Origin of the sequence: Halalkalibacter krulwichiae (genome assembly GCF_002109385.1) — a bacterium.
GTDB lineage: Bacteria > Bacillota > Bacilli > Bacillales > Bacillaceae_D > Halalkalibacter > Halalkalibacter krulwichiae.
The window spans coordinates 3,805,307-3,858,140 of the sequence record NZ_CP020814.1; the positions used below are offsets into that span (position 1 = coordinate 3,805,307).

The following is a 52,834-nucleotide window of genomic DNA, read 5'->3' on the forward strand; positions in this document are numbered from 1 at the left end:
TCTGGAACATTCTTACTATCCATATACATTGAAAGTTGATTCTTTGTCTCTACGGGAACGTTTGTGAGTTTGAATAATTTAATATCATCAATTTTCACTTGGATTGGGTCGATATTAACTGTCTCATTTACTTCTTTGATTTTCATAAGCTCTAGTGTCCCGTATCCTGGCTCCTCCAAAATTTGACCAACTTCCGTTAACTTCGGATTTCCATATTCATCAGTTTCAATTTCTTCAATTTCTTCCTCTTCATTAGAAACTACTTTTTGTTCACTTGCAATTACTTCGTTTTCAGCTTCAGCAATATCTACAGAAGCATCCTCCTTAGGCCCACAGGCTGTAAGAAGTAAAACTAGTAATAACAATGAAGCTATCTTTTTCATATTTCTTCTCCCCTATTCATATGTAAATAAATTCTAGTTTATCATACGTTTGGTTCTTAGAAGGAGTTTCATTTATAATATCAACCAAAAAGGTGATTTAAATTGAACGACATTGATCGGAAGGTAAAACAAGTTATACAGAATGTAAACATAACTAAAGGGAGAAATCCAACACTTGAAGAGTTAATGCAATGGACCGGCAGAAGCAAGAAGGATTTACTGGAGATATTGAAGAGGATCGGATTCAGATGAGTTTTCCGGTTCTGTCTTGATAAGAAATTCAAGCACCTTGACTTCTATCTCTCTTAATGGTCGTTTTAATTTCATTTCAAATTCAATAATTAGATTTTCTAATTCTTTTTTCATAGGATGCGCCTCCTTTTCTTAATAATACTCAAAAAGAGACAATGTTCAACAATTAAGGATGAATATCTGACAAATAAAATAAATCTCTAATTAAGCACTTTTCAACACCCTTCGATCTAATAAAGGTCCCTCTTACAAATAAATACAAATTCCAACCGTAACATGATACTATTTAACTAATTGTAAATTGGAGGTATGTTTTATGATCGAACTAAATATAGATGTTACAGAAGTTATAGATGGTTATACTGAATTTAAAGAGTATATAAATGACGAATTCAACAAGGGTTTAATGTTAAGAGCTATTGATAATACAATTATAGGTAAATCATGGCCAAGAAGTTATTTCGAATTAAGGTCATCTATATTACCGGCAATTCTTGGAGATAAGGCTTCTAAATTTCTCTTTTGGTTTATTTTTGGCGGGGACGATTCAACTGAAATTGACTATGAAGAAGAAGATCTACCTCTATTGAATTTTCTCCGGAGTAATTATACTGATAAATTCCTAAAGGCTAAACAGTTTAATGTTAATCCTCATGGGTTTTATCAAATTAATTACACTCACGGGGCTGATAAAGATAGGTTCAATATCTATATTACCAGGAATGATGACGAACAACTATTGTTGAGGACAAGCGTTGTTGAATATTGTGGGATGCTATCTCAATTTATTGAATATTTCTCTAAAATGACTAATGCCGGAGCGATTGAAATATCAGCAGAAGAAGAAACTTTTTTGAAAATGATTTCGTCTGATTTAAAAGAAACATTTAACCGATTGGAAAATAGGTTTTATGAAGGTGATAATAATGAGTAAATTATTATCAGAAAACCCTGTAATGAAAAACGTTGACTCCGATGGTATTATAGGTGCCGCAAAACACAAGGGAAAGGTTATCAGAATTTATGAGGAAGAAGAAACTACGAACCCTGTAAGGGAGGATAAGTCTATGGATGATGGATATAAGAAATTAGTTGAACGATTAGATGCCGATTCTCGTGAACGAGAGGAAAGAATCCATAATCAAATGAGAGAAAGAGAGGAGAGATATGAAAGGCGCTCCAAGGAAGTTGAAGATAGAATAATTCAGTTATATGGTGAATCAGTTTCTCAAATCAATGGAAAATTAGATGCTCACGAAAAATTAATTGAGTCGAAATTTAATACAATGGACACAAAATTAGATTCAATGCAAAAGCAAGTTACAGATATTCATGGTCGCACACGTTTTTGGGTTAATCTTATCGTCCCCTCTATTGTTGCTATAGTTGTAGGTATATTAACCGCTTTGATATCTACAGGTTTTTTTAATACGCCCCACAGTAATGTGAGGGCTTTTTTTATTAAAACAATTTACTCCAAGTTTGAGGGCCGACAATACCATCTACAGAGATCCCTTGAGAACGTTGGAAGTCTTTAACTGCTCCTTCTGTTACTGGACCATACCAACCATCAATAGCTACTCCTAGAGCTGTTTGAACGGCTTCAACGTCTTTTCCTCTCATCATAGGAGAAGCCACACGTAATAAACGACTGTATTTAGGTTTAGAAAGCTTCTTACCAGCTTTGATAGCATTAAAGACTTGAGGTCCTGCTATTCCATCAATCATGAGGTTGTGCTGCTCTTGGAATGCTCTTACAAGACGTTCTGTTTCATCCCCATAGAAACCATCCACTTTAGCTCCTACAGCACGTTGAACAACTTTTACATCCTCTCCTGTCATAAATGGTCTAACGTTCCTTAAAACTCGTTGTGAGGACGTTTGAACCCCTTTTACAACTGGCTTGACTACTTCTTTAATGACTTCTTCTTTCACTTCTACTTTATTCCCTTTAAGTGATGCTCTTACTTTGTTCATATCAATGCCAGGGCACGCTGTGTTTTGACCACTAAATTCTTTATGACCTAGAACATCACTTTCTTTCAATCCAAAACGCTTCATAGCAAGTTTACAACGTTCTTCCCATGCCTTTTCTTGGGCGTCTGTAAATGAGCCGTTACCAACCATACAAATGTGATACGTGACAGTGTTGTGGTCTTTTACCCCATTTGTAATAACGGTAGAATCATAACAGAGTTGAACCGTCCCATCTGGAAAGATAATCTCATGGTAACCACCCGTTAACCAGCCTAGTCCTTTCCATCTACCGTTCCAGAAGGACCAAAAGTCCCCTGTTAGTGTGGCTGAGTGATGGCGAGCGATTTTTTTAATTCGAGACTCAGCACGTGTAGATCGTTTAGGGGTTTCGTTTCTGATATCAATAATTTTAGTCATTATTCTTCATCTCCTCTAATTCTTTTAACTTAGCCTTATTTTCAATAGTCTTTTTTCGAATGTCATTATCTTTCCAACCTGTCCACATAGACCATACAAACGCTACAAACAACGATACAGACTCTTCATCTATCCACGATAGGTCATAAACCGTATTAGCTAAAAGAGTGTTAACCCAAGCTAAAGCGAATACAATAATTCGAATAACGGTTTGCTTATCCATTTATCACACCTCCTCTCAATGGAATAGAAAAAGCGCAGCATTAGCTACGCTCTGTGTAATGTTTTTCAACCCGATCCATTCGATTTTCTAATGAGGTTAAGGAGAATTGGATTTGCTCCAATGTTTCCGATGTTTTCTCCTGGCTTGCGTTCGAACGTTTTAAGTGTTCCATCAAATTCTTTTCTCTTTGAGCAGATTCAGCTCGCTGTTCTTCATACATCTTTAGTAACCGAGCTTCACTCGCGGCCTTTTCTTTACGAGTTTCTCGGATGAAATAACCAGATACTAAAATGCATAGGATTGCCCATACAGCTTGGCTTGTCGCTATTTCGCTTGCCATCTGATACTCCAACTATGCCACCTCATTTAGACAAAATAAATAGCCCTATACGGACTTATAACCACACCTTATATTTTCAGGTTTTCAAAAGCTTCACACCATCTGTCGTATTCAAAAGCAGATTTTCCACTAAACTCCTTCTTTGTGTTTTCAAGAATGTTCCTCACCTCTAGCAACATCTCTCTTTTAGATTCAACCTCATCAATGACAAATTCTTCATTCATTAATTCGTTGTATTCGCGGTTGAGACTTTCTAGATCTTCAATTTGAAGTTGATTGTCTTTTTTGATTGGGTTATTTTGCTTATCCTTTTGTGCATGCTTTACCAGGAGCTCATCTATAAAGTCATTGATTTGATTCCACTCTTCTTCTAGTAGTCTTACAAATCTCGTTCTTAACCTCGAAGATTTACCTGATAACTCTTCATCTACTAAGAATGTTGCTAATCCTTTTAAATCATTGTTCTTCAATTTCATTCGCTTTATCCTCCTCAACAATTCGAACTATACCACCTGAATCAACACTTTTTGCCTTTAGCTTAAAGTCTTCTCTATGAAGCAAAATGATATCTCTAACGTACTTCCTATGGACTATTTCTTTAAATGGAATATTTAATGCTTCGATTTCATCATAATCAAATTCTTCATTCTCGATATTCATATTTAGCACTTCTATCGATCCGCATTCACATTGCGGCAATCTCAAGTTGCTGTATTCATTTTTTTCATTATCAAAAAGCACCGTTAAACCATAATTAAGTTTGATAGTGTTTTTAGTTCCGCAATGTGAGCAAATTTGATAAAGGGTGTCTTGGCTAAATCGCTCAATCATTCCGCCCCTCCTCACGCTGTGTAGTGACCTCTCCAAGCTTTTGTTCCAGTAGAAGAACCAGTTCCTTGGATGTATGCATAGAATCCTTGATTTGTAATATTAGAGATTAATGGATCCTCTACTCCTCCGACTCTTGACTCTGTCCAAATGGCAACACTAGAAGGAGTATACGTCTTTTCTGATCTGAAATTCACCCCTACACCTGCAATGGTGAGTGATGTATTATCTGTTTGTCTTGCCCCCATTCCAAAATAGCCTGTTTCCTGCCCTGATGTAACCATCTTCCTGTTATGCCTTATATACTCTTGATTGAACAATAAAGATGTGACAGTGAGGTTTGGAGAGCTATATCTAAGCCCATCCTCATTCATTGCAAGTTGCGCATTATTTCTCTCTAACGAGATATGAGTTGAAAACATTCTTGCTCTACTAAAATGAGGCACTCCCATATGCACATAATCAGATGTAACAGTTACAGCACCATTTCTAATCCTTGCTTCAATTGACCCAGTATAATCAGGAGACATTAAATCTTCATTTAAAAACTCGCCATTCTCAATTGTTGTCCTTTGCGTTCTACCATTTGTTGTCAATGATGTTACGAATTTTGAACCGGAAATATTTACCCCTTCAATTTCAACACCTTTGATTGTGCCGGCTTCAACAGTCCCTAGGTTTGCTGTGATAGCAGATAACTCAGTAACATTTAATTTGTTAACGTCAATTGTATTTGCTCTAATCTTTCCACCATCTATTTCGACTGTGTTTTGCCATGCCCAATCTGAAACAGTTGATTTAGCATCTCGTCCTTCATTTATAGCTTCTTGTACCTCTGGGTTAAACGACGTAAAGGTCACCGCACCTTCTAGGTTTAACTTTTCTGCACTAATGGAGATTGTTTCAGGAGATAGATTGATCGATGCTACAATATCATCTTTCGTAACACGGAGATCTATTTCGTCTGACAACGTTAAGATCGTCGACTCCGCTGTAGTAAGACGAACTGAAATAGGAGTGACAACATTGTCCGTATATTCCTCTCCGCGCTCTTGAACATCTAGCGGATTAGGGCTCCACGTTGTCGCTTTATCTCCCTCTTCAATTTTTACTCTTCTTACTTCAAACCACTTGCCTGCACTATGATCTCTACTTCCAATTAACAAATAACCTTGTGACGTTTTCCAAGGCAGTGTGTGATGGAACACCAGTTTAGTGAATTCCGTTTCAGAAAGGTTCAAACCTGTTTTCCCAGGAATCGATATGTTTGAACCGTCCAATCTCATAAAGTAGATATAATCTAAAGCGGTAATATTTCCTCTAATTTCAAATGATACCGTATATCTCACTCCGCTTTTCAATTCGCTGTTTCTATAACTCGGACTTGATGTCACCCCGAAAAAACTACCTTGTCCATTAGACAAAGCTTTTAAGATATTTTCATCATTTTCAACCGAATAAGTTACGTTCGCATTAGACCCCGTGGAGAATACTCCACTACCTAAAAATGATCCTCTAAAGACATTTGTTCCACCAATTGCTAAGTTATCAAATTCTTCTCTTGTCACTCTCAAAGCTATGCTATCCACAGTCTGAAGTAATTCAGATTCAGCTGTCTCTAGTCGAGACATTATTCCTTCTTGATCTGCATCATATTCAATCCTGGTTATTCTTTGAGCAATTTCTTCGGCATTTTGTATAATCTCACTCTCGGCTTCCGTCATTCTTGCCTTTAAACCATTTGTTGAATCATTGATATCTTGGTTATAGGTTAACAGAGTTACTCTTTGGGTTATATCGTAAGCGTTCTGCGAGATCTCACTCTCAGCTTCTTCTAGCCTAGACTTCAATCCATTAGAACCATTGATTTCTTGTTCGTAGATAGATAATGAGACTTTCTGTAAAATCTCATAGGCGTTCTGAGAAATATCACTTTCCGCTGCTTCTAACCTCGATTTCAAAGAGGAGTTTTCATCATTAATACTTTCTATCTCTTCTTCAAATATAGTTAATGAAACCTTCTGTGAGATTTCATAGGCATTTTGGGAGATATCAGTTTCAGCTTGTTCCATTCGTCTTGCCAAGGTTTCTGTAGCATCATTGACACTCTGCATGTCTTGTTCGTAGAGTGTCAAAGCAACCCTTTGACTTATATCGTACTCCGTTTGTCCGATTCGGCTTTCGGCATCTTCGAACCTTAAAACCACATTGTTCTGATCAATAGCATATGTTGTCGTGCTCACTCTAGAATTTACAGCCTGATCAACTTCTGTTTTTGTGTAAGTAGAAACTTTATCTGCTTTGTCAGTCAGCATAGAATCTGTTTCTACTTTCGTATAAGTGTCGTCTAAATTAGCCTTTAAATGAAGTTGACCGTTAACCCATTCAACGTTAGCTTTTTCAGATATGTTACTTTGAAGTTCTTGAACCATTGAATCATATTCGGATTTTGCCACCGCATCAATTTCAGCTGCATTTGTCGGGGCTAGATTTTTCCACTTGCTACCATTCCAGCGGTACAAGATCTCTAAAGATGAACTGGTATCAATCCATAAATCATTTAACTCAGGAAAAGAAGGTGGAGTGTCTTGTTTATAAACTCTTTTTTCTGCATATTCCTTGGCATTTTGCTCGGCCTGATCTGCCGCTGTTTCGGCATGTTCCTTAGCATTTTGTTCTGCTTGGTTAGCTACCGTCTCAGCGTGCCCCTTTGCATTATTTTCAGCTGTTTGAGCGACTCCATCAGCATAATAAGTTCCATCGTTAAAAACACCTGTATCTTTCTCATCAATGGTTTGTTTAGTATAGGTAACTTCTAAAACGTCCATCATGCTGATCTTTTGTCTGATTTCGGATTGCAAAGACTTCCATACAGCTGTAACCTCATCTTCTGTATATTCAATGAAGTCTCCCAGCTCTACGATCTTTCTACCTATATTCACAATATCTCTTTCCTGAGTATGCACTCTCGCTTCTAAATACAAAGGTGGATTGAATTTGGTATCTTTTATTTTAATCGTATCGCCAAAACGGATTTTTTTGTTTTCCATTCCCGGAACATTCTCTAGATCGGCAATGTCAGCTGTATACTCGACTACTTCATTCACTCGCTTCTCCAACTCATTTTCTGTTAGAGTAGTTAGCCTTTCTAGTGACATGTCTTCATCAGAAGTTTGAGGTTCGTAGGTCTCGATAAAATGTTGGCCATTTTTCCCCCATCTTGCTAACGCCTCTAAATCCTCTACCAGAACCTCTAATCTAGTTCCGTCTTCACGCACAGGACCAAGTCCAACTAGAGCTGTAAAGATGTTACCTGTCTTTTCAATACGTTCAATGCCAACCAAATCACGACCAAATTCAACCTCTCTACCTCTCCATTGACCTACACGCGGAAGTAAATCAACATACCTCCCCCTAATACGATTACCGTCCACCTCTACTCTAAAATGTAATTCCAGATTAAACTCTTGAGCTATTCTACGTAAAAAGGCAAAAGGGTTTGTATGCTCCTCAATATGAAATGTTCGAATACCTGCAGCTGTAATTGTTCCAGCTTGCCATTCTGTTCCTCCTAACGTGTGACTAACCACTGTAGAAGTTGTTTGTTCAGAGAAGGTTTGAGGTTCAATAATTTTAGCTTTTTTAAGTAATAGGTAACTTGCTGATGAAAATACCTCTGTTCGCATTCCACTCTCATTTCGATATTTACCTGAATCAAGAATGACAAATTCACTAAACCCGTTGTCTTCATTAGGAATAATCACACGATTATGCTTACCTAAGTATTGAGAAAAGGGCTGATCCGCCAAAGTTGTAAAGTCAAACGTTTCAAGGTTATCTTTCAACGACTTCCGATGAACATTATCAATGATTTGCTTTTCTGTAATGTCCCCTAATATTCGATCTGTTTGCCCATCTGTAATATGAATGATCGCAGAAGTTCTACTTGTGCTATTACTCGTCAAAACGTTACCTATATACATAGAAGCTACCTGTGTTTGTTTACTCAAAGATTATCACCTCTTTCTCTTAGCAAAATAAAAAGAGCCCTGACTGGACTCTAAAAATACTTTCTATATACCTCTCTTCTGTGTTCTCCGCTTAGGTGTGCATAGATCATTGTCGTTTCGGTCTTACTGTGTCCTAGGAATTGTTGGATAACTTCTATAGGTGCACCGCGGTTAACTAAGTGCGTGGCGTAAGTGTGTCTTAATTTGTGTGGGTACACGTTCTCGTCCACTCCGGCACGTTTAGCAATTCTTTTTACAACGTAGCGTATTTGAGCAATGCTCATTCTTCTTTTTGGATTACTCTCAGTGATAATAAAAGCCGGATCCTCATCTTGTCTTGTTTTCAAATACCGCTTAATCCATATTTCAGCACGCTTTGAAAAATAAACTTCCCTTTCCTTATCTCCCTTACCTCTCACAATAACGGAGCGATCAGAGAAGTTAAAATCATCCCGATTCAGTCTATAAACCTCGCCGATCCTCACTCCCGCTGAATACATAAACTCAATAAGGGTTGATTCAAGAGGAGATTGGGAGCCTATTCTTAACAACTCAATTGTTTCTTCTTTTAAGAACTTAGGAACCCTCTGCCCTTGTTTCGGGAACTTCAACCTTGCTGCAGGATTGTTATCGATAATTCCTTCTTCGTGAGCGTATCTAAAGAAAGAGCGAAGAGATTTAATTCGATGTTCCAAACTACTTGGCTTTAATTTTTCAGAATGTGCCGCGATATATTGTTTTAAGTGGAAAACTGTAATTTCTTCAATGTTCATATCTTCTAATGCTTCGACTAATAATCTAAACTGAATAGCATAGGCTTGTAACGTGTGCTTCGAGTACCCTTGTGTACGCTTGTCCATTTCATAAACCGACCAGAGATTTGATAGTTTCATAATAAGCCCTCCCTTTTTGACTCGTTTAACGTGACTTAATAGTAACATGTCACTTTTTACGAGTCAATAAATTATTGACACTTTTTACGAGACATTTATAATTAAGGGAGGAGGTGTTATTATGATTAAATCAAATTTAAAGGCCTTGCTTGATGAAAGAGAGTTGTCATTGCGCCAAGTTTCCAGAGATATCAATCACAGACTAGAATCGATTAGGCAACTATATAACGATGAATTAGAAAGGTATCCTAGGGAGTTACTAGACAAGCTCTGTACTTATCTTGATGTTAGCCCTGGTGACTTACTCAAACATGAAAAAGAGCCTACAGAATAATTCTGTGGCTCTTTAGTCGTTAAACTAGTTCAAGTTTACGTTCAATTCTTTTTGACTTCCTATCAAATTCACGGCGATTATTATCTGCAAGTAAATTTTTCTTTAAATGCGCTGCATACTCTTCGGGGGTCAATTTTCCATTTAAATAGGCTTTTCTGGCTTCATCCAGTGTTCTGTATTTCGCCATCGATATCTCCCCTCTCTTTTTGGTTAGTTACATTATACTTCATTACGCTCAATGTAATACCTACCAGATTTGAAAACATTTTGACATATGCAATGTCGTCTTTTGTAAAACAATCTTTAACAGACCCATCAATACTTAGTACAGCAACAACCTTCTCATTAACAACAACAGGATAGCAGAGTAAGGAAAAGTACTCCTTTGTCGCTTTGGGATGCGGCTTAAAATCCTTACTTTTTGTTAGGTCTTTTTCATATTGATATTCTCCGCTGGTGAATGCTTTTCCTGCAATACTTTCCTTGCTATCTAACCTTAATTTTTCTTTACCCTTAATACTGTATCCGCAACCTTCAAATATTTTAAGCTTTGAAGGATCTTCTTCATCTAAAACAAAAACTGCACAACGATGATTTATACTTTTGGTGCTTTTTAACGAAAGAGGAACCTGGGTTGTTGTAAAATTAAGCACCTTTTTACCATGTTCATGAACTAAATCAGTCTTTTGATCATCTAAAGAAACTAGGTCTTTAATCTCGTCATTAACTTGATCAATCAAAGTAAGAATTATCGATTTCTGTTTAGAATCATCGCTAGTTCTTTGCAGATTTTCTTTGTATTTCTTAATTAGATCTTTACCTGGTGTTTTTGCGATTTTATATATTTTAACGCCCCAATACACAATAAATATAAAAATCGCTATCCACAAAAAGGCGTTGAGCAAAATAAGAACTGTATCAGGATTAAGATTACTTACTTGATTTGAAAATGATTCATCTAACTTCTTGTAGGTTTTGGAATCTGAAAGCCATTCAAATAAGCTCAAAATAAAAACCACCTTCGCCCAATTTATACTAAACTAGCATAGCAAAATATCAAAATTCTGGAAAGGTGATTAGAACTAGTATTTTATTCTTTTGAACAGCTTATAGCTACTGTTTGATTTTCTTTATTAAAGACTACAGAAATGAAACAACCGGCAATTGTATCCTCATAAGTAACAACAGTATCCCCATTCTCCAAAGTAAACCTACTCACTTCGTTTACGGCACTTCTTAGCATTTTAGATCATCACCTCTTACTAAACATAAAGAAGCACCTTTTTAAGATGCTTCTTCTTCAACTAACGCTTCTTCGTCAGTTGGGTTTTTCCATCAACTCATTAATCATTTGTTCCTGCTCTACATTCTGATTAACCAGCTCAATAATTGTTTTGCTCTGTTGCATAATAAGTTCATCTTGTTGCTGGATAACCTCAATTAAATTCTGCCATTTCGTCAAATCCTTCACCTTCGTCAACGTTTTCTAGTTCTTTAATTTCTACATCTACAAAGATCCGTACCTCTTCCTCTACAGGAGACACTTGTGCCGCATAGTGTGTAGATTGGTCAAAATCAGGGATTTTTGCATATTCTACAGGTTTATATCCTTCAAGTTGTCTTGAGCTTAGCAATAAATTCTCGTCCACCAACATTCCGTATTTTTGCATTCGTACTCACCACCTTTCTTGCCAAATTCATAGAAACGATAGGTTTCACATTCTTATGATAAAAATGATAACTATTACTTCGTTTAATCCATCCCCAATAACTGATGATAGCGGATGCGTCTTTCTCGTTTAAAAATCCTTTGCGTTTAACCTTTCTGACTCTTCTCCTTATTCGTAAAGCGTTTCTTTTGCGTAACGTGACTTTGTTTCGAGATAACCTTACACCCAGAAAGTCTATATCTCGTTTGCTTGTTCGAAAAACTTGCCAGTTGTCCTTCAATGTTAAATCAATATCATTAAGATAAGATTCGATTTCTTTTCTTGCTCTGTGCAATTTTCGCTTATTGGAGCCTAACAACACCAAGTCATCCACATATCGAACGTAATACTTTACGCCAAGTTTCTCTTTTATCATGTGATCTAATCCCTCTAAAAAGAAGTTCGCAAACCACTGACTAGTGTAGAACCCTATTGGTTGCCCCTTATTACCGTCAATAATAATGTCTATTAACCATAAGCAATCATTGTCTTTGATTTTTCTGCGAAACATTCGTTTTAAGATTTCACCGTTTATAGACGGGTAAAATTTCTTTACATCCATTTTCAAACAATATTTTGTGTTCTTAAAATCAGAATCTAACCATCTTTTCACAATCCTTTGTCCTTGGCTAGTACCTCGCTTCGGAACACTACCACAACTATATTCATACATCCCTTTCGAAAGAATGGGTTCTATTTGTAGCATCAATGCCCAATGAATGATTTGGTCAGGGTAAAAGTTAGGCTTATAGATAGTTCTTATCTTGTTACTGGATGTATCTTTTATTGTTTTTATTTGTGGTTTAGATGGTGTGTATGTTTTATTAACAAGCATCTTTTGTATTTGATAAGCGTAATAATCCATATTATTTAAAATGGTACTGACACGCTTTTGATTACGTTTGCCAAGAGAAGCTTTCATAATAGCGTGTTTTATGTTGTTAATATCGTATATCTTTTCATAAATGTATCCCTGTCTTTTCAACGATGTATTTCCTTTCTTATTAGCCTCAAGGTCTTTCGACTTGCTACTAAACCCTGCTCTTTACGGCGAATTTTTACCAAGGGGTAAGGATTATAGAGTGCAATAATTCCACAATTTTTTTATTCTAATAAGAGTCTGCCCGACGTGATTCCAATTCGAATCCCCAGAAGAATTGTTCAAGTTCCAATACGAAAGACCTGCATTCGAACCATTATTCAGGTTCCTGCCGACGAGGGCAAGCGCGCACCCTATAACCCTAATCTATCTTAAATGATTTTTAAAAAGCATTTACTTTCCTGGGAGAGGTTTCTCCCAGGCCCTCTCTAAGAGCGCTTTTTAAGAAGCCGCCCGACGAGAGACCAAGCCGAAGCCCCAGAAGAAAAGTACAAGTCCCAATACGAAAGACCAGCAATCGAACCATTATACAGGTACCCGCCGACGAGGGCAATTCTTTGCCCTGTCGCTTGCCAATAATGGTCGGAGTAATAAGTTGTAGAACTTCCTCCTAATATTGTCGGGAAATTCGCAAATGGGTGTTTATTGTCAAGACCCATTCCTATAACCCAACCGTTTGAAGTGGCGTTTACGTAATTTAGCTTTTCATACGGGTGGGCAAATACATTACTAGCATAGTTGTTTGCATCTTTAGACACCCAAGCTTGATGGTCATTGATATTAACCCCATCTACAAATTGCCATAAATCCCCCCACGGCGACTCGATACCACGATACATACACGGATACCTTCCGCTTGTATTATCACCGATACTACCACTTGATGCTGCAATATCCGCACTAAACCCATTTCTCCATCCACTAGACCAAATAACATTCCCTTCCGTTACATCTATTGGATCACCATCAAAAACAATTTCTTGATTGCTTTCATCGACAACGTTTATATCTGTTACTGTGCGTCCGTGGACGACGCTAGTGTTTCCTCTTGAACTTCCAATGCTTATGGATTGTCCTACAACAAACTGACCGGCAGTAGCATTTGACACAACTGCCCGATTAACCCCTTGCTCTGTTAAGGTAATAGTATGACTGTCACTATATGCACCTGACACTAACCCTTGCATAACAGACTGAGAATTCAACGTCGCAAATTCAATGTGGATCAGAGTTTCTAATACGTCTTGTGCGTGAATATCCAATTGTTGATAACCTGTTAATCCAGCGTTTGCATCATTGTTGTTTCTAGCGTCATTTCTGAACTGCACTATATTTCTAAACACCGTAGGAATTGTACCGAATTTAGATTCTAGTTTCCCGTCGGCACTCAAGCTTCCCTTGTATTTCCCGTGGTCGTAATATTCTAGTTCTTCATTTTTCTCAAAATCCCAAAATAACCAAGGTAAATAAAAGCCTGGATATCTTGTTTTTGAAACTCTCTTGATTAAATGATTCTTCCCGCCTGTTTTTTGGATGTAAAATTTCGGAATGCGTGTAAATCTGTTTCCGTATTCATCTTCCGCTTCGTGCATTTCTCCGAATATCGGCATACGATCAAAGTCATTACGCACTAATTCTCCATCTACACCAACATTTGCAACAAGACCTTCTGCTGCATCAGTCCGTGTCATTTGCGGACTAGATTCTTTATTCCAATAAATGCCGAAAATTAATTTATCAGAGTTCATGACATTTATAATCTCTTTTTGGTTGGATAAGATTTCTTCAATTTTGTTCACTTCTACATTTTGTGTTTCGGGATAAAACTCAAGATTACTCCCCAATAGTTGAACAGCAACTTTTGGCATAGGCTTATTAGTTTCTGGGTCAATCACCTTTGCATCGATTGAATATGTTAATCTTTCATCTGCCATTATTTATTCCTCCTTAACTATTTTTCGTTCAATCCATTTCCATTATTTTAATTATTTGATGTGTAGCCGCGATACCAAATACCCTTAAATTACTGCTTATTTCAAAAACAACGGTTTCCCCAGCAAGTATAGGGAAACCGTTGTTGACTGTTACTGTATTTTGTGGACCTATATAAACAATTCCATCAACTACTCTCACTAACATTTTTCTCTTATCACTCAAAGAGCCTGTAATCTCAATTGGAGATGTATTTACTGACAGTGTTCTTACATTGAAAGTGTTAGCTCCAATTGACTGTGATTTTTGAGCTCCTTCATTCGTTCCTCTTGCCGGAACATAGATACCTGAATTAGTTAGTAAATAATTTGAAATAGGCAATGGGTTTCTTTCCCCGGTCACAACAAAGCTTCCACTAGCATCTTCATGCTGCGGTAAGAACCCTGGAATCTCTCCGGGGATAGGATTCGACTCGCGTAATAATCTCGTCATCTAAACCTCTCCCTATATTTAACCGATGTTTTAAAACTATCTTCTGGATGGATCACAAGTTGATTAAACCCTGCTCTAAGCTTGAAATAATTACCGCCAAAATCCTTTAGGTCTTTCCTATCTTCTCCGTTAATTAGGAGCTCCGCTTCTTTATGATCAAACGTTATAATATCTCCGGTGTAGGCTATATAAGGAGTTTGATCTGTAGTCACTTGACTCAACTCAAAAACTCGAATGTTATTTATCCTAGCTAGATAAGGAGAAGGATGACTCCCATGTCTACTAATGTACAGCTGCACATATTTCAAACGACCTAGATATTCCTCATTAAAGTCATGATATGAATTTAATAACGTATCCTGGTGCTTACCATTGACTACTTGAGCAATATAGAATTCATATACTTTCCCGACTCGCTTAACTCTCATATTAAACAAAGAAGATTTACCAAAGTCATCGTGCCGATAATTCCCACTATAGATGGGATAACGAACCCCGAAACCGTCATACTCACCAACACGTCCCAAGCCGATTCGCCTATGTTGATTAGAATTGCTGTCAAGAATACCAATCTTACTAAGTAATTTCATAGATTCATCAAACATATAAATCTCAATTCTTAGTGTTTCTGCTCTAAGATCTGTTCGGGTATCAATATTAGCTACTAGTTCAAAATCTTGTGCCGGACTGACTTCTTTTATAACCGCAGGTCCAGTGTAAGTAATTCCTGATCCATAATTAGAAGCAATGATCCCACTTCCATCAAAGGTCATTTGTCCGGCCACTATTCCAAACTGGTCAACTTGCACCGGAGAAGTATTCCAAGATCCTAAGGTGTCCCCTGATTCCTCGAGTATACTTTTTTTGGTATCAACCACTTCTTCATCCACTTCCGATGGGCGACCAATCATTTGGTATTCATTTGCTTGATTTTGAACCATCGCAAAAGTGACAGGCTTCAACACCTCTAATTCAAAAATTGGATCTGCATCAGCTGTACCAAAATTACTCAATGTTGCTGCATCTTCAGGAAACTCTGCTTGATATTCTGGACCATAACTAAAGGGATCCAAACATAGGAATTGAATGGTACCTTGGCGTTGTTTAACAAATTTATCAAAATCCTCAATCGTATTTTGGACCAATGCATAATAAGTTCTTCCAGGCTCATCATCAAATTCAAGAGGAACTGGCTCATTTGTAAACAACCAACTAGCTATTTCATCTTTATACTGCAATGCATATTCATCATTAGGCTCTACAAACCCTACTGGTTGATTGATAACCATTACATCTGTTTGAGAAGACTGCAAATGAGCTCCTGGCATTCCTGGTACTGTAACTATATTACGCCTAACAGGAGCGAAAGGAGGTTTACTCCGCCCTTGCAGTAGATATAACCATGGTTTCTTAATGTTGTTAAACGTTAAAGACTTAAGCAAACCTCTCCCTCACTCTCTTTTTCCTATCCTGTATATTAGTAACATGCTCTTCTACTACTTGACCTACAACTCGACCATCCATCGTGTTAGTAATGTTTAATTGAAGAACAATGGGTTCCATATCATTAGAATTCGCCTGTTGATCATTGAGGCTCTTTATGACACGATCTGCTTCACCCGGACTTCTCGCCCCAGTTGCATAGGCTGGCATATGGTTTAAAGCACTAATAATCTTCTTACTTTCATCATGAGTGAAAACTTCATATCCACGAGGGCGATCATACATACCTAAATTAAGCAATTCCCAACGGTTACCCATTCGACCTAATTCAAATCCCTCTTCACCAGCTATAAATGGTCCTCCGGGGTGTCCTCCGATCGGAGTCCCTACAGCGTAGGCACGCGGTTGTAAGTTATACTTCTGTATAATACTTTCAGTAACACTAACCCTCTTATATACAGGCCGACTGATACGTTCCTCTAATTTCGCAAGTGTCCCATCATCAGTAACATTTACCTTCTTAAGATAATCATTCAGACTTAAAGACTCATCTAATTTCTTAGCTTCCATATAAGATTTGAAAATCTCTGCCGTCGTCAATTTTTGAGATCCGGTAACATTATCGATTGCGCCTTTTGCATTTTTCAACTCTGCTAAAACTTTTTCGCGTTCGTTTATTTCATTTTGAACTTCTTGATTAAGTCCAGCTTGTTCATTTTGAGACTCTCGAAGCTTACCAATGGCTTTCTCTTCTTTCTTGATAGCCTCGTCAAGTTTCTTAATTCCTTCATCTTTTTCGCCGTTTATTCCAACTTGCGCAAGCTCAACCTCGACCAACTTCCCTTTGATTTCTTCTATTTTATCAAGTTCGGCTTCAGTTGCATCTAATTGGTCTCTCTTGGCAATTAACCTGTTCCATTCTTCGACTAGTTGATCTTTTAATAGCTGTAAATCCCTTTCTTGTAGAGCTAAATTATTCTCATAAAACAGACGATTATGTTCGTTGTTTTCTTTTTCGGCTTTCGCAATTTCCGCTTTTGTGTTTTTTATTTCACGCGTTTTCAACTCGATATTGCCTTCGAGCTCCTCGACTTTTTCACGGTGACCATTTATTTCTGCCGCTAACCTTTCCTGTTCGCGTAAATTCTCTAGATGGTTTGCTTCAGCTAATGCTAATTGAGATCTTAACTCCAGTCGGATCCGCTCGCGTTGCTCGTTGTTATAATCCTTTAAAGCTCCTGTACTGTCTAAGAGTACGTTTCCTTGCTCCGTGATTTTTACGGTTGAATCAGGCAACTCTTCTACTAACCTATTATTTAATCCTAACAGCTCTTCCAATTCCTCGTTAGTTGCACCGCTCTTTTTCGCAAGTTCTGCCTGCCGATCTCTTAGAATCGCGATCTTTGTTGGATCCGTTTCTCTTTTTATTCGACTTTGCAGGTCAACGAACTCTTCTAGCTCCGAATTGGATAGTTTTAGCTTTCCTTTAAGCTCTTCGTACCGATCAATATTAGATCTTAGTGCGGCTTCTTCTTCCATTAGTGAATTTGCTAAATTAAGATTAACCTCTTCAGCTTTTTGCGAGTGTTTATAGAGTTGATAAATACCGTAGCCGAGACCGCCAACAGCCGCAATCCCTAAGGTTACTGGATTGATCAGTCCCATTGTTGCCGCTGTTAAGCCTCCAGCACCAGCAATTGCGCCTGATAACATACCTACAACTCTTACTGCTCCACCGACTGTAGTAGTGATATTTCCTAAAACAAGTGCGGCGGGTCCAACAGCCGCAACTAACAATCCCCATTTAATAATTTGTTTTTGAGTCTCATCATCTAATTCGCCAAATTTACGAATTAGTTCAGTTCCTTTTTGAATAAATTCAGTTACTGCCGGAATCATATGCTCTGAAAATGCAATGCCAGCTCCCTCTAAGGCAGACCTAAATTCTGTTATTGCTCCCTTAGCGTTAGCTGACATAGTATCAGCCATTTTCTTAGCGGCGCCTTCTGACTCGATTAACATCTCAGTATTGCCACCAATGGTTTTCGATCCTGCCTCAAGCATAACCGCCCAATTCTTATAAGCTTCAGCTCCAAAAATTGTAGTAAGCGCAGCCGCTTTTTGCTCATTGTTTAAATGACTTGTCTTCTTTTCTAACTCTTCAATGATGTTTGGCAAAGGTTTGATCTCGCCATTTGCTTCAAAAAAGCTTAATTTTAGATCCTTCATTACGGCACTAGCTTCTTTTGAAGGTTTGGCCAATCTCTGTAAAGAAGTAGCAAAGGCGGCACCTGCTTTTTCGCCTTGAAGACCAGCGTCACTCATGGACATAACTGCCGCTGCCGATTCTTCGAGTGTCCATCCTAACGTGTTTGCGACAGGGGCAATATATGTCATTGCGTGTCCCATCTGTTCAACGCTGGTATTTGCATTAGAAGCCGCTGCTGCTAGAACATCTGAAACATGTCCCGCATTTTGCGCTTGAATACCAAAGGAACTCATAATATTTGAAGTAATATCAGCAGCACGGCCAAGGTCCATTGCTCCTGCAGCGGCCAAACTTAAAAGCCCTGGCATGCCAGCCATAATTTCACTTGTTTCCCAACCAGCCATACCTAAAAAACCCATTGCATCCGCTGCTTGAGAAGCACTGAAACGAGTCGTTGATCCTAATTCTTTTGCTTGGTCAGAAAGACTCTTCATTTCAGACTCAGATGCTTGAGTAAGAGCCTGAACCTTGCTCATCCCTTCTTCAAAGTCCATTCCCACTTTTAATGCAGCGGCAGCTGCTCCTAAAATAGGAGTTGTCACACGCATCGTGTATGACCGGCCAAAACTAGAAATACTCTGACCGATCGTTTGCATGTTTCGTCCAGCTTCTTCTGCACTTTTACTCAAGCGCCTCCAAGGGTCTTCTTGCGCTTTAATGGCTGCAGTAACACCCTTAAGTTGATTCTCTGTTCTATTCATAGCAGCAACAGCATGATTATATTGATTAGCAAGATTTCGTGTTTGCTGGGCGTTTTCACCTTTAACCCGTCTTGATTCTTCATACCGTCTACGCAACTCTTGTACTTGTCTACGTTGAACATCTAATCGCCTTGTTAATATATCAGATTGCTCACGCATCCCACGTAATGATTGTGTATATTCCCGTCCACCAGAACGAGCGGCATTCATTTCCGATCTCAATCCTTTAAGGTCATCTTTAAACCCTTTTAAACCTCTCGCCGAACCTTCATCTTCCCACGAAAGACGTGTACGTAAAGTACCGACATCTTTTGAGCTCATCACCTCACCTCCTTACCAAACATCACTGAGATAAACCTCTTTTTCTTGCGGAATTTGCTCTTCTGCAAATAGAGAATCAAAAAAGTGGACGTCCATCTCATCGATCTGAGACATCGTCCACCCTACCTGTCCGTTTTCCGGGAACATCATTTTTTTATATAAAGAAATAAGGGAAGCGAAGGCTTCTTTCGCCGTCACTCCCCTTGGTTGTTTCCCTCGCTATCCTCTGGTTTTCTTTCGTCTGTAGGCTTTATGCCCCAAATAGCTTCTATCAATTTACTATCCATGTACTCCTTACTTGCACCTTCATAAACTTGTTCCAATGTGAATTGGTTTTTGAAGACTATATCCACAAGAATTGATGTGAATTCATCATCTTCATCTAGCTGTTCCTGTGCCGTTAGCTTTTTATCTCCTCGTTCTTCGGCTTTTACCTCAAGCTCTAGAAACCTTCTTTTAGCTGCAATAGGTACAAAAGGAACTGTAAATAATTTTTTCTCACCTTCAATATAGAGTTCGATTTTCATAGATTACACCTCTGGAACCCAGTTTTTATCAACCACTTCATTAAACCAATTTTTAAAAACATCTGAGTCAATCGATTCGTCTTGATCCCAAGCTTTTAGCTTTTCTTCGCCATCGTGAATACGCGGGATTGCTTCTCCTGAATGACTAGGTGTTTGATACGTTGGTGTATCCTGTTTTGTTTCTTTGTTTTCTTCTGCAGGAGCAAACTTGACTCGGTAAAGCCAAAAGAATTCTGATCCTCCCCGAGCAGATTCCGCTTGTCCACCAATTGCAATATACGGGGCTGCATCATTTGCATTATCAGACATTAATCCATTTTCATGAATGGTTTTTCCTAAAATATCAGCTTCCACTTCTTTTTCTAAATATGCAGTATTTAATGTGACTGCCATTGGACCTTTCTGAACATCAGAGAAAAGCACCTGGTCTTCTGCACGTAAATTCCCACGGTTTATAGACGGTTGAATATTAAAAGCAATCGCAGGACCCAGCTGTTTAACTGGACCGTACTCCGTCTTATCCTTGTCTTCACTTAAAATTTTTGCATAATGTAAATTCTTAAGCCCTTTTAAAGCCATTTTTATTCCTCCTCAATTTTAGTTATATAACTAAATCTCAATATTTTTCTGAATTTCTTCATGTCCTCGTCATATGTTTCAGACTCAAACATTCGGCCAAAACCTGCCTCTTTCATCAGACGTTTAACTTCTTTTACAAGTTCTAAGTAATTAGAGGAAGAAAATACATCGACCTGATAAAAATGTTTTGATGACATCTCCTTATCATCTGCAGTAAGCCAAGCAGCTTGGTTGTATTCCACAAATACGATGTAAGCATCAGCTGTATTGTTGTAATTAGCAAAGGAAACAGGGACACCAGTAGGTTGAAGTGTACTGATGATTAGAGCGTTCATACTCATAATCCAAGCCCCTTTCGTAGTTCATCTGCTTGAGCTTCTAAAATATCGTTAATGCTGTTTTGATAAACAATTGAAACGAGTGGACGTGGACCAATGAAACGACCAGCACGCACGTTGAAGTAACCAAATTCATGCATGTATAAGTAAAATCCAGGAGCTTGAACACCGCCTTGTGTACCAACAAACAATTCGTCATTCTTAGGGTTGGTTCTTACAATCGATTCCTGTGCTGTACCAGATCTTCTAGAAAGTCCGTGTGAATAAACTTCGGCTTCTATCCTTTCTTTCAAAAGGTCTCCGCCTCTTATAAGCGCACGGTTCTTAATTCGTTGTGATGCACGCTCTAGGTTCTCAACTTCAGCAATTAACTCTTCTAAACCCTGAAAATCAATTTCCATGATCATCACTTCTTCTTTTACAAACGACTTCTATAAATTCTCCCTTTTCGTAAGTCCGCTCTACATCATGACTTAATTCGTTATAAATCAACTGTTCTTCACCGTTATAATCTATCGAACGAACCTCGAACATTAGAGATAATTCAACACCTGCTTGTTTTGCCATATAATATTCCTGTGATCGAACACTTTTTTTATTAGCAAACACTTGCTTCGGTTCACTTTCCACAATTGACGGAAAACCTTCATTATCTTGCCCTTCAACCAAACTGATTAAATAAACAACGTCACTCCAAGGAGTTGCCATTATAATCACCCGCAAGACTTAAATGTTGTTTTAACATTTCATAAGATTGCATAAAACGTTCAGCATCTGGATTGTTCATACCAAAGTTGGCTTTACAATAAGTTGTGATAGCTCTGTTAATAAGAGGATCATCAGAATTTGCTTTAACAGATGAAACGCCCGCTTGGATTAAATCCGTACGGGCGCCCGCAATCAAATCTACTACCTCTGAATCATATGCCTTATTCGTTATTCGTAATGCTAGCTTCACAGATTCAAGCACTACTACTCACCGCTTTCAGTTTCAGCAATCTTAAGTTCGAAAAATTCAATAACACTTTTACGTTTTTTTCCCGTTTTTTCTGCCTCTAATAATTCCCGAAATCCATCAATATCTAATTCCGTTGTAGCTTGTTTTACCTCATCAACTGTTCCATTTAAAAGTGATAGATGGTCATCTTCATTCTCGAAAACAGAAGGATCAATTTCTGAACTTAAAAAGCCCCTCTGTTGCAGCATGACAATTCGATCTGGATCGTCACACTGATAAAAGGAGCCAACTGCATAATGTTCTTTTGTTAATTTATCACGAAATGCCTTAGTTACAGGGTATTTGATTAATTTATTCATCTACGGTCCTCCTTAAACTTCCTCTGCTTTTTTCACGCGAAGAAAGCCATTCTTGGATATAACGTTACCACCAGCAAAAACAACACCTTTATGTGCTATCATACCCTGTCTAAATTTGAAGTCTGTCGAACGTTTCACTTCCATATCAGAGAAGATTGTTAGCTGATAGTTTGATAATGGTCCATATGCCATGCTGTAATCTCCGCCGACAGTTTTAGAGTCCGAAACAGCTTTACAAGCGCTGTTGATAATAAATGGTACACCATCAATTGTTCCAGTATTACCATTTGATTTCACATTGTAAATTCGTTTGCCATCCGCACTTCTTAATTTAGCGAAGGTCTTAAGATCTTTCTTATTTAGAATTAAAACAGCTGTATCCTCTACATCCTCATCTCCACCAAAGCTATAAATGATGTCATCAAGAGTCCCTTCATTGATAGAGGAAATTTCCAAATCGGTTTCTGAATCAATTGCAGTAGCAGCAGAAGAGAAGATACCAGTTAAACGGTTGGTAGATCCATTCCCAATTAAGATCTCACGAGTCATCTTTTTTCTAGATGCGATTGTGATTCCCTTCATAACTTCTCCATCATAATCGGCCGCAGGTAGCTTTTGTAGTTCTTCTGTATCTTCAGCATAAGATGTGATTTTTGCCTTAGTGATATCTGCATACCCAAATTGAGTTTCTGCTTCAGCGTAATTGCCTCCTTCTTCGGTATAATCTCCTTCTCCGTACCCCTTTACGTAAGGTTGAGAGTAACTCTCTCCACCCTTTAAAGTCTTATGGGATACTCGATCTAACAAAGAAGAAACTTCGTTAAAATTAGGTCGGATATCCGAAGCCTGATGATTTGGCAGTAACACATCACCAGATCCAACTGTTACAGCACGATTCTCCTTTAACTCTTGCCCACGCTTTTCTGACTCTACTAATTCATTGCTTTCTCTTACTTCTGGTTCGCTGTTAAAAGTCTCGACAGTACGAGTTTCAGTTTCGTTCCCCTCATTGATCGAACGAGCCTCTTCTAAGAGACGGTTACGTTTTTCAATTTTCTCTTGTTCATCTGCTAATTCACGTAATTCTGTTTCAAGTTCACCTAGATCAACCTCTTGATCTCCTTCTAATAAACTACGAATTTCAGCTTTGCGATCGATAATTTCTTGCAACCTGCTTTTCTTACCAAAGTATTGAAGTTTCATCTTTAATGGGAATTTCTTTTGAATAACTGTTTTCATATGTGACCACTCCTATAAATAAGTTTTTAATAATAACTTCTTTCTTAAGTTAAGTTTCTCTACCTCTTTGGCATATTCTTTCATTGGATCATAACCACGGGCACTTACCTCTGAATCTGGGTAAGCGGGAAAGGCAACAGCACTAACCTCAAACAGTCTAGCTTTCGTCACCGTTCTTAACATGAGATCATCATCAGGCTCTTGGATATCTTGATTCTCCATTTTAAACCCGAAGCTCACACCATCCACATCGCCTCGCTTAATGGATTTATAAGTGTCATCGCCTAACGTTGTGTCCGGCAAATCCAACTCGAATCTTAATCCAATTTCATCCTCACTAAGGCGCAATGTGTTGTTTTTTGTTCTTCCCAAAACTTTAGATGTGTCATGAGACCATAAAAAACGCTGATCATCTTTTGACAGAGAATCAGCGAATGCCCCTTTTTTAAATTGTTCTCGAAACTTACGAAAGAAACCTAACACATGTGACTTCTTTTCCCACTTTACAGCATAACCAGTTAATGTTCGGTTGCCTTCCTCATCTTCACGAAGTTCAATTTCGTTTGTTGTCAGTTCACGCTGTTCCATCTTGTTCATCGTCATCATTCTCACCTCCTTTAACTGGTGCCATATCTAATCTCATAACTAGCTCATCTCCACCTTCAACCGGAGGTAAATTAAATGCTCTTGTCCGTACTTCATTTCTAGACATAATTCCTCTATCGACTAACCCTGAAAGTCCTAATTTTGTTTTCATAGATGCATAAATAAGGTTGCTAGCCTCAAAGATGATTTTGTTTCCAAATCCTCTTTCTCTTCTTGAAAAGATTTTCCTAGTGAACTCACCTGAAAGTTGCATAGCTAAAGGTTCAATTTCACTTTCGTAATAAGCATTCCACTCATCTTCAGTAAATTTACTTTGAATGATCTTTTCATTAGTATTAAAAAAGCCATATATTCTTTGTGTAGTCTTATCCATTTGATCTGCGTTAGGAACATAGCTTTCTGGTTTTACCTGTTCTAGATCATAACGAGGATCGGAAGCAGCTGCACCACCACTGACATTATCAATACTCAAATAATTATTAATAAAATTCTTAACTTGCGTATCCATATCGTCTTGTTTTAATACTGACTTAAACTTCAAAATCCATTTAATAATTGAGCTGTTTTTAATCGCTTTAACTAAGCCTTGATCAATTGTGCCAACTACTTCCATGAGGTCAGATAAGACAGGAGCTGGATGATCACCAAAAAAATCATTATCATTAAAATCTTTCCTTAGGTGTATTACGTCTGAATAAGGTACAGTCATATGTTTACCACTTCTAAAGAAGAATTTCAAAAACACATCCCCATTCTTTCCTTGTACGACATTAACTTTTGTACAGGGTATAGGGTAAATTTCATAAGCATTACCTAACTCATCTTTTTTTATATAGGCAAAAGCATTATGGTTGAGCGCTAATTGAACTGTCATTTTTTCTTGAAACATTTGACCAGTCATTAAAGGATTCGGTTCTTCCAGTAAGAAGCGTATATTTGCATCTGGATTCACTTTAAAGTCCCCTGGATTATCCCTGATATGCTTAGCAACTAACTTCCCAATCGCTTGAGCTTTTGGTCTAATACAGGCTCTAACAATATCACTTCTATACAAATTTCCGTCCCAAGAATAAAACCCATCACCAACATCACTAATCATCTCGAATTTTGTTGTATAGGTATTTGAAGGTTGGTTTTTCCCGAATATTTTTTGAAATAGCCCCATTTGTAACACCTCCTCTCGACTTTAAATCATGTTCATGTAATCTGTATTTTTTTCCTGAAGCACAACATAAGAATTGAGCATACAAGCTGTTCCATCAATCCTTTTTCTCTGTATCTTACCTTTTGCCGGTTGGATATTTCCGTTCTTGTCAATATCAACCGCAGTATTAGATAGACACCATTTAGTTATTGGATTGTTTTCATAAATAATTCGATTAGCCTCTAAATCAGCTCCCATTGATTTCATAGGACCAGATAAGGTTTTCTTTCCTTGAATAACTGGAACCATCGCTTCGTTACCAAAATACCCTTTCATTTCTTCCACCCAATATGTTGCCGACCAACTATCATAACCAATCCACGGTAAATACAGATCATATTCATCACGCATTTCTAGAAACCATTCAGTTACAAACTTATAATGAACTTTATTACCTGGTGTGGTCCTCAAAAAACCTTGCTCTTTCCAAATGTCGTAAGGAATTTTATCTTCCGCCACTCGCTTCTCTAATAGATCCTCAGGAAGCCAATACATGTGCTTCACATAAATATTTGGATTATCCGGCAACATAAATAATACATTTGCTGCTGTTAAATCCGTTGTGCTAGATAAATCAGCCCCGCCAATACCGTAATTTGGTTTTAAAAGAGCAATATTAAATATCTCTTTATTATCAAGCTGTTCAAACGTTAACCACGATTCACTTGAAGTCTCGCGAACATTAAAGTCCTTTGTAAGTAAGTTCTTTACCAGCAAAGAATTCTTTTTCGCTTTATTCACTTTGGTTTCAAGATTATCTATTTTCTTAATAGTTCCTAATCCCGGATTGGCCTTAGCCCACATTTTAGGATTTGTCCACTCTGTACGTTTGTCAATTTCATAAATGATAGGTAAAAAACGATCATCCTTATATCCGTTAGGATCATCAAAACCATTAAGGATCATCTCAGCCTCATCATACTTCAAATCATAAAGAGCTTCTCTCACTGTTCCTGCCGTAGTAATCATATTGATTAATGGCTGCTCTCGGGCTGATGTTCCATCCACAATAACATCATATAGTCCAATATCCTTCCAAGCGTGAATCTCGTCTAGAGAGCCTCCATGGACGTTTAAACCATCTAATGTATCGCTATCACTACCTAACGGAGTAAAAATACTGTCATTAAAATCTGCTGTAAGCTCTTTTACCAACGGCTTAATTCTTTTTAGTAGAACAGGTGATTTTTTGACCATTCGCTTCGCTTCAAGCCACACAATTTTAGCTTGTTTTTCTTTTGTTGCAACAGCGTATATTTCAGCCCCACCTTCTCCGTCTGCGACCATTAGGTATAAACAAATTCCAGATGATAGCGTGGACTTACCATTCTTACGACCAACCACTAAAAGGACCTCACGATATTTTCTTGTTTGGTCAATTTTATGAACAAAGCCAAAGACTGCCGCTACATAAGCCTTTTGCCACAGTTCTAGAACAATTGGTTTTCCGGCCCATTTTCCTTTTGAATGTTTGCAATAATTCTCTATAAATTCCATTGCATGATTAGCACGTTTTGCGCTGTATTCATACTCAGAGGATTCATCAAAAATATCAGCAACTAGTTTTTTGTAAACCCGTCGAACCTTCCATCCAACAACCACTTCTCTGTTTTCAATCTGATTGTAATATTTGATTATCGGGTTGAAGTCTAAAGGATAGACCACTCTCTTTTTACTCATCGATCATTCACGAAAGATTCAAATCCATCATCATCCTCATTATTAATATTTCTTGGATCGTCTTTCGGCAATAAATTAAACAACTTATCATAAGCAGTCGCATATCGTTGAATCATCGAATTGTAAGACTTTTGCGCAGGATGTTCTACTACCATCTGTTGCTTACCGTTTTTAAAATTATACACAGGTCCTTGGGTTTTAATTTGATCTTCTAGTAACTGGAGTGTAATTGTCATAAATGCCACCCTCTCAATCAATCTCAACGCAACTTTCTTTTTATCTTCAGATAAATCCTTAAATATTTCATTCAATCTCTCAATTTCTATAGTAATCAATTCATCCTGTTTTGCTTTTCCTAATTGACGACTCATCGATCAACCCCCCTTATGTGAAAATGACCTGTGTATCTTTTGCTTGTATGCGCTCGCTTACTAGAAACAGCCCCACCTCAATCTTTATAGGGGGCTACGAGCTCTTTCTTATTTGTTTTTTCATTTCTTTATCAACTGACCAAACTCATCAAACATCACATCATCACGAGTAGCAAAATGTTTCTTAAAAGTTTTTGTGTTATGACACGACAAACATAACAACTGAAGATTCTCTTCGTTGAATGTAACAAATGGATCATTTACATTCTCTTCTGTTATCTCCTCAATATGGTCAACGATGTCTCCTGGCTTCCCACACTGTTCACATAGTCCATGTTTCTTACCGTAGTAAGACCGTCTTAACTTCCTCCATGTTGAAGTGTGGTAAATTTTATCGCCAATTCTTTTATTTGAGTAATACCCGATTCTTTTTTTAGCCACCATCTTTTAACAACTCATTCTTTAGTATTTGCATTCTCTCTCCAATCTTTAGCTGTAGCCGAAGCTTCTGGATATGATCTTTAGTCTTCCTTAGCTCCTGCTGCCACTTTCGTACCCTGCTATCCGTAACATGTGTAGTATATTTATGACTACAGTGCTCACATTTAAAGTATGACTCCCTTTTACCTTGACCGTACTTTCTTTCTTCAAGGTCTATCTTGGTGCCACGTCTACATTTATCACACCTTACTGTTTGCCCTTGCATATATGATTCATCCTTTCTTTAACCTAAATACAATTTGTTAATTATCATGGAGTGAAAACGACATATATCTATTATTTCTTTTCTTTTAATTTCTTTTGTGTAGTTATTGTAAGTAAAAACTACAGTTCAAGAGTAGTTAATGTAAACAGAAACCAAGTTAATGAAAGCAAAAACTCCATTAATGTAAACAGAAACTAATTAGAAACATTGTGAAATTCTACTTTAAACATTGGATAGTAAGTTAAAGCATTCAAGAGTATTTGAGAGATTTACCTATTAAAATCATTTGTGAAAATTACAGAATCGATGTTTGGTAGTATTAAAGAGGATATACGAGAAAACAGGATTATTCATTGAATTACTAGCTAAAAACAAGGAACTGAAATAGCTTATTTTTTAAAGGTCAGCATTGGTCAATAGGTTTTTGATGTATTTATCCTGTATTTTACTCCTTTGTTACTTTTGTTTTATTGCCCCTCCTTTACCTCTTTTATAGGTCGTTTTGTACTGTCCCATTAATTCTTTATAATCAAGTTCAGGCTTCTTTTTTTTGCGTTTCTTAGGTTTAGAAGTATGATTCGATTTCCGTTTCTTTTCATCCTCAAGATGATCGGATAGCTTCATAGTTTCACCGCCTTATGATTAATAAAAGCCCCTAGTAGGAATCGAACCCACATTAAAGGTATAGAAGACCCTTGTCTTATCCGTTAGACGATAGAGGCATAATAAAAGACGTTCCCCGGAAAAAGGAACGTCTTCAGACAATAAGTGCATGGATCTTAGCTCGAATTCAAGACCATGTTTTTATTTCAGAAACGACTAAGGTCTCTCACCTCATAATCAATTTCCGATAATATAAATTTAACACGTTATAAACCTAATGGTTCACCTTCCGTTGTTAAATTTTGTTGAAAATAATACACATGTTTTTTCATAAAATTTACTGTTTGAACGTACTATTCAGCAAGCTACTTACTGTACCATTCCTCTTTCTTTCTATCTTCCTCTAATAATTTAATCGCCAAATCTAATGCCTCTCTAAGCATTGTGTAGTTTTCAGGCGGATAGTTTGATTTAATAACTTCAATCGCTTCTTTACTTGTCATAATTTCACTCCTTCACAGTTTCCTTCGATTTATCAGTCCAAAATCAGACCATTATCAGTCCAAAGAATCGTACTGTTCATTACTCCTCTTCCATTATTTTTTCTGCAAATGCCTTAACAAAGAAAGATTTTTCCTCAGATAACTCCAAAACCTTGTCACATAACTGACCATATCCAACTGTATTCTCTAACGGAAACAAATGTTTAACTTTGTTAGATTGTTCTTTTACTAACTCATCTGAAAGCTTATAAATTCTAACTGTTTCTTCTAATTCTTCAACCTTTTCAGCTTGCTTAATGAACCATTGACGTTCTTCTATTTCTTTTTCATACTCGGGTAAATCCTCACTTGGAACTATTCCATCATGCATGGAAATCCATTCTATTAATTCGTCTTTAGCTTTTTGAATACGTTCTTTATTTGTCATTCCACCATCCCTTTCTTAGTGAACATTTTCCCTCTTATTCAACTTCCTTTACACTAACGACGTAAGTCTTATCCCCTGCTACAATTGTTTCTTCATAGCCATTCCACCGAGAAATTACAGCTCCAATAAAATCATTAGTTACATCTGTTTTATCTCCAGACCATACTGACATTCCGTTTACGCTTTTCAATTTACCTACATAAACACTATCCGAGATAGCCGATTTAGCTAATCTTAATTTACTCATAGTCTAACTCTCCTTTACTGAACAGTTTCCTTCGACTATACACCGCGCCTTTTCAACTCTTTATTGACTAACCTAATGTCATCTAATAACATGTCAGCATATTCAAACTCGAAATTTCTTTTAGAGATATTTAGCTGCGCTTGAAGATCAACTAATTTTATTAATAAATCCTCGATACTCATTTGAAATAAATCATTCTTCATTTCAAGCATTATCAACCACCCCTTTCATCTATCCTCTAAAACGGCAAATCATTATCACTAATGTCAATTGGCTTTCCATCGTTAGCGAAAGGATCGTTATAAGCTCCCTGTTGCCCTGTATTAGCGTTTTGATATCCCGCTGGTGTATTTGTATATCTGTTAACGTTTTGACCGCTAGAAGTCCCTCTAGGCTCTAAAAACTGCACTGATTCTGCCACAACCTCCGTGATAAACACTCGTTTACCCTCACTGTTGTCATAGCTCCTTGTTTGAATACGTCCATCTACACCAGCTAAACTACCTTTCTTTAAATAGTTTGCTACATTCTCAGCCTGTTTACGCCATATAACACAATTAATAAAGTCTGCATCACGTTCACCACTTTCATTTGAAAACATTCGATTAACAGCTAATGTAAAATTGGCAACGGCCACTCCATTTGGCGTGTACCTAAGTTCTGGATCTTTTGTAAGTCTTCCAACTAAAACAACTCGATTTAACATGTTTAATGTCCCCTTTAGCTATCTTTTGTAACTGCAATATTCAAATTTAGAGCAAGCTTGTAGAAAGCTTTCCATCGAATTCTTGTATAAGTATTTGCACTGATGGGAGGCTGAAACTTGAATGCGTAGATGTTATGATCCGTGATGTAATCAGAGTTATCGCTCATATATCTCTCTTCAATCAAGAACCGTTCTAATGGCGGAAGTCGCTTAACAGCTCGTTCTACTTTGTCACAAAAGGCCTTTCTCTTTTCTTGTTCCTCGACGTTATGCAATGCAATTTGAGCTGTTTGATCGCTCGTTTCATTCGTGGGACCGTGAAACCGTTCATTGTAACCAGCTGTGATACTCGCTTCACGTTCCTCAAATGTTAAATACTTATAAATACGGTATTTCTCCAACATATCCAATACTTTCTCTTTTGTTTTCTTTTGGTCCAGCTCCGGTAGTTCAAAAATCAATTACATTCACCTCGCTCCAGTTTGATAGAGGAAACCCCGACATAAGCCGGGGAAACATTCTTAAAATGGAAGCTCATCATCCTCTAAGTCGTCAGAATCAACTTTTTCCGATTCTTCTTCATCCCACTCTTCTTCTGGAGCATCCTCTACTGTTGCCGCTACCTCTTCAACTGCCTTTTTCACTTCGACATTTCCGCCTAGATCCACAGCGTATTCAATACCTTCATGCGGATCTTCTGTTTTCTCCGGTTGAGCTTCCATTATTTCTTTTGGCGTATTGTAACTGTAAGCCAGATCAATCAAGAAATATTGGCCATACTTGTTATATTTTTCGCTAATTTTCCAAGATACTAAGTGCATGTCTTTCTTTGCTTCTTCAACGAATTTTTCCGCTTGTACCTGAGTTCCTGCATACGATTGCTTCTTCATATTAAGTTCTTTAACTGTCATTTTTAATTATCCCCTTTAATTTTAGTTTCAAAGAATTCTAGCTCCACATGTTCCATTAAAAATTGATTGTTATCATCAGGACCGATGAAGAACGTTTCTAAGTATTGATTGCCTAGCATCCTAACGTTGTAATAATCGAACAGGTCTTTTATGTCACTTACAATATCGTGCATATCATATTTAGGTTGTTCAAAGATGTCTGTGAAAGGTTCTGGAAGAGTAGAAGGACTTAACTTGCAATAGAGAGCAAATTGAGTCTCTTTGTTTCCCCAATAACCAATAAATGCACCGCGTATGCCTTCTAAACAAGACAATTGATGTTTCTTCATGATGCCAGCAAGACCTTTTTTAAATCCTGTAACATCCGGTTCCATGATAGACCTCCTTAATTACTTGGTTGACCGTTACCGCCCACACCTTGAACGGTAACAATATGCAAGGCTTCCTCTTTAGAAAAACCAGCTTTAACTAGTTCGTTATAATAAGCTTTGTGTAGCTTGGCAATTTCAGAGTACAATTCTAATTGCAATGGAATAGCTTGCCTCAGAGCATCTAATTGACTACCAATCTCTTGTTTTGTTCCGTTAATTACTCTCATAAAGTTTCATCTCCCTCTCCGTCTCTTACCACGAATCTTCTTTTTACGCTCTTTCGTCTGCTTTGTGATAGCAGCTTCATAGTTTTTACGTTCGGCTGTCCACGTTTTACGCTCTTCTTCTAATGCAGAAAGATGAGCATCGTGAATTTCATTGTGGATATGCATCTGTAATTCTCTTTGCTTGTTTAGTTTGTTTCCTGCAGCAACCACCACACCGGCTTGAGTCATGACATCATGCATTTGTTCAGTCGCTTCTTTCGTTTTTTCTAACACTTCACCTGTCTTTTTCATTTTCTGATCAAAGCGCATGATTAAAACTGATAAAGCTACCCATAAGATCGCAAATAAGATAAAGTTAAACATTGATCTCTTCCTCCTTTACTTGCTCAGCAATAGCAACAGCAACAGCAGCCACTTGAATTAATTCGTTGTAAAGATCATGAGCATCTGTTTCCTTTTCGCTTACCATGCCTTTTTGAATGGCCTCTGCAACCTCACCAACTTCTTCAACTAAGATCGACAGCCACACACCATGCTGGTGACGTTGAAGCCCCCATTTTTCATTTTGTCTTATACGTTCTTCGTTCACATCATGTAGAACATGAGCGGTTAACGCGGCTTTGCCTAAGTTCATTTCTTTTCCTCCTCCAATGGCAGATTCATAGCTTCTGCCACCTTTTTAATAGTTGCCGGTCCTATGCCCTTCGTTTTTTGAAGGTCTTCAAAGCGCCTAGCAAAGTCTGCGCAAGCTGTTTTCATTACGTGTTGAATACCATCATTCAAACCCTTCATATAATCAGGACTGAGATTGTTTATTTTCACGAGACGGCCTCCAAGTCTTAATTAATCCCCACTTTCGTTTCTTGTGTTTGATAGAATGAATCGTGATTTTATATTTATCCGCAACTTCTTGATCGGTAAGCTTAGACTTTTTATATTGCAAATATAGTTCCTTCGTTAATTCGGGATCTTTGGGTTTTGTGTTCCTTTTCTCCCTTAACTCCTGAGTCTTTTGAGTTAACAGCTTTCCTAGACTTTGAAGTTTCTGACCAACAGGACAATTTTTGCAATAAGGACCAATATGATCTGATTTTCCGCTATGCTCACACGGTTTACATTGCTTGTCTTCAATTTCAGCAATCTTCCAAGTTATTTCAGTTCTAAACATCCTTTCTTTATGAAGAGCGTTCATTTCGCCACCTTCTTTCTTGGTTTCTTTTTCTCAGGAGGATTAAGTATCGTATCAATAACTTCTTGTTGATAGTCAGTTAATGTGAAGGTTAATGATTCCCTGTTTTCAATCGAATACATAATTTTCGCAAGAACAAATGCATCTAACACATTGTCACTACGATGACTGAAGCCCCAGTTATCTAAAATAGGTTGAATCATGTGTTCTTTAGCGCAATTTCCTTTTCCAGTTGCGAATTTCTTTAATTGCCCAGGTGTGATTTCTCTGTACGAATGGCCTCGGCTATAAAGAGCGATTCGAAAGGCATAACCTACACCGAATTGAAACCCGACACCTCTACCTTGAGAGTTATAGCTAAATCCTTCGATAGCGATCTTATCGCCTTTTTTAACATGAGAGGCTACCTCTTTAACAAGGGTAGTGATACGCTTAGGATCTTTGTTACCTATACCAGTAAGCTCTTTTGCCGTGGCTACTTCACCATTCTCATCAAGTGCGCAAAATCCTGTTTTGGTTGAGGGATCTATACCAACATAACGAGTCATGACAAAATTCCTTCTTTTGAAAAAGGCATATATTTCTTCCTAGCATTCTTAACAGCGATTTCTGCCTCTTTCATATCATCAAAATATCCAAGGTTAATCCTTTTTTTATTCACCGCCAACCTCGCTTGAAATTTCATCCTATCTTTTTTAAATTCGACTCCACGAATACCTGTAACAGAGTCCTTCCTTGCCCTTTTTTATTTTGTTGATTTTGTGCATTGGTAAGGATTCTTAGATTGACAGACCTTCTATTATCAAGTGTATTGTTATTAAAGTGATCAACAGTCAAGTTGCTTGTTAAATCCCAAAGCCAACGATGTAAATAAAAACGTCTCTTTGTTCCTTCGACAACTTTATCCCTCTGATATAGAATGAATTTGTCTTTTGATTAAAATGCGCATACCATGTATTAGAAAAAGAACGAGCTTTATCAAGGTCCTTTGTATCAATAAACGTTTCAAGTATCCGTTTTTTGCATTTCACAAAAATCACGGTTACATCATCACGAATTTCATAATCATTTTTCATCCCTTTCACCCTTCCTCTTTTGAAGTTCTCGTGCAGCTTCATAGCGAATTGATAACTTCACTGTTTCATCTTTCGTAATTTCATATAGTTGTAGATTGGTAGCTTTTGAGTAATCCATATTTCACCTCAATCCAACCAACCGCTAAGATCTTGATTAGGTTTCTCTGGTTGCTTCTCAGCAATCGGCTCTGGTTTCTTTTCTTCAGGAGGAATCTCAGAAGGAAATTCACTACCTTTATAAAGTTTTTCATTAAAAGCTTGCACCTGTGCAGATGTAAGTTCATAAATCCTTTTGGTCTTTTCATCTTTATTGACTGGATCAAGAGGGTGCTCTGCCATTTTGACCATCCATTCAAGGGCTTTGTTTCTTTGTTCAAGGGTTTCTATCTTTTTACTCATTTTCTCTCAGCTCCTTAAACTTCTGAATGTAACCACGGAAGAACAGTCTAAATTCATTGATACCAATGTTGCGACCTTTAGCAATAAATTGTTGGACTACCTTACCACCCCTCATAGTGTCGTCAGGCTTTTCCCAAAGAAACTCAACTACATCTGCATCCTGCTCTATGCTTCCTGATTCTTTTAAATCAGCTAATGTAGGTTTCTTCTTCATTTCAGATTCACGAGTCATTTGGCTAAGAAGCATGAATGGACAATCCATTTCCTTCGCTATCTTTTTAGCCATTCCAGTGACCTTACCAATTGCTTCTGATCGAGTTTCTCCCTTTTCTTTCGGGATGTTCATAATTTGCAAATAATCAACTGCAATAAGATCAATCTTTCCATATTTCCTTTTAAACTGTCTTGCCACTGATCGAACCTCTTGAATGGTGACACCAGCAGCATCACGAATGAATAACGGTTTTTGTTCCAGCTTTTCATACATAACCTTGACTATTTCGAATTCAAAATCATCTAGTTTCTTTTGGTTGATCTTAGGGTATTTAATCTCGGTTGCGCTTGAAATCAACCTGTCTAAGATCTGATACTTTGACATTTCTTGTGACCATAACAACACAACGCCTGAACTCTGATTGTCCAAAATCCCTCTAATTCGTTGCAGTAGCATCGCTGTCTTACCCATCGACGGTCTACCAGCTGAAATAAATAAATCTGTTCGCCCAAGACCATTGGACCATTCATCAAACTGCCCAAATCCAGTTTCTACACGACTGACAGGGGTTGTTAAGTGCTTGAAATATCCTTCTTTCATTTCTTTTAAGCTTTCCATTTCACCAGTGTTTTGAGGTCGAATCTGTTCAACTGACTCTTCAACAGCGGAGAAATACTCTTCATCCGTTGCGAAATCTTCTTGGGAAAGATGTTCAATCTTTCTTCCTAACTCCATTCCCCTACGTCTAACTGCTTTTGAACGTACAATCTTTGCGTAATGAGAAGCATTAGAAGTAGTTGGGCAAGAATCTGTTAACTTAGCTAAATACTGTACGCCACCCATTTCATCAACTTGTCCGAACTGATTAAACTCATTGACAACGGTCATTAGATCAATCGGTTTGTTTTGCTCGTCTAAGTATTTAATAACTCGAAAAAGTTGCTGGTGCTGTTTACTCGAAAAATCACGTTCTTCTAAAAAAATAATTTCATCTAGTACATTTGAATCTAAGAGCACAGCACCAAGAACAGACTGTTCAGCGCTAATATCATTTGCCGTAATCAAATTCATCAGGATCACCACCGTTTGCTATCCATTTATTTAAAGCAATTTCGTAATCACGCGGGTCAGATTGCTTTTGTGATATAGGCTTTAATTTTTCATTTACATAATTCTCAAAGTTCTTTTGCGCAAATAATGTAGCAGGTCTTAAGTATTCGCTCATTTTCGGATTATCTATCCACTGTTCACATTTGATATCTATTACACGAATGAAATCCTCAAATGTTCTTCCTTCTGAAACACGTCCATTAATTAATTTCTGATTTGCTGCTGATTTATGGCTATAGTTCTTCCCTGTCTTTTGATTAAGATAGGATATAACCTCGACATAAATATTATTTCTTTTACTTTCTTTTCTTTTCTTTTGTGGGGTTTTTGCAGACACTTCGTCGACATTTACTAAGTTATTGTCAGCATTATCTTCGTTATTGTTATCAGATACTTCTTCCATCAAATTGTATTCTGGTTTGACATGAACGCTCTTTCGTCTATTGGCAGCAAGCAAATACCTCTTCTGGAACCCTTTTGAAGTGAGGACCCCACACTGCTCATATTTTGATTGATGAAAGAACCCCACTTCAAACACTCATCCACTACTTCATTTACAAATTCAACAGACTCTTTCACCTTCATCGAGAAGATATATTGCTCTTTTTCTGACCAGGAATAAAAATAACCATTCTTATAAATCTCCATCATCAAACGAATGATCACGCCAAAGCCTTGCATTCCGAACTTAGCAACAACAACAATTATCTTTTCATCTTGGTCAATGTCTGTATCAAGCGGGAAGTATTCGAGTCCTTCTTTAGTAGGTCTTGCCATTTGTCCTCACCCGTCCATTATCGTTTTGAGAGCTCTTCTTTAATAAAATCAACTAGACCTTTTGAAAAACCTTTTCTATCTGCTACCGGACTGCCAACGTACTTTTCATCTATCCAGAGGGCTAGCTTGGCATCTACTTCTGTTGTGATTTTGTGCCACTTATCATCTGAAAGAGACTCTTTTTCTTCAATTTCGATGCAATATTCATAAGGAACAATCTCTCCCATAAAGCAACCTTCTAGTATTTGAAATGATGGTCTAGGATCCAACACAGACTTTCTTAATGGGCGAGCTTCAAAAATTTCACCCTTTGCTTTCCCTTTTAACATTTTGATTTTCATTCGATTACCTCCAAGTGATAATGTGTACCTTGCTTAAATCCTTTTTTATCTAAAGCCCTGATTACAGTCATTTCAGCAAGTGCTGGCAAGTTGTTCTTACTACTTAGATGTGTTAGATATATCTTTTCTCCTCGCCCTCTTACGAGCTGTTTAAGGGCTTCTGCTGTCTGTTCATTACTTAAATGCCCGATATGACTTAGAATCCTCGCTTTCGTGCTTACTGGATAGTCTGACACTTCAACCATGTTCGGTTCATGATTAGCTTCAATGATGTAGTAATCTGAATCGCCCATGAAGTGCAGCATGTTATCATCCACTTTTCCAGTATCTAAACAGATCGAACATTGCTTTTTAGAAATAGAATCATAGATTGCATATCCATATGGTTCATATGAATCGTGATGCACCGGGAACGCATCAATTTCAAATTGATCAATTACATGAACTGTCTGATCGGATGAAACATAATGAATTAATTCCTCGTCGACACCCTTAATTGAACTCCATTCACCTTCACCGGCATAAATAGGAATCTTATATTTATTAGCTAATGGAACACCTTTAATGTGATCTCCATGAGCATGAGTGATAAAGATTGCAACTACTTGATCAGGACGAATACCAACTTCTAATAGTCGCTTTTCAATTTTTGTTTTTGCTACTCCAACATCAATTAAAATGGTCTTTGTTCCAGAACTAAGGGCTATACAGTTTCCTCGCGACCCTGAAGCTAAAATATCAACCTTCATATGAAAACCCCGCTATACGGAAGCAACTCTGGTCGCTTAATCTTTGCAGCTATTATTGCTTCCTTCTTAGTATTAAATCGTTTAAAGTAAATCTTTTTATAATTCAAAGTTATTGCAACTGCCCATTTCTGTCTGGATTTATCAAAGTAAACATTAAGACAATTAGCTTTGTTGTTTTTTAAGGGACCTTTTCTGTTTTGGTTATTTTGACTGTTATTAACAATTCTTAAGCTTACTGATTGTCGATTATCTAACGGGTTATGGTTAATATGATCAACTTGTAAACTAGGGCCTACACCAGTTATCCACCGATGAAGGCGGAAACTGGTGCGATGACCGTTAATTTTCTTTTGACCACAAACATATACCCCTTTAGTTTTTGGGCACTTCCATCCATACCAAGTACCTGTAAACTCTTGTGCTTTCGTCAAGTCTGTTGTATCAATAAGAGTTTCTAATATTTGCCCTTTAAACTTAATGAATATCGCCGTAACATCTCCACGAACTTCATATTCGTTTTTCATTGACTTACTCCAATTCATCCGCATCAAAAGATTGACGACGTTCTAAATCCATTTCCATGATGGCTATCAAACCAGTAAGCTCTTGTAATGTTGGTGGATTACTAGCATTAGGAAGGTTCTTGGAAATATACTCACCTTTGGCTTCCTTACCTTCAATTCCTAACTGCGCAAACAACGATTGCATTTTTGCTTTCGCTTCATCAATTGGTGATTTAACCACTTCTTGATCCGATTGAGCAGGTGGCTCATTAGGTGTAATATCCTTACGTTCTTTTGGTTGATACTCAGGAATATCACTTGATTTATTTGCTTCCTCTTCCGTATACATAGCTCCAAGAGAGTTAGGGAAAGCTTCACGTAAAGCATTCACAATCGCTACCTTGCGGATCATATTTAAGGGCATATCTTTCCAAGTTGCCTGCCCTTTACTGAACTCATCAATACTTACTTGCACTTCAATCGGTTGCTTACGGTCCGAACGAAATACTTTGCACCATCCACCAATTAATTCAGCTTTCTTAGGTTTAACGGCTCCAATAACTTGTTTGATTTCATCATTAAATTCATAGATAATCCCTGCTTCAAAACCCTCAAATTTTTCATTTGATTCTGCTCTCTTCATAAAAGCTTCTTTTGAAACAATAATCTGTGCAGGTTGCGAACCAAATTTAATTAGGTAAGCTTCATTGATTAATGGATTTAACTTTTGGTACTGACATAGATTCATAAACATGACAATCTCTTGATCTGTTACACTGCCATTACCTCTAACTAGATAGTTTTTTACTGTTTCCGGTTGAAGATCAATAACCTCTCCACTAACCTCATATGAAATTGCTTTGACTAATGCGTTTGTCATTATAATTTCCCCCTATGAATAAATAAGTTTTGTTGTTCCAGTTTCTCTATGAACTAAAAGTAAATGATCCTGATCCGCTTTACTTACTAACCATTTATCAGGACTTAACCCTGAATGTTTGATTGCTTCTTTCTGCTTGCGAGTTGGACGTTTACCGTTTTTCATTCGCTCACCTCAATCTTCAATTCTTGACCAGCAACCACTTTACAAATGATCAATTGTCCTGTTGGTTCTTTAAATGACGTTATACTTTCTGCATTATCGACAAATACTGGAGCAACGATCTCACTTTGTTTACTAAGAACTTCTCTTAACTCAAGTCCTGCTCTGATACTTTCAGAGAGTGATAGTTTGCTATAAGGACGACCATCATATTCGATTTCAAACGTAGGTTTGATTTCTCCATTCTTCTGTTTATCGAATAATCGAACAGAGAGAGTATTAAATAACTCTTGAACCTTTTCACCTTGTAATTCTGCTTCCTTCGCCTTAAAAGCTTTGATTGAGTCCAGGATAAAGATCGAATCATTCAAGCTCTCTAACTTGGCTTGCTCATCTTTCTTCGCTTCCTCTACCTGTGTAAGTAATTGCTCATGTTGCTTATGTGTTCTAATTTTGTCAGCTACCTTGTCACGTTTAGCTTCTAACTCTCGAACCTTTTGTTGTTCTTCTGTTACATCAATTACTTCGATGCTATCCAGTTGAGTTTGTAGCTCTTTTTTCCGTTCAATAAGCTTGCTATGATTAGCTTTATATTCCTGAATCCGGTTGTTTTTATCTTCTTCTACCGCCTTCACAGCCTCTTCATCTAATGGTCTTTTGCATGTGCGGCAAGTATCTTCAATTTGTTCATTCTTCAAAGAAGGGAACCTTTCTTTCGACATATCGATTTGATGCTGTACCATGCCTAACTCAGATTTCACTTTGTTGTATTCGCTATTTTTAGCAAATGCTTGAGCTGGCACTTTATCGGCTTCAAGTATTGCAAGTCTCAACTCTTCCGCATTCGCTTCAAGTTCCTCATTACTTAGAGTTACTTCGCCAATGTTTTCGAGAAGAATATTAATTTGTTCATTTAATGTCTTTGTCCGACTTTGTGCCGCTATATGAGCCTTCTCCATCTTTGTTTTGTTCTCACGATGAATCTTAGCTAGATCATCCAATGAATGCTTTTTAACTAATGTTGCAAGCACTTCTGATTGAGTCTCAGGTAATTCTTTAAATACTTGCTTGTTAGTTGGTGCTGAAACATATTGGAGAAGCATTGAACGTTGTTTCTCCCAATGAAGCGTGAAGAAGTAATTAGGGTTATAAAGAGAGAAAAACAGTTCTTTATCAAATAGTTGCTCTACAATTTCATTGAATTCTTTCGCTTTACTTGGTACCTCATTGACGTAGTAAGAAGCTTTCCCTTTTTTAGATCCGCGACCTAAAAGCAATTTCTTTCCGTCAACTTCTAAAAGAACTTGTACTAAAGTTTCGGTTGTTGCATATCCTATTGGTGTAGGATCAAGTTTTGCTCCAAATAGATTTAAGCCGTATAATGTCCAAGAAAGGGTTTCTAATAAAGAAGACTTTCCTTGAGCGTTGTCACCAGTGATCTTCGTTTCCTCGCCAAAGTTAACAGTAAGATCCTGGTGGCTTTTAAAGCCCTTCGCTTCAACCTTTATAACTTTTACTAACATCCTTATTCCTCGCTTTCGATTTGGTATCTAACTACTACTGGACAATTACGGATCTCCATTAAGAGGTTGTCCTCTTTGTCGAAAAAGAAAAATGTACTATCCTCTTCAACAATGTATGCTATTACAGGACCTCCATAATAAATCCCTTCACCTACATCATAGTTAGGACGTTGATCTATATTGGAACCTATAACTCCAACCGATTTAATTACTTTCTCCATTCGTTTCACTCCTTTTTATATTTCTGCTCTTAAATTTTCTAGTCGCTTAATTTCAGCTTTAGTAACATCAACAAATGCATTGATCATTTCGGCTTCTACTCTTGCTTCATAAACATCTTTCAATCCCTCAAAACCCCAAGGTGTTACATCGATATTTGAAGATTCAATTGCCAATCTGACACATTTTAAACTCTTACCATCAATTACTTGTTCAAGACGTTTTTCTAACTTTAAAATTTCGTTAGTAACAGCTCGATATTTTTCCACTCGATCAGCCATATAAGCAAATGTTCTGCGATCCACTTTTCTCACCTCCTTTCATTAATTGCGTCTTCTAACCTCAGCCGATCTGCAATAGCAGCAATAAACTCACTTACTGTTGGTCTTGAAGTTGTAAACCTATAAATTGCAGAACTTCGATTTTCCTGTGATTCATATGAACATTCGATAGCATGTCGCATTGCTCTTTCCACCCTCGAAGGTGTTGTCTCAAACTTTTTAGATATCGATGGATAAAGGTGCTTCGTCATCATTCCCAAATGGTTCATATCAAAGTAGACCATCATAATCGCTTCTCTAAGGTAGTGATAACCCTTTAAACTTGCGGGAATCCTTAAATCTTGAAGTATATTTGTAATTCTCACTTCTATAAAATCTTGCTCTAGACTTGATTTTTTCTCTGCTTTTGGATTAGCGTTAGGTTTTTTTAAGGCTTCTAATTCTCCTCTTAGCTCCAACACCTCATTTTTTAATGTTTGTATACTTCCTAATTCCTGCATAACAAACCGAACGAGTTCATTTTCATTTTTAAACGGCAAATCATTTAATGTGTTCATTTGCAGTTCTCCCTTCAATAAATAATTAATTCTCGAATAAGTACGATTCCAATAAATAGTGCTGTTGCTAACGCTCCTATCACAACTTTCTTTTCGTCTGAAAGATTCATAGTTTTTTACCATTCTTTTTTCTGGTTCTAGTGCACTGTTCACAAATTATTGAAGTAGAACTAAGATCCCCATCCTTCAGGACACTAATTAGAAGATCGTTATCAGCTTGAATCTCAACTTCACAATCAGGACATTTCGTGAAAATTTGATCTTCATAGATGTCTACGTTAATTTGAATATCATCAGTAAGTTGCGCTTTTATATAGAACATAATTTAAGCCCCCTCATTTAATTGACTGATAGCCACGTCATATTCAATGGCCATTTCTTTTACAATAGCTAAGTAAATTTCCGTTAACCTTGCGTCACCAGCAATAACATCAAGATTGTTAGTTTTCTCAATCTTTGATTTAGAAGCTCCTTCTAATGCCATGTTGCTTCTTTTATTCTTTAAACGAATTGATAGATCACATCTAGCTCTATCCTCAAGACGCTCATAACTTTGATTTCTAATATTGCGATACGCTTCAAACCCACCTAATTTTTGAGCGATCTTATTCAAAAGGTTGGTAACTTTCTTACGCCATTCAGTTGGATTAAGACTTAAAATTTCAGTGATGCTATCTTGCTTTTTAGAAGTCTTGTCTAATTGTTCTTCAACAGCTACAAGACGACGCTCCTGATCTACATTGAATTGAGCAAGCATTGCAATGACTTCGGCTTGAGATTTTGGTTGGAGCTTAGCTTGTAGTTCTTCCTTCATCCGCTTAAATTCAGTTAGGAATTTCACCTTCATCTTCATTGCTTCTGGCGTTACATAACTCATTGCGATAATGGCAAATGCATCTTCTGACATATTGAATTTCTTGTACCATTGCTTATTTTGAGGGTGTTGATATTGGGTCTGCGCAAAGTTGCTCAACCCCCATTTACCTTCATTTGCTTCATTCAATTTCTCAAGTTGAACCTCAATGTCACGAAGTACATCAGCATGCCTTTTATCAAAAACTTCAGCAATCGTAAGACTATCCGTGACAACTCGATCGTTTTCAATGAATACTAGATTGGACATATGAACTTACCTCCTTGACCGGCATATGCTTGATTTGAAAATCATTGTTTGCATCTTTCACAAATTTTGCTAACTCACTGTAATCAACTTCTTTGTTTGAATCAGGTAGTAAGCTTTTGAATCTTGCATAAGCAGTAAGGGCTTGTACTATGTAAGACATTTCCTCACTGTCAAATTCACTAACACCTTGCTGCGCCTTGCTAAGAATTAAATCGAAACGCATTTGACCAACACCTTCGTAACGATTGCGATAAATCTCCATAGCCTCAACAACTAACTCTCTTTCTTTAACACTAAATGACAATGATTGTTTCATAGATTCGCTCTCCTTCGACATATTTTCATAGTTTTTAAGATTAATGTCGCACCTTTGTCCCATTTGAGTTAACTCGACATTTTAAATGGTGTTTTGACGCTATTTGATAGACAAATTTCGCAACAGGGGTAAAAAGAAAACCTCCGAAGAGGGATTACACTTCTTGGTACATCGGTAAAGAGTAAGCTCTAAATAATAAATCAATCTCCTCTGTACGATTGACAGATAACAGTTCCACATTAGATAACGCCTCAATTAGCATCTGCTGGTAAAAATCCATTTATCTTTTCTCATCTCCTTTTCAATCTGCCTATGCATTAATTTCTTATAGAGCATTAATCGATCATTACGATACGTATAAGATTTCGGCTGTTTCCTTGATGGATGAATTGATAATTTCTGAGCAACCTTCGTAAGATAATACGAAATTCGATGATCGATGTTTTTCACCAATAATCACGCCTCCTTTTTAAAATCTTCTTTCCTTGTGAGAATAGTAGATAACCTTCCTTTATCCATTACGATTTGACGATGGTACTCTTCATCAACCTTCTCTTCCTTAGGAATAGCCCAGGCATTTGCTTGGTGAACTAATTCAGATAAACCTTGAGGGACCTTAATAGGATAATTACCTACTTTGATTCCTGTGATTTTGATCATGATTTCAACTCCTTTTGCACAAAATAAGTATCTATGAAGTTTATGCAGTGTTATTTGTTCTCGAATCGCGAATTTTTTTCTCAAAAAAAAGCTCTTCAATTTCAACACCTAAAATTTCTGCTAAAATCGGAATTTTTTCAGCGGCAATTCCTCTTCTTCCACTCTCGATATCCGATAGGCTAGAGGAGTGCTTAAATCCTAATTTCTTAGAAACGAAAGACTGTTTAATTCCCTTCTCGTTTCTAATTTGCTTTAACCGCAAACCAATACGATGTTCCATGTTATCACCACCTCATTCGCGAAACGCGATTAACTTAACTCAATAATAAATTCTCATTTCGCGAATGTCAATATTATTTTTCGCTTTTTGCGATTTTTTATTCAATATACGCGAATCCAAAGTAAAATAAGGTTAGAAAGAAAGGAGGAGATAAGGTTTGAGTGAAGTATTAGGCAAGCGTATAAAATATCTCAGAGATCGATCTGGATTAGCTCAAAAATATGTTGCTGAAAAAATCGGAGTGAAAAACAACACCTTATCAGGATATGAATCAGGAAGACGTGAACCCGATTCTGAAACCCTCCGTAAGTTAGCTGATTTCTTTGAGGTGACAACTGATTATCTACTAGGTAGAACTGATAAACCTACATACAATATCGAATCAACTTTACCTAAACAAAAATCAAAAGAAGAAAACCTATTCTTCAAAGATATGGACAATATTACGCCTGAAGAGGCTGAGGAATTAAGAAAGCACTTAGAATTTTTACGGTTTAAGGCTGCTCAGGAGAATAAGAATAAATGACAACAAGACACGCAACCAATATAAGCGTGTCTTTTTAGGAGGTAGTAATGGATAAATTAAATTTAGAGGGATTAAAAGCTTTTCTTGATAAGGTTATTTCGAAAGAGCTTGTTTTAAAGAAAATCTCGGATGAACTAGCCAGAATAGAAAGATCAGATGTTATAAATAAGGAGTTAAATTTCTTTAGGGACAATTATTTTGTCCCGATATTCGGTCAACAAACTTATAATTTTCTCTTAGACATCCTTGACTCCAAAGTAGATTACTATCGAGATCATATTGAGAACCTAGATGTGTATTACGAATTAAAACTTTTTGAATCAAAGCATAACTTCTTAATAACGAGAGCTTACAATCAATTCGCTAACCCGATGGGTTTTATGCAACTTAACAATACTTTTGATAATTCAGGACGATTCTTAATAGAATTAGTCAGATCGGATGGGGCGAGTGTTAGAGTGAATATGAACTACAATCAAAAAGTAGACATGGCATTAGGGTTGCTGTCACAGACTATTAATGAGATGTCTCATTTTAGTGATCATGTAGCAACTGAAAAATTTAAACGCATAGAAAAAGAACTGTTGAGATGCTTGGAAAGTGTGAAACATTATGGACCAAAACAATAAGTTACAAAGAGTAACATCAACTAACGAGGTGATTTCGTTAGTTGTATCAAGGGATGCAAGTGACAGGGACAATCAAGTTGATTATAATAGTATTAACCAAAAAGTTAGCAAGGGTGGTGAAGGAATGTCTGTTGAAGATCGCCTAAAAAAAGTGGAAGATGATGCAGTTAATAATAAGATCGCCATTGCAAACCTTACTTCTAAAATTGACAACCTACCAGAGAGAATGGACCTCATTATTGCAGCTAAGAACGCTGATTTAAAACACGATCTTAATAGCGCTCTTCATAAAAATAACGTTGACATGATAAAGTGGTTAATAGGTACAGGTATATCAATTGTCGCCTTAACCGTAGCGTTGTTACGATTATTGTAAGCCCAAATTTTGGGCTTTTTCTTTTTATTGTAATTACGAACACGCGTTTGTATAATTAGGTAAAAAGAGGTGGTCAATATGTTGTATTACCCTACTCCCTTAGAGACCTGGATTTATATACTTTATAAGCGCTTAGGTATTTATTTGCCAAGTGAAATAGATGAACAGGTCATCGCTCAAAAACTAGGGATTTATCTGTATTACAAACCGATACCATCAAGTTCTTATGAAAACGGACGATTTAAATCAATTACAATTGATAGCCGAAAAACTAAAAAAGAGCAAAGAGAAGATTTTTTCCATGAACTCTGTCACCTTTTACGACATGTAGGTTGGCAAGCAGGAATGATGATGCCTGAAGCTTTTCGAGAGCTGCAAGAGCATGACTCAATTAATTTTACTCGTTACGCCGCTATTCCGTTTCATATGTTAAAACTATTCGATATTCATGATGAGCAAGTAGTTTTCCACATTTCAGAATCATGTAATGTTACCACCACTCTAGTCACGGATCGATTAGAACGTATAAAATACAGTGCTGTGAGCAGGATTATAGCAAAGGGAGGAACAATATGAAAGCAGCCATATACATTCGTGTCTCAACACAAGAACAGGTCGAGAACTACAGTATAGAATCACAAAGAGAACGACTCGAAGCCTTTTGTAAGGCGAAAGGCTGGACTATTTATAACACGTATATTGATGGAGGATATTCAGGAGCTAACACCGATCGACCAGCACTACAAGAAATGCTATCTAACTTAAGTGAGTTTAAAGCGGTAGTAGTTTATAAATTAGACCGACTTTCCAGGTCTCAACGTGACACACTGGATTTAATCGAAGAGCACTTTTTGAAGAATGACGTTGATTTTGTATCTGTGACGGAAACACTAGACACCTCCACTCCTTTTGGAAAAGCAATGATTGGGATATTATCTGTCTTTGCGCAGCTTGAAAGGGAAACTATTGCTGAACGTATGCGTATGGGGCATATAAAGCGAGCTCAGGAGGGTTTAAGAGGAATGGGAGGCAACCATGATCCAAGTGGTTATATTCGTAAAAATGGCGTCCTTGAGATAAACGATAAAGAAGCAAGACATATACAACTCGTTTACGACCTTTATGAAAGATATCATTCCATCACTAAAGTGCAAGAGTATTTGAAATCTATAGGAGAACCCGTGTGGCGTTTTAGAAGGTACAGGGATATTTTATCGAATAGACTTTATATAGGCGAAGTAAGCTTTGCTGGGAAGTTCTACAAGGGTTTGCACGATTCCATAATAAGTAAGGATCAATTCGAAAGAGTTCAGTCTTTATTGAGCAGACACAAAGGTTTTAATGCTAATAAGGCCAAAGCGAGCTTATTAAGTGGATTAATAACTTGCGGCGAATGCGGCGAACCTTATATGACTTATCAATCAACAGACAAAACAAAAAGAGGCCCTGTTAAATATCGATACTACACTTGTAGAGCAAGGAGATTCCCTTCTGAATATGATAAAAAATGCATGAATAAGACTTGGAATCAAAAGAAGTTGGATGTCCTAATCAAAAGTGAAATAAAAAAGCTCTCGTTGAATAAGCAATACGATAAGAAGGAAAAGGAGCTAATCAATTACGATTTATTAATTAAACGGACAGATGAAAAAATTGAGCGACTTATTGCTTTGTACGCAGAGGGTAAATTTAACGTGGAACTCCTCGAAAAGCAAGTAAATAATTTGAACAGTGAGAAAGAGGAACTGCTTAATAAAAAAAACAAACAAGAAATGGATACTACCTCGGAGTTTTCATCAAGAAAACTAAACCAATATGCCATTATCCTTGAAAATGCAGAATTTAAAGAATGTCAGGCTGTTATTCAGAAACTTATTGACAACATCATCATAGAAGGTGAAAGCATCAGAATTGATTGGGTCTTCTGATGCTTTTTTCTCCGTTTTCATATTCCGCTATGCAAACGGCCCATACGAGCAGTTTCTGTTTCTGTTCAATCGCTTGAATGACAGCATCAGAAGCTTCTTTTTGACCTGAGGACAGTTCGCCTTGCCACGTTAGAGTGTTTTTCATTAGAGGAAATTGATCTGCTTGATCATCCCAGTAGTAAAGCTGTTCGCAGCTTCTCACTTTGCCAAGTTGGAGGCAATGGCGGCAGTAGTGGCACTCCTTTTGACAACGAGCGCAAACATGTTTGCCAAATAGCGTTGGATCGTTGTTTCCACAGCGAACGCAGAACGGACGGTTGTTGTGATACGTAAGTGCTGCCTCCGTTCGGATTGCAGAATTGGTAAGTTGTTGATCGGTGAATGGCAGTTCTGATCTAAGCAATCGTTTACCAGTGAGAAAGTCAGAGACAATCGGTTCGATGGGGATCACCTCGATTTATTATGGGGGATTGTATGGGGAATTAACGACTGCTACGCATTCTCCACTTAAGACACGTAGCAGTTCGCATTTCATTGTACTTACTCTCCGTAATACTTTTGCCAGGATAGGCCTAAGCTGCCTGCTCCTAGATGCGTGCCGATAACTGGACCGAAATAGCTAATCTCGACTTGAACATCTGGGAAACGTTCTTTAATCGTCTCTGCTAATTGCTCCGCTCCATCACGACGGTTGGCATGAATCACCGTAGCATAATAGCTTCCGCCTTTTGCTACATCTTGCTCAAGCAGTTCTACAATACGTGCTAAGGCTTTCTTTTCCGTGCGAACTTTTTCAAACGGAACGATGCTGCCTTCTTCAAAGTGAAGGATCGGCTTAATTTTCAAGAGGTTGCCGACAACAAGTTGAGCACCTGATAGGCGTCCGCCACGGTGTAAATGGTTTAAATCATCGACCATGAAATAGGCCTTAGCTGTCTTTTTCATATAAGTAAGCTTCTCGATGATCTCGCCTGCTCCCGCTCCTGCTTCTGCTAGCTTGGCCGCTTCTAAAACATAGTAGCCTTGAGGGGAACAGCTCACTTCTGTATCAAATCCACTTACTTTGATGCCTTCTACCATATCTGCTGCTGTTAATGCGGTTTGATAGGTTCCACTAATCTTGCTTGAGAGGTGAATCGTGACGACTTCCTCAAAACCTTCTTCTGCTAATCTCTCAAACAAGCTGACGAATGTTCCAATTGCCGGTTGTGACGTCTTTGGAAGTTCTTCTGCCTTCATCATTTTATCGTAAAACTCTTCAGTCGTTATATCGATTTCTTCTTGAAATGAGTCACTGCCAAAAATGACGTTTAAAGGAACCATTTCAATTGAATATTCCTTGCGAATATCCTCTGGTATGTAGGCGGTACTATCCGTTACAATCGCAACTTTTCTCTTCATGAATAGCTCCTCGCTTTTCTATTCTCTATTGTAGTTCAATAGGAAATCTCTACTATCTAATGTACATCGAAATAATCAGGCTTTCAAGTCATTGACGACAACAGCTTGGCCTAAAAAAGAGAGAAATGCGCTTGTCATTTCTCTCTTTCTCCTTATCGAACTACTACATAGCCTTTTTTAATCGCTTCGACTACCGCCTGCGTACGGTCGTTGACATTCATTTTTTGTAAAATATTACTCACGTGGTTCTTGACCGTTTTTTCACTAATGAACAGTGTTTCACCAATCGCACGGTTGCTTTGACCATCTGTCATCAGCTGCAACACTTCACATTCACGACGCGTTAAAATATGAAGCGGCTTACGGTATTCAACTTCACGATAGCCGATCGACTCTTCATGAAGATCATCTTCTTTAGCAAGACGACGGTATTCTTTAATTAAATTGTGAGTTACTTTCGGATGGATATAAGCGCCACCTGAAGCGACAACTTTCACAGCTTCAATTAAAGCATCAGCATCCATTTCTTTCAGCAAGTAACCAGATGCACCTGTTTTTAATACATGTGTGACATACGACTCATCATCATGAATCGATAAAATTAATACTTTAATATTCGGGAACGCTTTGACTAATTCCTTCGTCGCTTCGACCCCGTTCATTTCTGGCATATTAATATCCATCAAGATCACATCTGGACGATACAATTTCACAAGCTCCAATGCTTGCGAGCCATCGTGACCATCCGCAACTACTTCAAAATTAGATTCCATTGATAAAATACGTTTTACACCTTCACGAAATAATTGATGGTCGTCGATAATGACGATCTTAATTTTGCTACCTTCATTCATGGGTTTCACCTCTCCGCTAAAACGGTAATTTGAACTTATAACTCATTCGTTACTCTATTAATTAGAATTCGTTAATGGGACACCAATTGCAACGATAGTGCCTTTTTTCGGCTTAGATTGAATATCGATTTCACCTTTGAGCATATTGACCCGTTCTCTCATCCCTATCAGACCAAAAGACCCTTCTTTTTTAATCGATGGTTCAAAGCCTTTGCCATCATCTTTTATTATCATTATAACCTTTGTTGGCTTGATTTCAATTTTCACTTGTATTTCTCTCGGCTCCGCATGCTTATAGGCATTTTGTACTGCTTCTTGTACGAGGCGGAAAAGGGCAATCTCAAAATGCTGAGGAAGACGAACATCTCTTCCAAAATGCCTAAACTCAACCGCAACCTTGTTGTGCTCCTCAAATGTCTTTAAGTATTTGGATAGCGTAGGGATTAAACCGAGGTCATCAAGCGCCATCGGACGCAGGTCATAGATGATTCTTCTGACTTCTGCAAGGGAGGATTTAACTACTTTTCGTAAAGAGCGTATCTCTTCTAGCGCTTCTTCAGCGCTTTTTTCATGGTAAATTCGTTCAATTAGCTCAGAGCGAAGCATGACATTAGCCATCATCTGGGCAGGTCCATCATGAATTTCCCGCGACAATCGCTTTCGCTCATCTTCTTGCGCCTCAATGATCTTCAGTCCGAATGCTTGTTTCTCTTTTGCATCTTCTATTACATCTGTGACAACTTTTAAATCACTTGATAGAAAATTAAAGACAACCGACATCTGTCCAGCAAGCTGATCTGATCTTTCAACAGTATCGCGTAAATTAACAAGCCTTCTCTCAATCTGATCACGCTTTTCTCGTAGTTGCATTTCTTCTTGTTTGAGTACCGCCAGTTGAATTTGATAATCATTTGCTTGCTCGTAAGCTTCACGTACTTCTTCATTCGAAAAAGATTCGAACGCTTTACTCACTTCAACTAATCGGTTTCTAGCAAACTTCGCATGCAACTGTATTCGGTCCGATTTCTCGATAACCGTAGCCACTTTCAAACGAACTTCCACGAGTTCTTTTTCCAAAGCCTCTAATTCAGACCTAGATTGTTCTCCAATTTGGAAAATTTGCTCTCGACTATCCCCTACTGTCCCTAAGGTTTGCTCAATAATATCATCTAAAAAATTCATGTCCGTCAAGCCCTCCACCAACCTCTTAAAACATAAACACTCTATTTGCCAAGTAAAATAATTTTCGCTATCCTTATTTTACAACATTCTTGAACAAATAACCTTTAATCTTTCAAATCAAATCTAGTAAGTGTTGGTTTTTTGAGCTGTAACACGACTATCGTATCATAGCTTTATTACATACAGATGTCTAAGTTTTGTAAAACTGTGAAAAAAGAAGGAGGATCTTATGGCACTCTCATCGTACCAAACGGTAAAAGGACCTGGAGAACACGAAATGATCGTGCAAAAGTCTAGGTTTATCGCTTTTTTTAATAGAGTCGAAAACGAAGCAGATGCTCAAGCCTTTATTGAAAAAATCAAAAAAGAACACTGGAACGCCAATCACAACTGCTCCGCATACTTAATCGGCGAGCGCGATGAAATTCAAAAAGCAAACGACGACGGCGAACCAAGCGGCACCGCTGGCGTCCCGATGCTCGAAGTATTGAAAAAACGCGGCCTTAAAGACACCGTTGTCGTCGTTACCCGCTACTTCGGCGGCATCAAACTCGGCGCCGGCGGTCTTATCCGCGCATACGGCAGCGCGGTCAGTGAAGGCTTAAACGCAGTCGGCGTCGTCAAACGCACACTCGTCCAAGTCGTCCACACACAAGTCGACTATCACTGGCTCGGCAAAGTCGAACATGCCCTGCGTGAATCTCCTTACCAATTAAAAGGAATTGACTACCTCGAACAAGTTGATGTTCAAACATACGTAGAAATAGACCAACTTGACGCATTTGAAGAATGGATCACGAATGTCACAAACGGCCAAGCTGCGCTGAAACGCGGTGCGGAGGTATATCTGGAAGTAGATGTGAAGTAAGGCGGGGAGGCGGAGACTCGGCGAGAGTATTAGGTTTCTCGGCGGGTTTTCGCTTATTTCTGTGAGTTTTCCGCTTTTTTCGGCGGGTTCTCCTCTTTTTTCGGCGTCCTCTCTTTTCTTTTCGGCGACTTTCCTACTCTTTTCGGCGCACTCCTCTTTTTATCGGCTTCTCTCTTTTTTTCAGCGGGTTCTCCGCTTTTTTCGGCGTCCTCTCTTTTCTTTTCGGCGACTTTCCTACTCTTTTCGGCGCACTCCTCTTTTTTTCGGCTTCTCTCTTTTTTTCAGCGAGTTCTCCGCTTTTTTCGGCGTCCTCTCTTTTCTTTTCGGCGACTTTCCTACTCTTTTCGGCTTCTCGCTTTTTTTCAGCGAGTTCTCCGCTTTTTTCGGCGTCCTCTCTCTTCTTTTCGGCGACTTTCCTACTCTTTTCGGCGTCCTCCTCTTTTTTTCGGCTTCTCGTTTTTTTTCAGCGGGTTCTCGGCTTTTTTCGGCGTCCTCTCTCTTCTTTTCGGCGCACTCCCCTTTTTATCAGCGACCCATCTCGGCTTCTCTCTCCTCCGCAGCATATATGATTAATTCCTCTTGCCTGTGCGCAAAGAAGATAGGTCATATACTCTGCCTTTCTTTTCGCCTTTATAAGGTAGGTTCATTTTAGCTAATAGTCGTTTGACGACAGAATCGGAATCTATTTGTAAGTAGGAGCGGGCTTGGCGGTTCGAAATTGTGGAATTGATGACAAGTGCGTAGT

At 37.8% G+C, this 52,834-nt stretch carries 81 protein-coding genes, 1 tRNA gene and 2 pseudogenes (2 of these 84 cut by a window edge); 9 read left to right on the top strand and 75 right to left on the bottom strand.

What is annotated here, in order from left to right; all coding sequences use genetic code 11:
• A protein-coding gene (locus BkAM31D_RS19225; RefSeq protein WP_066161079.1) for a hypothetical protein crosses the window boundary here: on the bottom strand, positions 1-383 show its 5' portion. 313 nt of this gene lie to the left of the window's left edge; the window shows 383 of its 696 coding nt (coding positions 1-383); its start codon is at positions 381-383; its stop codon lies beyond the left edge, outside the window.
• A gap of 216 nt (positions 384-599) precedes the next feature.
• A complete protein-coding gene (locus tag BkAM31D_RS23715) occupies positions 600-749 on the bottom strand; it encodes a hypothetical protein (protein ID WP_157076936.1) in 150 nt (49 codons plus the stop codon).
• A 202-nt stretch (positions 750-951) separates the two neighbouring features.
• Between BkAM31D_RS23715 and BkAM31D_RS19230 the strand changes: the two genes are divergently transcribed.
• Complete coding sequence (locus BkAM31D_RS19230; protein ID WP_066161076.1) at positions 952-1,569, top strand: hypothetical protein; 618 nt, start codon at positions 952-954, stop codon at positions 1,567-1,569.
• Positions 1,562-2,173 carry a hypothetical protein gene (locus tag BkAM31D_RS19235; RefSeq protein WP_085449826.1) on the top strand — a complete coding sequence of 204 codons (612 nt, stop codon included), beginning with the start codon at positions 1,562-1,564 and terminating at the stop codon, positions 2,171-2,173. Before BkAM31D_RS19230 ends, BkAM31D_RS19235 begins: the two co-directional genes overlap by 8 nt.
• Here BkAM31D_RS19235 and BkAM31D_RS19240 read toward each other — a convergent pair.
• Genes BkAM31D_RS19240 through BkAM31D_RS19270 form a run of 7 tightly spaced genes read right to left on the bottom strand, consistent with a single transcriptional unit; the run spans position 2,097 to position 9,323 of the window.
• On the bottom strand, positions 2,097-3,029 hold the full coding sequence (locus tag BkAM31D_RS19240; protein WP_066161070.1) for a peptidoglycan recognition protein family protein: 933 nt from the start codon (positions 3,027-3,029) through the stop codon (positions 2,097-2,099). The two genes, BkAM31D_RS19235 and BkAM31D_RS19240, sit on opposite strands and share 77 nt — an antisense overlap.
• Positions 3,022-3,252, bottom strand: coding sequence for a phage holin (locus BkAM31D_RS19245; RefSeq protein WP_066161067.1), 231 nt, complete (start codon positions 3,250-3,252; stop codon positions 3,022-3,024). Before BkAM31D_RS19245 ends, BkAM31D_RS19240 begins: the two co-directional genes overlap by 8 nt.
• A gap of 40 nt (positions 3,253-3,292) precedes the next feature.
• Complete coding sequence (locus BkAM31D_RS19250; protein WP_066161064.1) at positions 3,293-3,604, bottom strand: hypothetical protein; 312 nt, start codon at positions 3,602-3,604, stop codon at positions 3,293-3,295.
• A 56-nt stretch (positions 3,605-3,660) separates the two neighbouring features.
• On the bottom strand, positions 3,661-4,068 hold the full coding sequence (locus tag BkAM31D_RS19255) for a hypothetical protein (RefSeq protein WP_066161061.1): 408 nt from the start codon (positions 4,066-4,068) through the stop codon (positions 3,661-3,663).
• Entirely contained in the window at positions 4,049-4,423 is a 375-nt protein-coding gene (locus BkAM31D_RS19260; RefSeq protein WP_066161058.1) for a hypothetical protein, read from the bottom strand. Before BkAM31D_RS19260 ends, BkAM31D_RS19255 begins: the two co-directional genes overlap by 20 nt.
• An 11-nt stretch (positions 4,424-4,434) precedes the next feature.
• Positions 4,435-8,430: a phage tail spike protein gene (locus BkAM31D_RS19265; RefSeq protein WP_066161055.1), complete on the bottom strand. Its 3,996-nt coding sequence runs from the start codon at positions 8,428-8,430 to the stop codon at positions 4,435-4,437.
• A gap of 50 nt (positions 8,431-8,480) precedes the next feature.
• Positions 8,481-9,323, bottom strand: a complete 843-nt coding sequence (locus BkAM31D_RS19270; RefSeq protein ID WP_085449827.1) for a tyrosine-type recombinase/integrase — start codon at positions 9,321-9,323, stop codon at positions 8,481-8,483.
• Between the two features lie 121 nt (positions 9,324-9,444).
• Here BkAM31D_RS19270 and BkAM31D_RS19275 point away from each other — a divergent pair, with 121 nt between their 5' ends.
• The gene (locus BkAM31D_RS19275; RefSeq protein ID WP_066161153.1) at positions 9,445-9,657 is read left to right on the top strand and encodes a helix-turn-helix domain-containing protein; all 213 of its coding nucleotides are present in this window, start codon (positions 9,445-9,447) and stop codon (positions 9,655-9,657) included.
• Positions 9,658-9,676: 19 nt separating this feature from the next.
• On the opposite strand, the gene BkAM31D_RS23720 is transcribed toward BkAM31D_RS19275, so the two are convergent.
• The 60 genes and pseudogenes from BkAM31D_RS23720 to BkAM31D_RS19545 form a co-directional block, all read right to left on the bottom strand.
• The gene (locus tag BkAM31D_RS23720) at positions 9,677-9,844 is read right to left on the bottom strand and encodes a hypothetical protein (RefSeq protein WP_157076940.1); all 168 of its coding nucleotides are present in this window, start codon (positions 9,842-9,844) and stop codon (positions 9,677-9,679) included.
• Positions 9,819-10,664: a GAF domain-containing protein gene (locus BkAM31D_RS19280; RefSeq protein ID WP_066161155.1), complete on the bottom strand. Its 846-nt coding sequence runs from the start codon at positions 10,662-10,664 to the stop codon at positions 9,819-9,821. The genes BkAM31D_RS23720 and BkAM31D_RS19280 overlap by 26 nt, the downstream gene beginning before the upstream one ends.
• A gap of 83 nt (positions 10,665-10,747) precedes the next feature.
• On the bottom strand, positions 10,748-10,900 hold the full coding sequence (locus BkAM31D_RS23725; protein WP_157108292.1) for a hypothetical protein: 153 nt from the start codon (positions 10,898-10,900) through the stop codon (positions 10,748-10,750).
• Between the two features lie 75 nt (positions 10,901-10,975).
• Positions 10,976-11,119 (bottom strand): hypothetical protein, encoded by a 144-nt coding sequence (locus BkAM31D_RS23730; protein WP_157076938.1) that lies wholly within the window; start codon positions 11,117-11,119, stop codon positions 10,976-10,978.
• Complete coding sequence (locus BkAM31D_RS19285) at positions 11,094-11,327, bottom strand: hypothetical protein (protein ID WP_157076939.1); 234 nt, start codon at positions 11,325-11,327, stop codon at positions 11,094-11,096. Before BkAM31D_RS19285 ends, BkAM31D_RS23730 begins: the two co-directional genes overlap by 26 nt.
• A complete protein-coding gene (locus BkAM31D_RS19290; RefSeq protein ID WP_066161142.1) occupies positions 11,269-12,351 on the bottom strand; it encodes an RNA-directed DNA polymerase in 1,083 nt (360 codons plus the stop codon). The genes BkAM31D_RS19285 and BkAM31D_RS19290 overlap by 59 nt, the downstream gene beginning before the upstream one ends.
• A 323-nt stretch (positions 12,352-12,674) precedes the next feature.
• A complete protein-coding gene (locus BkAM31D_RS19295; RefSeq protein WP_085449828.1) occupies positions 12,675-14,180 on the bottom strand; it encodes a hypothetical protein in 1,506 nt (501 codons plus the stop codon).
• Positions 14,181-14,208: 28 nt separating this feature from the next.
• Positions 14,209-14,670 carry a hypothetical protein gene (locus BkAM31D_RS19300; RefSeq protein WP_066160366.1) on the bottom strand — a complete coding sequence of 154 codons (462 nt, stop codon included), beginning with the start codon at positions 14,668-14,670 and terminating at the stop codon, positions 14,209-14,211.
• Positions 14,667-16,112 carry a distal tail protein Dit gene (locus BkAM31D_RS19305; protein WP_066160368.1) on the bottom strand — a complete coding sequence of 482 codons (1,446 nt, stop codon included), beginning with the start codon at positions 16,110-16,112 and terminating at the stop codon, positions 14,667-14,669. The genes BkAM31D_RS19300 and BkAM31D_RS19305 overlap by 4 nt, the downstream gene beginning before the upstream one ends.
• A complete protein-coding gene (locus BkAM31D_RS19310) occupies positions 16,105-19,404 on the bottom strand; it encodes a phage tail tape measure protein (protein WP_066160371.1) in 3,300 nt (1,099 codons plus the stop codon). Before BkAM31D_RS19310 ends, BkAM31D_RS19305 begins: the two co-directional genes overlap by 8 nt.
• A 194-nt stretch (positions 19,405-19,598) precedes the next feature.
• A complete protein-coding gene (gene gpG, locus BkAM31D_RS19320; RefSeq protein WP_066160375.1) occupies positions 19,599-19,931 on the bottom strand; it encodes a phage tail assembly chaperone G in 333 nt (110 codons plus the stop codon).
• Positions 19,932-19,934: 3 nt separating this feature from the next.
• Positions 19,935-20,510 (bottom strand): major tail protein, encoded by a 576-nt coding sequence (locus BkAM31D_RS19325; protein WP_066160379.1) that lies wholly within the window; start codon positions 20,508-20,510, stop codon positions 19,935-19,937.
• A 2-nt stretch (positions 20,511-20,512) separates the two neighbouring features.
• Positions 20,513-20,851, bottom strand: a complete 339-nt coding sequence (locus tag BkAM31D_RS19330; RefSeq protein ID WP_066160381.1) for a hypothetical protein — start codon at positions 20,849-20,851, stop codon at positions 20,513-20,515.
• Positions 20,848-21,249 (bottom strand): hypothetical protein, encoded by a 402-nt coding sequence (locus tag BkAM31D_RS19335; RefSeq protein ID WP_066160384.1) that lies wholly within the window; start codon positions 21,247-21,249, stop codon positions 20,848-20,850. The genes BkAM31D_RS19330 and BkAM31D_RS19335 overlap by 4 nt, the downstream gene beginning before the upstream one ends.
• On the bottom strand, positions 21,239-21,556 hold the full coding sequence (locus BkAM31D_RS19340; protein WP_066160387.1) for a phage head closure protein: 318 nt from the start codon (positions 21,554-21,556) through the stop codon (positions 21,239-21,241). Before BkAM31D_RS19340 ends, BkAM31D_RS19335 begins: the two co-directional genes overlap by 11 nt.
• On the bottom strand, positions 21,537-21,818 hold the full coding sequence (locus BkAM31D_RS19345) for a phage head-tail connector protein (RefSeq protein WP_066160389.1): 282 nt from the start codon (positions 21,816-21,818) through the stop codon (positions 21,537-21,539). Before BkAM31D_RS19345 ends, BkAM31D_RS19340 begins: the two co-directional genes overlap by 20 nt.
• A 2-nt stretch (positions 21,819-21,820) precedes the next feature.
• Positions 21,821-22,165 (bottom strand): hypothetical protein, encoded by a 345-nt coding sequence (locus BkAM31D_RS19350; RefSeq protein WP_066160394.1) that lies wholly within the window; start codon positions 22,163-22,165, stop codon positions 21,821-21,823.
• A 12-nt stretch (positions 22,166-22,177) separates the two neighbouring features.
• Positions 22,178-23,368 carry a phage major capsid protein gene (locus BkAM31D_RS19355; protein ID WP_066160514.1) on the bottom strand — a complete coding sequence of 397 codons (1,191 nt, stop codon included), beginning with the start codon at positions 23,366-23,368 and terminating at the stop codon, positions 22,178-22,180.
• A 48-nt stretch (positions 23,369-23,416) separates the two neighbouring features.
• Positions 23,417-24,001, bottom strand: coding sequence for an HK97 family phage prohead protease (locus BkAM31D_RS19360; RefSeq protein ID WP_066160517.1), 585 nt, complete (start codon positions 23,999-24,001; stop codon positions 23,417-23,419).
• The gene (locus BkAM31D_RS19365; RefSeq protein ID WP_066160397.1) at positions 23,979-25,175 is read right to left on the bottom strand and encodes a phage portal protein; all 1,197 of its coding nucleotides are present in this window, start codon (positions 25,173-25,175) and stop codon (positions 23,979-23,981) included. The genes BkAM31D_RS19360 and BkAM31D_RS19365 overlap by 23 nt, the downstream gene beginning before the upstream one ends.
• Before the next feature lie 21 nt (positions 25,176-25,196).
• The gene (locus tag BkAM31D_RS19370) at positions 25,197-26,894 is read right to left on the bottom strand and encodes a terminase large subunit (RefSeq protein WP_066160400.1); all 1,698 of its coding nucleotides are present in this window, start codon (positions 26,892-26,894) and stop codon (positions 25,197-25,199) included.
• Positions 26,891-27,265, bottom strand: a complete 375-nt coding sequence (locus BkAM31D_RS19375; RefSeq protein WP_066160404.1) for a hypothetical protein — start codon at positions 27,263-27,265, stop codon at positions 26,891-26,893. Before BkAM31D_RS19375 ends, BkAM31D_RS19370 begins: the two co-directional genes overlap by 4 nt.
• 120 nt (positions 27,266-27,385) lie before the next feature.
• A complete protein-coding gene (locus tag BkAM31D_RS19380) occupies positions 27,386-27,709 on the bottom strand; it encodes an HNH endonuclease (RefSeq protein WP_066160410.1) in 324 nt (107 codons plus the stop codon).
• A gap of 718 nt (positions 27,710-28,427) precedes the next feature.
• On the bottom strand, positions 28,428-28,595 hold the full coding sequence (locus BkAM31D_RS24005) for a hypothetical protein (RefSeq protein ID WP_169801167.1): 168 nt from the start codon (positions 28,593-28,595) through the stop codon (positions 28,428-28,430).
• 26 nt (positions 28,596-28,621) lie between these two features.
• Positions 28,622-28,693 (bottom strand) — tRNA-Arg (locus tag BkAM31D_RS19390).
• A gap of 246 nt (positions 28,694-28,939) precedes the next feature.
• Complete coding sequence (locus tag BkAM31D_RS23735; protein WP_157076927.1) at positions 28,940-29,077, bottom strand: hypothetical protein; 138 nt, start codon at positions 29,075-29,077, stop codon at positions 28,940-28,942.
• Positions 29,078-29,156: 79 nt separating this feature from the next.
• Positions 29,157-29,504 (bottom strand): hypothetical protein, encoded by a 348-nt coding sequence (locus tag BkAM31D_RS19395; protein WP_066160418.1) that lies wholly within the window; start codon positions 29,502-29,504, stop codon positions 29,157-29,159.
• A 34-nt stretch (positions 29,505-29,538) separates the two neighbouring features.
• On the bottom strand, positions 29,539-29,751 hold the full coding sequence (locus tag BkAM31D_RS19400; protein ID WP_066160420.1) for a DUF7446 family protein: 213 nt from the start codon (positions 29,749-29,751) through the stop codon (positions 29,539-29,541).
• Positions 29,752-29,786: 35 nt separating this feature from the next.
• The gene (locus BkAM31D_RS23740; RefSeq protein WP_157076928.1) at positions 29,787-29,963 is read right to left on the bottom strand and encodes a hypothetical protein; all 177 of its coding nucleotides are present in this window, start codon (positions 29,961-29,963) and stop codon (positions 29,787-29,789) included.
• 26 nt (positions 29,964-29,989) lie between these two features.
• Positions 29,990-30,457, bottom strand: coding sequence for a single-stranded DNA-binding protein (gene ssb / locus BkAM31D_RS19405; RefSeq protein ID WP_066160423.1), 468 nt, complete (start codon positions 30,455-30,457; stop codon positions 29,990-29,992).
• Between the two features lie 14 nt (positions 30,458-30,471).
• A complete protein-coding gene (locus BkAM31D_RS19410) occupies positions 30,472-30,918 on the bottom strand; it encodes an ArpU family phage packaging/lysis transcriptional regulator (protein WP_066160425.1) in 447 nt (148 codons plus the stop codon).
• Between the two features lie 60 nt (positions 30,919-30,978).
• On the bottom strand, positions 30,979-31,368 hold the full coding sequence (locus tag BkAM31D_RS24530; protein WP_235820566.1) for an organic solvent tolerance protein OstA: 390 nt from the start codon (positions 31,366-31,368) through the stop codon (positions 30,979-30,981).
• Positions 31,369-31,370: 2 nt separating this feature from the next.
• Positions 31,371-31,742 (bottom strand): hypothetical protein, encoded by a 372-nt coding sequence (locus BkAM31D_RS19420; protein ID WP_066160427.1) that lies wholly within the window; start codon positions 31,740-31,742, stop codon positions 31,371-31,373.
• An 11-nt stretch (positions 31,743-31,753) separates the two neighbouring features.
• A complete protein-coding gene (locus BkAM31D_RS19425) occupies positions 31,754-31,966 on the bottom strand; it encodes a hypothetical protein (protein WP_066160430.1) in 213 nt (70 codons plus the stop codon).
• 6 nt (positions 31,967-31,972) lie between these two features.
• The gene (locus BkAM31D_RS19430) at positions 31,973-32,329 is read right to left on the bottom strand and encodes a hypothetical protein (RefSeq protein WP_066160431.1); all 357 of its coding nucleotides are present in this window, start codon (positions 32,327-32,329) and stop codon (positions 31,973-31,975) included.
• On the bottom strand, positions 32,322-32,600 hold the full coding sequence (locus BkAM31D_RS19435) for a MazG nucleotide pyrophosphohydrolase domain-containing protein (RefSeq protein WP_066160432.1): 279 nt from the start codon (positions 32,598-32,600) through the stop codon (positions 32,322-32,324). The genes BkAM31D_RS19430 and BkAM31D_RS19435 overlap by 8 nt, the downstream gene beginning before the upstream one ends.
• Entirely contained in the window at positions 32,597-32,788 is a 192-nt protein-coding gene (locus BkAM31D_RS19440) for a hypothetical protein (RefSeq protein ID WP_066160435.1), read from the bottom strand. Before BkAM31D_RS19440 ends, BkAM31D_RS19435 begins: the two co-directional genes overlap by 4 nt.
• On the bottom strand, positions 32,763-33,158 hold the full coding sequence (locus BkAM31D_RS19445) for a zinc-finger domain-containing protein (protein WP_066160439.1): 396 nt from the start codon (positions 33,156-33,158) through the stop codon (positions 32,763-32,765). Before BkAM31D_RS19445 ends, BkAM31D_RS19440 begins: the two co-directional genes overlap by 26 nt.
• Positions 33,155-33,703 (bottom strand): RuvC family protein, encoded by a 549-nt coding sequence (locus BkAM31D_RS19450; protein ID WP_066160442.1) that lies wholly within the window; start codon positions 33,701-33,703, stop codon positions 33,155-33,157. Before BkAM31D_RS19450 ends, BkAM31D_RS19445 begins: the two co-directional genes overlap by 4 nt.
• Before the next feature lie 297 nt (positions 33,704-34,000).
• On the bottom strand, positions 34,001-34,231 hold the full coding sequence (locus BkAM31D_RS19455; protein WP_085449829.1) for a hypothetical protein: 231 nt from the start codon (positions 34,229-34,231) through the stop codon (positions 34,001-34,003).
• Entirely contained in the window at positions 34,221-34,349 is a 129-nt protein-coding gene (locus BkAM31D_RS24540) for a hypothetical protein (protein ID WP_257391600.1), read from the bottom strand. Before BkAM31D_RS24540 ends, BkAM31D_RS19455 begins: the two co-directional genes overlap by 11 nt.
• A gap of 8 nt (positions 34,350-34,357) precedes the next feature.
• Entirely contained in the window at positions 34,358-34,630 is a 273-nt protein-coding gene (locus BkAM31D_RS19460) for a hypothetical protein (RefSeq protein WP_066160447.1), read from the bottom strand.
• Positions 34,623-35,915 carry a replicative DNA helicase gene (locus tag BkAM31D_RS19465; protein ID WP_066160450.1) on the bottom strand — a complete coding sequence of 431 codons (1,293 nt, stop codon included), beginning with the start codon at positions 35,913-35,915 and terminating at the stop codon, positions 34,623-34,625. The genes BkAM31D_RS19460 and BkAM31D_RS19465 overlap by 8 nt, the downstream gene beginning before the upstream one ends.
• Entirely contained in the window at positions 35,893-36,357 is a 465-nt protein-coding gene (locus tag BkAM31D_RS19470) for a conserved phage C-terminal domain-containing protein (RefSeq protein ID WP_085449830.1), read from the bottom strand. The genes BkAM31D_RS19465 and BkAM31D_RS19470 overlap by 23 nt, the downstream gene beginning before the upstream one ends.
• Positions 36,357-36,731, bottom strand: coding sequence for a DUF4373 domain-containing protein (locus tag BkAM31D_RS19475; protein WP_085449831.1), 375 nt, complete (start codon positions 36,729-36,731; stop codon positions 36,357-36,359). The genes BkAM31D_RS19470 and BkAM31D_RS19475 overlap by 1 nt, the downstream gene beginning before the upstream one ends.
• Positions 36,732-36,748: 17 nt before the next feature.
• A complete protein-coding gene (locus BkAM31D_RS19480) occupies positions 36,749-37,072 on the bottom strand; it encodes a hypothetical protein (protein WP_066160456.1) in 324 nt (107 codons plus the stop codon).
• A complete protein-coding gene (locus BkAM31D_RS19485) occupies positions 37,069-37,821 on the bottom strand; it encodes an MBL fold metallo-hydrolase (protein ID WP_066160459.1) in 753 nt (250 codons plus the stop codon). The genes BkAM31D_RS19480 and BkAM31D_RS19485 overlap by 4 nt, the downstream gene beginning before the upstream one ends.
• Entirely contained in the window at positions 37,818-38,345 is a 528-nt protein-coding gene (locus tag BkAM31D_RS19490; protein WP_066160462.1) for an HNH endonuclease family protein, read from the bottom strand. Before BkAM31D_RS19490 ends, BkAM31D_RS19485 begins: the two co-directional genes overlap by 4 nt.
• 4 nt (positions 38,346-38,349) lie before the next feature.
• On the bottom strand, positions 38,350-39,204 hold the full coding sequence (bet, locus tag BkAM31D_RS19495; RefSeq protein ID WP_066160466.1) for a phage recombination protein Bet: 855 nt from the start codon (positions 39,202-39,204) through the stop codon (positions 38,350-38,352).
• A gap of 12 nt (positions 39,205-39,216) precedes the next feature.
• Positions 39,217-39,369: a DUF6906 family protein gene (locus tag BkAM31D_RS24010; RefSeq protein WP_169801169.1), complete on the bottom strand. Its 153-nt coding sequence runs from the start codon at positions 39,367-39,369 to the stop codon at positions 39,217-39,219.
• Positions 39,366-40,889 (bottom strand): AAA family ATPase, encoded by a 1,524-nt coding sequence (locus BkAM31D_RS19500; RefSeq protein WP_066160468.1) that lies wholly within the window; start codon positions 40,887-40,889, stop codon positions 39,366-39,368. Before BkAM31D_RS19500 ends, BkAM31D_RS24010 begins: the two co-directional genes overlap by 4 nt.
• Before the next feature lie 2 nt (positions 40,890-40,891).
• Complete coding sequence (locus BkAM31D_RS19505) at positions 40,892-41,110, bottom strand: hypothetical protein (protein ID WP_066160471.1); 219 nt, start codon at positions 41,108-41,110, stop codon at positions 40,892-40,894.
• A 15-nt stretch (positions 41,111-41,125) separates the two neighbouring features.
• On the bottom strand, positions 41,126-41,413 hold the full coding sequence (locus BkAM31D_RS19510) for a hypothetical protein (RefSeq protein ID WP_066160474.1): 288 nt from the start codon (positions 41,411-41,413) through the stop codon (positions 41,126-41,128).
• Between the two features lie 5 nt (positions 41,414-41,418).
• A pseudogene (locus BkAM31D_RS24905) lies at positions 41,419-41,718 on the bottom strand (sporulation initiation factor Spo0A C-terminal domain-containing protein); the annotation flags it as partial.
• A gap of 553 nt (positions 41,719-42,271) precedes the next feature.
• Positions 42,272-43,069, bottom strand: a complete 798-nt coding sequence (locus tag BkAM31D_RS19525) for a Rha family transcriptional regulator (protein ID WP_066160484.1) — start codon at positions 43,067-43,069, stop codon at positions 42,272-42,274.
• Positions 43,047-43,385, bottom strand: a complete 339-nt coding sequence (locus BkAM31D_RS19530) for a hypothetical protein (protein ID WP_066160486.1) — start codon at positions 43,383-43,385, stop codon at positions 43,047-43,049. Before BkAM31D_RS19530 ends, BkAM31D_RS19525 begins: the two co-directional genes overlap by 23 nt.
• 154 nt (positions 43,386-43,539) lie before the next feature.
• The gene (locus BkAM31D_RS24545) at positions 43,540-43,665 is read right to left on the bottom strand and encodes a hypothetical protein (protein WP_257391601.1); all 126 of its coding nucleotides are present in this window, start codon (positions 43,663-43,665) and stop codon (positions 43,540-43,542) included.
• On the bottom strand, positions 43,641-43,838 hold the full coding sequence (locus tag BkAM31D_RS19535) for a hypothetical protein (protein ID WP_066160489.1): 198 nt from the start codon (positions 43,836-43,838) through the stop codon (positions 43,641-43,643). The genes BkAM31D_RS24545 and BkAM31D_RS19535 overlap by 25 nt, the downstream gene beginning before the upstream one ends.
• A gap of 3 nt (positions 43,839-43,841) precedes the next feature.
• A complete protein-coding gene (locus BkAM31D_RS19540) occupies positions 43,842-44,045 on the bottom strand; it encodes a hypothetical protein (RefSeq protein ID WP_066160493.1) in 204 nt (67 codons plus the stop codon).
• 40 nt (positions 44,046-44,085) lie between these two features.
• The gene (locus BkAM31D_RS19545) at positions 44,086-44,325 is read right to left on the bottom strand and encodes a helix-turn-helix domain-containing protein (RefSeq protein ID WP_066160496.1); all 240 of its coding nucleotides are present in this window, start codon (positions 44,323-44,325) and stop codon (positions 44,086-44,088) included.
• A gap of 157 nt (positions 44,326-44,482) precedes the next feature.
• Between BkAM31D_RS19545 and BkAM31D_RS19550 the strand changes: the two genes are divergently transcribed.
• From BkAM31D_RS19550 to BkAM31D_RS19570, 5 genes are all read left to right on the top strand, one after another.
• The gene (locus BkAM31D_RS19550) at positions 44,483-44,851 is read left to right on the top strand and encodes a helix-turn-helix domain-containing protein (protein ID WP_066160499.1); all 369 of its coding nucleotides are present in this window, start codon (positions 44,483-44,485) and stop codon (positions 44,849-44,851) included.
• Between the two features lie 47 nt (positions 44,852-44,898).
• Positions 44,899-45,480 (top strand): hypothetical protein, encoded by a 582-nt coding sequence (locus BkAM31D_RS19555; RefSeq protein ID WP_066160501.1) that lies wholly within the window; start codon positions 44,899-44,901, stop codon positions 45,478-45,480.
• A complete protein-coding gene (locus BkAM31D_RS19560; RefSeq protein ID WP_066160504.1) occupies positions 45,464-45,856 on the top strand; it encodes a hypothetical protein in 393 nt (130 codons plus the stop codon). The genes BkAM31D_RS19555 and BkAM31D_RS19560 overlap by 17 nt, the downstream gene beginning before the upstream one ends.
• 78 nt (positions 45,857-45,934) lie before the next feature.
• Positions 45,935-46,432 (top strand): ImmA/IrrE family metallo-endopeptidase, encoded by a 498-nt coding sequence (locus BkAM31D_RS19565; protein WP_066160507.1) that lies wholly within the window; start codon positions 45,935-45,937, stop codon positions 46,430-46,432.
• Positions 46,429-47,784, top strand: coding sequence for a recombinase family protein (locus tag BkAM31D_RS19570; protein WP_066160511.1), 1,356 nt, complete (start codon positions 46,429-46,431; stop codon positions 47,782-47,784). The genes BkAM31D_RS19565 and BkAM31D_RS19570 overlap by 4 nt, the downstream gene beginning before the upstream one ends.
• On the opposite strand, the gene BkAM31D_RS23745 is transcribed toward BkAM31D_RS19570, so the two are convergent.
• From BkAM31D_RS23745 to BkAM31D_RS19585, 5 genes and pseudogenes are all read right to left on the bottom strand, one after another.
• Positions 47,762-47,929, bottom strand: a complete 168-nt coding sequence (locus BkAM31D_RS23745) for a hypothetical protein (RefSeq protein WP_157108293.1) — start codon at positions 47,927-47,929, stop codon at positions 47,762-47,764. The genes BkAM31D_RS19570 and BkAM31D_RS23745 overlap by 23 nt on opposite strands.
• A 93-nt stretch (positions 47,930-48,022) precedes the next feature.
• A pseudogene (locus BkAM31D_RS24980) lies at positions 48,023-48,235 on the bottom strand (hypothetical protein); the annotation flags it as partial.
• Between the two features lie 89 nt (positions 48,236-48,324).
• Positions 48,325-49,185: a DegV family protein gene (locus BkAM31D_RS19575; RefSeq protein WP_066161099.1), complete on the bottom strand. Its 861-nt coding sequence runs from the start codon at positions 49,183-49,185 to the stop codon at positions 48,325-48,327.
• Positions 49,186-49,337: 152 nt separating this feature from the next.
• Positions 49,338-50,039, bottom strand: a complete 702-nt coding sequence (locus BkAM31D_RS19580; RefSeq protein ID WP_066161102.1) for a response regulator — start codon at positions 50,037-50,039, stop codon at positions 49,338-49,340.
• A gap of 57 nt (positions 50,040-50,096) precedes the next feature.
• Positions 50,097-51,230, bottom strand: a complete 1,134-nt coding sequence (locus tag BkAM31D_RS19585) for a sensor histidine kinase (protein ID WP_084372546.1) — start codon at positions 51,228-51,230, stop codon at positions 50,097-50,099.
• Between the two features lie 220 nt (positions 51,231-51,450).
• On the opposite strand from BkAM31D_RS19585, the gene BkAM31D_RS19590 reads away from it, so the two are divergent.
• Positions 51,451-52,089, top strand: coding sequence for a YigZ family protein (locus BkAM31D_RS19590; RefSeq protein WP_066161110.1), 639 nt, complete (start codon positions 51,451-51,453; stop codon positions 52,087-52,089).
• A gap of 569 nt (positions 52,090-52,658) precedes the next feature.
• On the opposite strand, the gene BkAM31D_RS19595 is transcribed toward BkAM31D_RS19590, so the two are convergent.
• A protein-coding gene (locus BkAM31D_RS19595) for a nuclease-related domain-containing protein (RefSeq protein WP_066161157.1) crosses the window boundary here: on the bottom strand, positions 52,659-52,834 show its 3' portion. It continues 808 nt past the right edge of the window; 176 of the gene's 984 nt are visible here — the last part of the coding sequence; its start codon lies off the right edge, out of view; the stop codon is at positions 52,659-52,661.

Coding starts and splice junctions, on each gene's coding strand:
- BkAM31D_RS23715 (WP_157076936.1), bottom strand. CDS start 749: ATGAAAAAAGAATTAGAAAATCTAATTATTGAATTTGAAATGAAATTA.
- BkAM31D_RS19230 (WP_066161076.1), top strand. CDS start 952: ATGATCGAACTAAATATAGATGTTACAGAAGTTATAGATGGTTATACT.
- BkAM31D_RS19235 (WP_085449826.1), top strand. CDS start 1,562: ATGAGTAAATTATTATCAGAAAACCCTGTAATGAAAAACGTTGACTCC.
- BkAM31D_RS19240 (WP_066161070.1), bottom strand. CDS start 3,029: ATGACTAAAATTATTGATATCAGAAACGAAACCCCTAAACGATCTACA.
- BkAM31D_RS19245 (WP_066161067.1), bottom strand. CDS start 3,252: ATGGATAAGCAAACCGTTATTCGAATTATTGTATTCGCTTTAGCTTGG.
- BkAM31D_RS19255 (WP_066161061.1), bottom strand. CDS start 4,068: ATGAAATTGAAGAACAATGATTTAAAAGGATTAGCAACATTCTTAGTA.
- BkAM31D_RS19260 (WP_066161058.1), bottom strand. CDS start 4,423: ATGATTGAGCGATTTAGCCAAGACACCCTTTATCAAATTTGCTCACAT.
- BkAM31D_RS19270 (WP_085449827.1), bottom strand. CDS start 9,323: ATGAAACTATCAAATCTCTGGTCGGTTTATGAAATGGACAAGCGTACA.
- BkAM31D_RS19275 (WP_066161153.1), top strand. CDS start 9,445: ATGATTAAATCAAATTTAAAGGCCTTGCTTGATGAAAGAGAGTTGTCA.
- BkAM31D_RS23720 (WP_157076940.1), bottom strand. CDS start 9,844: ATGGCGAAATACAGAACACTGGATGAAGCCAGAAAAGCCTATTTAAAT.
- BkAM31D_RS23725 (WP_157108292.1), bottom strand. CDS start 10,900: ATGCTAAGAAGTGCCGTAAACGAAGTGAGTAGGTTTACTTTGGAGAAT.
- BkAM31D_RS19285 (WP_157076939.1), bottom strand. CDS start 11,327: ATGCAAAAATACGGAATGTTGGTGGACGAGAATTTATTGCTAAGCTCA.
- BkAM31D_RS19295 (WP_085449828.1), bottom strand. CDS start 14,180: ATGGCAGATGAAAGATTAACATATTCAATCGATGCAAAGGTGATTGAC.
- BkAM31D_RS19300 (WP_066160366.1), bottom strand. CDS start 14,670: ATGACGAGATTATTACGCGAGTCGAATCCTATCCCCGGAGAGATTCCA.
- BkAM31D_RS19310 (WP_066160371.1), bottom strand. CDS start 19,404: ATGAGCTCAAAAGATGTCGGTACTTTACGTACACGTCTTTCGTGGGAA.
- gpG (WP_066160375.1), bottom strand. CDS start 19,931: ATGAAAATCGAACTCTATATTGAAGGTGAGAAAAAATTATTTACAGTT.
- BkAM31D_RS19325 (WP_066160379.1), bottom strand. CDS start 20,510: ATGGCTTTAAAAGGGCTTAAGAATTTACATTATGCAAAAATTTTAAGT.
- BkAM31D_RS19330 (WP_066160381.1), bottom strand. CDS start 20,851: ATGAGTATGAACGCTCTAATCATCAGTACACTTCAACCTACTGGTGTC.
- BkAM31D_RS19335 (WP_066160384.1), bottom strand. CDS start 21,249: ATGGAAATTGATTTTCAGGGTTTAGAAGAGTTAATTGCTGAAGTTGAG.
- BkAM31D_RS19340 (WP_066160387.1), bottom strand. CDS start 21,556: ATGGCAACTCCTTGGAGTGACGTTGTTTATTTAATCAGTTTGGTTGAA.
- BkAM31D_RS19350 (WP_066160394.1), bottom strand. CDS start 22,165: ATGAATAAATTAATCAAATACCCTGTAACTAAGGCATTTCGTGATAAA.
- BkAM31D_RS19355 (WP_066160514.1), bottom strand. CDS start 23,368: ATGAAACTTCAATACTTTGGTAAGAAAAGCAGGTTGCAAGAAATTATC.
- BkAM31D_RS19360 (WP_066160517.1), bottom strand. CDS start 24,001: ATGAACAAGATGGAACAGCGTGAACTGACAACAAACGAAATTGAACTT.
- BkAM31D_RS19365 (WP_066160397.1), bottom strand. CDS start 25,175: ATGGGGCTATTTCAAAAAATATTCGGGAAAAACCAACCTTCAAATACC.
- BkAM31D_RS19370 (WP_066160400.1), bottom strand. CDS start 26,894: ATGAGTAAAAAGAGAGTGGTCTATCCTTTAGACTTCAACCCGATAATC.
- BkAM31D_RS19375 (WP_066160404.1), bottom strand. CDS start 27,265: ATGAGTCGTCAATTAGGAAAAGCAAAACAGGATGAATTGATTACTATA.
- BkAM31D_RS19380 (WP_066160410.1), bottom strand. CDS start 27,709: ATGGTGGCTAAAAAAAGAATCGGGTATTACTCAAATAAAAGAATTGGC.
- BkAM31D_RS24005 (WP_169801167.1), bottom strand. CDS start 28,595: ATGAAGCTATCCGATCATCTTGAGGATGAAAAGAAACGGAAATCGAAT.
- BkAM31D_RS23735 (WP_157076927.1), bottom strand. CDS start 29,077: ATGACAAGTAAAGAAGCGATTGAAGTTATTAAATCAAACTATCCGCCT.
- BkAM31D_RS19395 (WP_066160418.1), bottom strand. CDS start 29,504: ATGACAAATAAAGAACGTATTCAAAAAGCTAAAGACGAATTAATAGAA.
- BkAM31D_RS19400 (WP_066160420.1), bottom strand. CDS start 29,751: ATGAGTAAATTAAGATTAGCTAAATCGGCTATCTCGGATAGTGTTTAT.
- BkAM31D_RS23740 (WP_157076928.1), bottom strand. CDS start 29,963: ATGCTTGAAATGAAGAATGATTTATTTCAAATGAGTATCGAGGATTTA.
- ssb (WP_066160423.1), bottom strand. CDS start 30,457: ATGTTAAATCGAGTTGTTTTAGTTGGAAGACTTACAAAAGATCCAGAA.
- BkAM31D_RS24530 (WP_235820566.1), bottom strand. CDS start 31,368: ATGACAGTTAAAGAACTTAATATGAAGAAGCAATCGTATGCAGGAACT.
- BkAM31D_RS19420 (WP_066160427.1), bottom strand. CDS start 31,742: ATGGAACCGGATGTTACAGGATTTAAAAAAGGTCTTGCTGGCATCATG.
- BkAM31D_RS19425 (WP_066160430.1), bottom strand. CDS start 31,966: ATGAGAGTAATTAACGGAACAAAACAAGAGATTGGTAGTCAATTAGAT.
- BkAM31D_RS19430 (WP_066160431.1), bottom strand. CDS start 32,329: ATGTTTAACTTTATCTTATTTGCGATCTTATGGGTAGCTTTATCAGTT.
- BkAM31D_RS19435 (WP_066160432.1), bottom strand. CDS start 32,600: ATGAACTTAGGCAAAGCCGCGTTAACCGCTCATGTTCTACATGATGTG.
- BkAM31D_RS19445 (WP_066160439.1), bottom strand. CDS start 33,158: ATGAACGCTCTTCATAAAGAAAGGATGTTTAGAACTGAAATAACTTGG.
- BkAM31D_RS19450 (WP_066160442.1), bottom strand. CDS start 33,703: ATGACTCGTTATGTTGGTATAGATCCCTCAACCAAAACAGGATTTTGC.
- BkAM31D_RS19455 (WP_085449829.1), bottom strand. CDS start 34,231: ATGAAAAATGATTATGAAATTCGTGATGATGTAACCGTGATTTTTGTG.
- BkAM31D_RS24540 (WP_257391600.1), bottom strand. CDS start 34,349: ATGGATTACTCAAAAGCTACCAATCTACAACTATATGAAATTACGAAA.
- BkAM31D_RS19460 (WP_066160447.1), bottom strand. CDS start 34,630: ATGAGTAAAAAGATAGAAACCCTTGAACAAAGAAACAAAGCCCTTGAA.
- BkAM31D_RS19465 (WP_066160450.1), bottom strand. CDS start 35,915: ATGAATTTGATTACGGCAAATGATATTAGCGCTGAACAGTCTGTTCTT.
- BkAM31D_RS19470 (WP_085449830.1), bottom strand. CDS start 36,357: ATGGAAGAAGTATCTGATAACAATAACGAAGATAATGCTGACAATAAC.
- BkAM31D_RS19475 (WP_085449831.1), bottom strand. CDS start 36,731: ATGGCAAGACCTACTAAAGAAGGACTCGAATACTTCCCGCTTGATACA.
- BkAM31D_RS19480 (WP_066160456.1), bottom strand. CDS start 37,072: ATGAAAATCAAAATGTTAAAAGGGAAAGCAAAGGGTGAAATTTTTGAA.
- BkAM31D_RS19485 (WP_066160459.1), bottom strand. CDS start 37,821: ATGAAGGTTGATATTTTAGCTTCAGGGTCGCGAGGAAACTGTATAGCC.
- BkAM31D_RS19490 (WP_066160462.1), bottom strand. CDS start 38,345: ATGAAAAACGAATATGAAGTTCGTGGAGATGTTACGGCGATATTCATT.
- bet (WP_066160466.1), bottom strand. CDS start 39,204: ATGACAAACGCATTAGTCAAAGCAATTTCATATGAGGTTAGTGGAGAG.
- BkAM31D_RS24010 (WP_169801169.1), bottom strand. CDS start 39,369: ATGAAAAACGGTAAACGTCCAACTCGCAAGCAGAAAGAAGCAATCAAA.
- BkAM31D_RS19500 (WP_066160468.1), bottom strand. CDS start 40,889: ATGTTAGTAAAAGTTATAAAGGTTGAAGCGAAGGGCTTTAAAAGCCAC.
- BkAM31D_RS19505 (WP_066160471.1), bottom strand. CDS start 41,110: ATGGAGAAAGTAATTAAATCGGTTGGAGTTATAGGTTCCAATATAGAT.
- BkAM31D_RS19525 (WP_066160484.1), bottom strand. CDS start 43,069: ATGTCCAATCTAGTATTCATTGAAAACGATCGAGTTGTCACGGATAGT.
- BkAM31D_RS19530 (WP_066160486.1), bottom strand. CDS start 43,385: ATGAAACAATCATTGTCATTTAGTGTTAAAGAAAGAGAGTTAGTTGTT.
- BkAM31D_RS24545 (WP_257391601.1), bottom strand. CDS start 43,665: ATGGATTTTTACCAGCAGATGCTAATTGAGGCGTTATCTAATGTGGAA.
- BkAM31D_RS19540 (WP_066160493.1), bottom strand. CDS start 44,045: ATGATCAAAATCACAGGAATCAAAGTAGGTAATTATCCTATTAAGGTC.
- BkAM31D_RS19545 (WP_066160496.1), bottom strand. CDS start 44,325: ATGGAACATCGTATTGGTTTGCGGTTAAAGCAAATTAGAAACGAGAAG.
- BkAM31D_RS19555 (WP_066160501.1), top strand. CDS start 44,899: ATGGATAAATTAAATTTAGAGGGATTAAAAGCTTTTCTTGATAAGGTT.
- BkAM31D_RS19560 (WP_066160504.1), top strand. CDS start 45,464: ATGGACCAAAACAATAAGTTACAAAGAGTAACATCAACTAACGAGGTG.
- BkAM31D_RS19565 (WP_066160507.1), top strand. CDS start 45,935: ATGTTGTATTACCCTACTCCCTTAGAGACCTGGATTTATATACTTTAT.
- BkAM31D_RS19570 (WP_066160511.1), top strand. CDS start 46,429: ATGAAAGCAGCCATATACATTCGTGTCTCAACACAAGAACAGGTCGAG.
- BkAM31D_RS23745 (WP_157108293.1), bottom strand. CDS start 47,929: ATGAAAAACACTCTAACGTGGCAAGGCGAACTGTCCTCAGGTCAAAAA.
- BkAM31D_RS19575 (WP_066161099.1), bottom strand. CDS start 49,185: ATGAAGAGAAAAGTTGCGATTGTAACGGATAGTACCGCCTACATACCA.
- BkAM31D_RS19580 (WP_066161102.1), bottom strand. CDS start 50,039: ATGAATGAAGGTAGCAAAATTAAGATCGTCATTATCGACGACCATCAA.
- BkAM31D_RS19590 (WP_066161110.1), top strand. CDS start 51,451: ATGGCACTCTCATCGTACCAAACGGTAAAAGGACCTGGAGAACACGAA.